This is a genomic window from Paraburkholderia phosphatilytica (assembly GCF_003443895.1).
Lineage (GTDB): Bacteria > Pseudomonadota > Gammaproteobacteria > Burkholderiales > Burkholderiaceae > Paraburkholderia > Paraburkholderia phosphatilytica.
Map to the genome: position 1 here is coordinate 113,309 of NZ_QQOA01000005.1, position 57,671 is coordinate 170,979.

A 57,671-nucleotide genomic window follows, 5' to 3' on the forward strand; every position below is an offset into this window, starting at 1 on the left:
ACGCAGCCGGTGGTGTACGAGTTCCCGCACATTCAGGCGCCCACGCTGCTGCTGATCGGCGACAAGGACACGACCGCGATCGGCAAGGACCTTGTGCCGCCCAACGTGCGCGCGACGCTCGGCCACTATCCGCAACTTGCGAAGGACACGCAGGCGGCGATTCCGCACGCGACGCTGGTCGAGTTCCCGGATGCGGGCCATGCGCCGCAGATGCAGGATCCGCAGGCGTTTCATGCTGCGCTCTTGAAGTGGCTCGCGGCGCAGCCTTGAGCGACCCGGTTTAGCGCGTCATCGCTTCCCGCAGCTGCGCGGCGATCTCGAACGAGCGCAGCCGCGCGCGATGATCGTAGATCTGCGCGGTGAGCATCAGCTCGTCCGCCTGGGTCTGCTCGATCACGGACTCAAGCCCCGCGCGCACGTCGTCCGGCGCGCCGATCACCGTGCACGCGAGCGAATGCGCGACGCCGGCCAGCTCGACCTCGGTGGCCTCCACCTGATCGACCGGCGGCTGCAGCGGCCCCGGCGTGCCGCGCCGCAGATTGATGAACTGCTGCTGCAGCGACGTGAAGAGACGCAGCGCGTCGTGTTCGGTATCGGCGGCGAACAGGTTCACGCCGACCATCGTGTAAGGCTTGTCGAGCACCGCCGACGGCCGGAACTGCGCGCGATAGAGCCGCAGCGCATTCAGCAGATGATCGGGCGCGAAGTGCGACGCGAACGCGAACGGCAGGCCGAGCGCGGCGGCGAGCTGCGCGCTGAAGAGGCTCGAGCCGAGCAGCCAGATCGGCACGTGCAGGCCGGCCCCTGGCACCGCGCGCACGCGCTGGCCCGGCACCGGATCGCCGAAGTAGCGCTGCAGTTCGGCGACGTCGTCCGGAAACGACTCCGCGCTGCCGATCAGGTCGCGGCGCAGCGCGCGCGACGTGGTCTGGTCGGTGCCGGGCGCGCGGCCGAGACCCAGGTCGATGCGGCCGGGAAACAGCGACGCGAGCGTGCCGAACTGTTCGGCGATCACGAGCGGCGCGTGGTTCGGCAGCATCACGCCGCCGGAGCCGACGCGGATCGTCTTCGTGCCGCCGGCCACATGCGCGATCACCACGGAAGTCGCCGCGCTCGCGATGCCGGGCATGTTGTGATGCTCGGCGAGCCAGTAGCGCTGGTAGCCCCAGCGTTCGGCGTGCTGGGCGAGGTCGAGGGTGTTGCGGAATGCGTCGGCCGCGGTGCCGCCGGCGACGATGGGCGAGAGATCGAGTACCGAGAAGGGAATCATGTGGATGCGGCGCCACGCTCGAAGCGCGGCGCAGATGGTCTGCGGGATTGCTGCCGGCGATTGTGCCGCAGCGCTCCCGATCGCGCTGACGGCGCCGCGATGACCCTATGCGCGGCAGGGGCGGCTCGTCTCGCGTTGCGTCGTGTGGCTCATTCGGCCTCACACCTGACCCCGTGCGTGGCCGTCCGCACGGAGCGTGGACGCACGGCGCGCTAGCGTGATTGCAGCCGCCGCGCGTCAGGCGTCGACGGCGTTCCACCTGACGCCGGTCGGCCCGGAATCGTCACGCGTAGGTCGGCTACGCAGAACATCCCCGGGCGATCCTCGCCGATCGGGTCAACTCCTGGCCAGCGGTTGCCATGCCGCGGTCGTGCGGCGCGATCGCTCCCGTCGACCGTTATTCGTTGCAATTCCCGCCAGGGGTTCGGACTGCGCGTCGCCGTAACAGCGACGCTTCGCGTTCATTGCCCCGACACGTGCCCGTCTTTAAGTGGTAAGTTTGGCGGCGATATTAGCGGGCAATTTGTTGAGCATGATTCCTGTTTTCAGGCTTCCGGCAGGGCTTTAAATGCAGGCTTCGTATTGCGCTGCTACAATGCCGCGGCCGCGTTGAATCGCGGCTTTCGGTTACCGGAAAGCACGCCGCATCGCCAGCCATTTGCGATTCCGCTGTGGAGCCCACCGGAGTGACGTGCAGGGCTCGCCGCACGAGCGCATTCATTACGAATGACTTTCCGGCTGGTTTTGCCGGGCTTTCAGTACGGCATTACCTTCATATTAAATCGGTCTATCGATTCTCTTTCATTTGCTCTGTCGTGGTGACCCGCGTATTACCGCCGGTTACAGATTAATTAAGGATGCATCAGACCCCAGCCGTTCGCGAGGAACGGATGGTGCGGTCTGGTCAGCGAAAGGAGCCGGTTCCCGTGCAGTTCGATGTTCCGTTTTCGATTCCGCCGGGCGCCCTCGCGGCGCCGGGCTTCTGGCAATGGCTGCTGATCGCGCTGTGCTGTGTCGCGAGCCTCTATGCGGTGGTCGCGGCGGCGGCGATGGGCGCGTCGGTGTGGCGCCGCGCGGCCGGCCGGCGCACGGCGGCAGTGAAGGGCCGCGCCGCGCGCCACGCGCACGACGGCATCAGCGTGCTGAAACCGCTGTGCGGCGACGAGCCGCGTCTCTATGAGAACCTCGCTACCTTTTGCGAGCAGCAGCATGCGCGCTATCAACTGCTGTTCGGCGTGTCGTCGCCCGCCGATCCGGCCATCGCCGTCGTGCGGCGTCTGCAGGCCGCCTATCCGGCGCTCGACATCGAGGTCGTTGTCGACAGCCGCGTGTATGGCAGCAACCTGAAGGTCAGCAACCTGATCAACCTCGCGCAGCGTGCGCGTCACGATCTGATCGTGCTCGCCGACAGCGATATCGCGGTGACGCCGGACTATCTCGATCACGTGACGGCGCCGCTTGCCGATGCGCATGTCGGCGTCGTCACCTGCCTGTACCGCGCGCGGCCGCTCGGCAGCGGCTGGCGGCTGTGGCCGCGACTCGGCGCGATGTTCATCGACAGCTGGTTCGCGCCGTCCGTGCGGATCGCGCATGCGTTCGGTTCGCGCGAATTCGGTTTCGGCGCGACGCTCGCGCTGCGCCGTACGACGCTCGACCGGATCGGCGGCTTCATGGCGCTGAAGGACTGCCTCGCCGACGACTTCTGCCTCGCCGAATTCGCGCGCGACATCGGCCTCGCGACGGTGCTTGTGCCGCTGATGGTCAAGACCGACGTGGTGGAAGCGAGCGCGACGTCGCTGTGGCTGCGCGAAACCCGCTGGCTACGCACGATCCGCTCGGTGAATCCGGCCGGCTTCGCGGGCCTGTTCATCACCTTCACGTCGCCGTGGCTCGCGGTGGCCGCGCTTGCGTGCGCCAAGCTCGCAGCCTCCGGCATGCCGCCGCCTGGCAGCGCGCGCGGCATCGCGTTCGCGACGCTCGCGGCGAGCACGCTCGCAGGGATCGTCGCGCGCATCGTTGTGCATGCAGCCAGCGTGACGGACGCGCGCACATTCTGGCGCGATCTGCTGCTCGTGCCGGTGCGCGATGTGCTGCTCGCGCTCGAGTGGCTCGGCGCGGCGTTCGGCTCGACTGTCGTGTGGCGGGGCGCGCGGATGGCCGTCGCTAACCCGGGGGCAGCGGCAGCAGGCGCGGCGGCGGTTGGCGCGGGTGTGGGAGCTTCGCTCACTGCGCCGGTGCGCGCGGCGGCCGTGGGAAGTGCCGGCGGCCCGGGCGGCGCGGCGGCAGGTAAAATGCCACGCAGATCCGGCGCGGCGACCTCGGGCGCATCGGCGGGGGCGCGTGCCGCCGGCGGCACGGGGCCGGCAAGAATGGCAGAATCCGACAGAATGCGGGCCTCCGGGCTGGAAGTGTCCGACGGACGCTGAGCGCGATGCTACGCCCTCGTCCCGGCCGCATCGATCAACAAGACTTACACTGCACAGACAAAAGATTTCCGGAGCATCCATGAAAACGCTGTTTCTTCAGGCCCCGTCGTACGACGGTTTCGACGGCGGCGCGGGTTCGCGCTATCAGGCCAAGCGTGAAATCCGCTCGTTCTGGTATCCGACGTGGCTCGCGCAGCCGGCCGCGCTCGTGCCGGACAGCCGCGTGCTCGATGCGCCCGCCGACGGTCTCTCCGTCCAGGCGACGCTGAAGATCGCGGAAGCCTACGACCTCGTGATCATCCACACGAGCACGCCGTCGTTCCCGACCGATGCGCTGTTCGCCGAAGACCTCAAGAAGCACAAGCCGTCGATCATCGTCGGCATGGTGGGCGCGAAGGTGATGGTCGATCCGCACAACTCGCTCACGGCGACCGAAGCGATCGATTTCGTCTGCCGCGAGGAGTTCGACTTCACCTGCAAGGAACTCGCCGAAGGCAAGCCGTTCCCGGAAATCCTGGGCTTGAGCTGGCGCGCGAAGGACGGCTCGATCGAGCACAATCCGGCGCGCCCGATCCTCGAAGACATGGACGCGCTGCCGTTCGTCGCGCCCGTCTACAAGCGCGACCTGAAGATCGACAACTACTTCATCGGCTATCTGAACTACCCGTACGTGTCGATCTATACGGGCCGCGGCTGCAAGTCGCGCTGCACGTTCTGCCTGTGGCCGCAGACGGTCAGCGGCCACCGCTACCGCACGCGCTCGGTCGAGAACGTGCTCGAGGAAGCGAAGTGGATCCGCGACAACATGCCGGAGGTGAAGGAACTGATGTTCGACGATGACACCTTCACCGACGACCTGCCGCGCGCCGAAGCGATCGCGATCGGCCTGGGCAAGCTCGGCATGACGTGGTCGTGCAACGCGAAGGCGAACGTGCCGTACAAGACGCTCAAGGTCATGAAGGAAAACGGCCTGCGCCTGCTGCTGGTCGGCTTCGAGTCTGGCGATGACCAGATCCTCGTGAACATCAAGAAGGGCGTGCGCACGGATTTCGCGCGCCGCTTCAGCTCGGACTGCAAGCAGCTCGGCATCAAGATCCACGGCACCTTCATCCTTGGCCTGCCGGGCGAGACGAAGGAGACGATCGCAAAGACCATCGAGTACGCGAAGGAAATCAATCCGCACACCATCCAGGTGTCGCTGGCGGCGCCGTATCCGGGCACGACGCTCTACAACCAGGCCGTCGAGAATGGCTGGATGGAAGAGAACAAGACCATCAACCTCGTTAGCAAGGAAGGCGTGCAGCTTGCCGCGATCGGCTATCCGCACCTGTCGCGCGATGAGATTTATCATGATCTCGAACGCTTCTATCGCGAGTTCTATTTCCGTCCGTCGAAGATCTGGGAAATCGTGCGCGAGATGCTGATGAGCTGGGAAATGATGAAGCGGCGCCTGCGCGAAGGTGTCGAGTTCTTCCGCTTCCTGCGCGCTCACGAGGCGTGATGTCCGAGGTTGCCGAGGGGCACGGGCGGCAACGGCGCGCGCTGATCGTCACCGCCGACGACTTTGGCCTGCATCAACGGGTGAACGAAGCCGTCGAGCGCGCGCACCGGCATGGCGTGCTGACCGCGGCGAGCCTGATGGTCGGCGCACCGGCCGCGGCCGATGCGGTCGAACGTGCCCGCGCGCTGCCGAAACTGCGCGTCGGCCTGCATCTCGTGCTGGCGGACGGCGAAGCGCTGCTGCCGCGCCACGAGATTCCCGCGCTCGTCGATGGGGGCGGCCGCTTCGGCGACAACATGGTTGCCGACGGTTTCCGCTTCTTCTTCCTGCCCCACGTGCGGCGGCAGCTCGCGCGCGAAATCCGCGCGCAGTTCGATGCCTTCGCGCGCACGGGCCTTGAGCTCGATCACGTCAATACGCACAAGCATTTCCATCTGCATCCCACGGTGCTGTCGATGGTCATCGACATCGGCCGCGACTACGGCATGCGCGCGATGCGTCTGCCGAGCGAGCCGCGCGGGTCGGTGTGGCTGCAACCGTGGGTCGACCAGGTGCGCGCGCGGCTCGATCGCGCCGGCATCGCGCATAACGACTACGTGGTTGGCATTGCCGATACCGGCCACATGAACGAAGCCGCATGGCTCGCGGCGCTGCAGGCGCTACCGCCGGGCGTCGGCGAGATCTACTGCCACCCGGCCACCGGAGCCGAGCCGCTGACGCCGGCGATGCGAACCTATCGTCACGACGAAGAGCTCGCAGCGCTGCTGTCGCCGCGCGTGGCCGCGGCAGTCTCGGCCGTGGCCGCGACTTGTGGCGGATTCGCCGACGTGTGCCACCACGGGGCACTCGCGGCATGATCGGCAAGTGGCTCCGCTGGGCTGGTCTGCCGGTTGGCATCGGGATCCTGATCGTGCTGCTGCTGCGCGACGGGGTGTCCGACGTCGCCTCCGTGATCGGTCAGGCGGGCTTCGCGCTGCTGTGGCTGGTGCCGTTCCACGCGCTGCCGCTGCTGCTCGATGCGCGCGCGTGGCAACTGCTGCTCGACGAGCGCGCGCCGCTGCCGTTCCTGTGGTGGATCGCCACCGTGCGCGAAGCGGTGAGCCGGCTCCTGCCGAGCGTCGGCGTGGGCGGGGAGCTGGTCGGCATCCGGCTCGCGCGCTGGCGTGTGCACGACGCGAGCGGCGTCAGCGCATCAGTGATCGTCGAGGTGCTCGTGACGATCGCAGTGCAGTATGCGTTCTCTGCGCTCGGCCTCGTGCTGATCGTCGCGGCTACCGCGCAGACCGGCGTGCTGAAGACGGTCGGGCTCGCGCTGTTGCTGTCGTTGCCGTTCCCGCTCATTGCATTCGCGCTGATCCGCCGCGGCGGCATCTTCCACGCGATCGAACGCTGGGCCGCGCATCTGCTCGGCGATACGCATCCGCTCCTTCAGGGCATCGACGGTAGGCGGCTCGATGCAGATATCGATGCGCTGATGCGACGCACCGGCCTCGTGTTTCGCGCGTTTCTTTGGCAACTGTCGGGCTATGTGATCGGCGCGGCGGAAACGTACTGGGCGCTCGAACTGCTCGGGCATCCAGTGTCGGTTGCCGGGGCGCTCGCGATCGAGGCGCTGACGCAGGCCGTGCGTCATGCCGCGTTCATCGTGCCCGCGGGTCTCGGTGTGCAGGAGGCGGCGGTGGTGCTGCTCGCGCAGCTGTTCGGCGTGGATCGCGAGGTCGCGCTGTCGCTCGCGCTCGTGAAGCGGATGCGCGAGGTGCTGTTCGGCGCGCTCGCGCTGGCGTCTTGGCAGGGCGCGGAGATGCTGCGCACGCGCTCGCTGGTGCGGCGCGGGGCCACCCATGTGCCGGCATCCGCGGTTCCGGTTTCAGCATTGCCGCAAACGCAGTCGCATACCCACGCGCACACGCATGCGCGACGCGACGAAGCGGCCGTCGCGGATCGCGAGTCTCGCTGAGCGCAAAGCGCTGCCTTAGCCCGCAATTCTCCCTCTCGTTTGTCAAAACTTGTCTGAACGATGCGTGCTGCATAGTTCGGAAACCTATTTAATACCGCTCCGATATTTCACGGTTCGACGTCGCCCGAGCATCACGAGGACAGGACAAAGCTCGTGCCGTCACCGGCAATTTCCCCGGGTCGGCGCTTCTTTTTTCTTTGACTTCGTGGAGGTATGGCAACGGTGGCGATCTACTACACGATCGTCGACGGCGATCCGATTTCGAGCGGCGGAATACGTCCAAGAGCATGACGATCTGATCGAAGACGCGGACGGCCAGATGTGTGCGATGGCCTGTCTGGGAGACAAGGCATTTTGTGAGGCCTGCCAGTCTTGGGGAGAAATCATCGGTAAGTCCGGTATGCCCGACTACCTGCGGATGGGGGCGATCTGAGAGGCGGGCGGCTGCAGGCGGTCAGCGGCGACGGCGTGCTCTGCAAATACAGGCCGACGCCCGTGCTGATTCCGCAGTACGCGGTACACGATCAGCTTGAAGATACCGAGGAAGAGGGGGTGAAAGCGTGCTGTCTGTCCATTGCGACCAACGCTTTCGTTAAAAGTAGTCAACGAACATAGGGCGCAGTTGACGCCGAAATCCGATGCGACGACCGTCACGGTGCATGTCGACGACGCGGCGCGTTTGCGGGAGATTCGGCAACTGGTGCGCGCGAACAATCGGTCGACTCTGGACGAGAACTTCGTGATTTGCCAGATCTATATGGAATCGCAATTCGACGTGAACGCGAAGGCGGCCCGTAGTTCGGCCAAGGGATGCCTACCCCCCCGGCGCCACCAGCACCGCCCTCAAAACCGTATCCTTGATCACCTCGCGCCAGTGCGCGAGGGCCGCCTTGTCCATCAGCGATTCGCCGAGAAACGCGCCCAGCGTGTACTGGTTCGCGTTATAGAAGTACCCGAGCGACGCGATCATGATGTACACGTCGCGTGGGTCCGCCTCCGCGCGGAAAATGCCTTGCGCCTTGCCTGCATCGAGTACGCGCTGCACCACCGAAATCGCGTACCCGGAAATCTCCTTCAGCTTCGACGACTTCTTCGAGTGCTTGCCCTGATGCAGGTTTTCGCTGGAGAGCAGCGTGACGAATTCCGGATGGTCGAGGTAATACGTCCAGACGAATTCGACCATCTGCGCGAGGCCGCGCGCCGGGTCGTCGAGGTCGAGATCGAGGCGGCTTTCAGCCTCGTTGAACTGCGTGTAAATCGTCTCCAGCACTTCGATGAAGAGCTGTTCCTTGCTGCCGAAGTAGTAGTAGATCATCCGGTCGTGCGATCGCGCGGCCTTCGAGATGCTCTCGATCCGGCCGCTCGCATAGCCCTGTTTCGCGAACACCTTGATGGCAGCCTTCAGGAGCTTGGCGCGCGTGTCCTGCGCCTGCTTCGCGCGAATGCCGAGCGCACCGGGTTTGCGGGCGGCAGGGGTACTCATGATCGGCCTCTGTTCTTCGGTAGGGTGGTGAAGCGTGCTGTCCGGTGTGCATTGAAGCAGACTGCGATGCGCGCCACGCAAACCACATGCGGCGCGCCGCCATCATAGCGTTTCCGGCGTGCTACCCGTCACGCGTCAATCAAACACTGGCGTCTCGACGTCCAGCACCTTGTGCAGCTTCGTGCTCGTCGTCGTGTACTGCATGTGGATCTTGCGGTCCGGGAAGATGTAGGGCGCCGCGCCGAACGCCGCGAGCGCCGCTTCGTGAAAGCCCGACAGAATCAGCTTCTTCTTGCCCGGATACGTATTGATGTCGCCCACCGCGAAAATGCCCGGCACGTTGGTCTCGAACTTCCCGGTGTCCACGCCGATCTGGCGGCGCTCGATCTCGAGCCCCCAGCTTGCGATCGGCCCCAGCTGCGGAGACAGCCCGAAAAACACCAGCAGATGATCGAGTTCGAGCGTGCGCGTGACGCCATCGCCGCCCGTCACCTTGATGCGATGCAGTGCGTCGCCGCGATCCTCGAAGCCGTTCACCTGGCCCGTCATGAATTGCATCCGCATCCCGTCGCACAGCGCGCGCATCTTTGCGACCGACGCCGGTGCCGCGCGGAATTCGTCGCGCCGATGCACCAGCACGACACTTTGCGCGACGTCGACGAGATTTAACGCCCAGTCGAGCGCGGAGTCGCCGCCGCCGCAGATCACGATGTCCTTGTCGCGAAAGAGTTCCGGGTCGCGCACCCGGTAGAACAGCTGCCGCCCGTGATGTTTATCGATGCCGCTCACCTTCAGCGTGCGGGGCTGGAACGAGCCCACGCCTGCCGCGATGAAGATCGTCTTCGTGAGGAACTCGGTGCCTTTGCTGGTGCGCACGAAGAAGCGTCCGTCGTCGAGCCGCTCGACGATCTGCACTTCCTGGCCCAGGTGGAACGTTGCGCCGAATGGCTCGATCTGCTGCATCAGGTTGTCGGCGAGCTGCTGGCCGGTGCACATCGGCACCGCGGGAATGTCGTAGATCGGTTTGTCCGGATACAGCTCGACGCACTGGCCGCCAACCGCCGGCAGCGAATCGATCACATGCGCGTGAATTTCAAGCAGGCCCAGTTCGAACACCTGGAACAGGCCGACCGGCCCTGCACCGACGATCAATGCGTCGGTCTCGATGGGCGTTGGCGGTTCGGCATGCGTGGCGTGCTGGACGGGATGGTCGACGACCTCGTTCATCTGTTGACTCCTCAAGTGGGTAGACCGAACGGTGGACTGCAAAACCTCACGACGTGCTGCAAACTCATGGCATGGACTCCAGTGGCCCTGTGGTCCCTCAACCCGCGCTGCGCGCGAGCATCGCGAGCTTGCCGGATTCATTTTTCCATTCGTCGGCGTCGGGCAGCGGATTCTCCCGCCGCGTGAGCACCGGAAATACGGTTGCGAGCTCGGCATTGAGCGCGACGAATTCGCGCTGTGCGTCAGGGACGTCGTCTTCGGCACAGATTGCGTTGACGGGGCACTCGGGAATACAGACGGCGCAGTCGATGCACTCGTCCGGGTCGATCACCAGCATGTTCGGACCTGCATGGAAGCAGTCGACAGGGCAGACCTCGACGCAGTCGGTATAGCGGCAGCGGATGCAGGCTTGGGTTACGACGTGAGTCACGGCGACACTCCTTTCACAGGGCATCGCGGCGCGCGATCAGAACGCGGAAATGGCGCGCCGCAACATGACGGTCTACACGCGCATCGCACCGCATGGCGCCTGCAGCCGCGATAAAAACGACTGGACAAAGCAGGGTGTGGGCGTTGCGCAGTCTATTTTGATCGAGTATGGTTCACTCATGTTTGGTGTAGCAGATACTACACGAACGGTAAGTGACCGCAACATTTTCAAAATTGAAAACCGGCGGGTTGTCGAGAAAGTACCTTCAAAAATGGGCTTTCCCGCGAGCCGGAGCAAGACCGGAAGCGATGTCGTTGTCAGGAACCCCACCATGACGGAACATACGAAGGTCGATTTTGGTGCAGACGGCGTTGATGGCGAAACGGCCTCGACGCCGGGCCCGACCGTGCTCGAAAAGTCGGCGCCGCGCAGCGACCGGATGGCCGCGAACAAGATCGAGTGCAATGCGTGTCCAGTGCTGTGCCAGATCTCCGCGGGCCGCACCGGCGCGTGCGACCGCTACGCGAATGCGGATGGCCGGCTGATCCGCGTGGATCCGGTGCTGTTCATTTCGCGCGAGCGGCTGGAGAGCGGTTCCGCGACCGCGGCGATCGCGGCGCCGGCAGCGTTGATGGACGCGAACGAACCGTTCGATACGTCGCGGCTGCCAACGTCCAGCGGCGCGAACGCAAACGACATCGCGGATCGACGCACGGACGACGCACTCTTCGTCACCGGCGTCGGCGCATCGTCCACCTATCCCGACTACAAGCCCGCGCCGTTCATCGTGTCGTCGAAGCAGAACGGCGTCGACATGGTGACGGTCGTAACCGAAGGCATCTTCAGCTACTGCAGCTTCAAGGTGAAGATCGACACCGACCGCTTTCTCGGGCCGGAGCAGGCGAACGTGCGCTGCAAGGGCGAGATCGTCGGGCACGTGACCACCGCCGAATACGGCTCGCAGATGCTGAGCCTCGGCGGCGTGCATCATCTGACGGGCGGCAGCAAGAAAGAAGGGCGCGTGACCTGCGACATGATGCAGGCGCTCGGCAACAAGGACGCGGTGGAATTCACGATCGACGGCGGCGCGAATCTCGTGATCCGCGCGGGCGCGGCGCCGATTGTCGATGGCGTCGAAGAGCAGCGCATGCGCGTCGGCTGCGGCTCCGCGACGATCGGCATCTTCGCGAAGCAGTGGTTCGGCCACGTGGACGAAGTGGTCGTCGTCGACGATCACATCACCGGCGTGCTGACCGAACACCAGGCCGGCCGCTGTCTCGGCATGCTGGATTCGGGCCTGAAGATTCGCGGCCGCAAGTCCACGCCGGGCCGCTATTTTCAGGTGGCGAATCCAGGCACCGGCTGGGGCGGCACCGACATTCAGGACCCGCTCGCGATCGTCGAAGGCTTCGATGCCAGCAAGGCGCGGCCGGGCATGCGCATCCTGATGGTGTCGACGACGGGCGAGCACGCGCAATGGTACGAGCTCGATCGCGATCTCGTGCCGCGGGTGGCCGACATGCCCGATGCGGTACGTCGCACGGTCGAGCGGATCGGCGAGAACTGCGAGCCGTCGCTGGCTACGGTGCTGTTTATCGGCGGCGCGGGCGGCAGCCTGCGCGCGGGCGCTACCGAAAACCCGGTGCTGCTCACCCGCGCGATCAAGCAGCAGCTCGTCAATGTGACCTGCGGCGGCGCGCCGGCCTACGTGTGGCCAGGCGGCGGCATCACGATCATGGTGGATGTCGCGCGGATGCCCGACGGCTCGTTCGGCACGGTGCCGACGCCCGCGATCGTCGCGCCGATCGAATTCACGATGCGTTACGACGCGTACCGCGATCTCGGCGGCCATCTCGACGCGGTGCGTCCGCTTGCTGAGGTGCTCGCGCATGGTCCAACGCATACCGAGGGCGCGCCGCTCGAACGCCGCACGGTAGCACGTCATCCCGACAACCCGTGGCCGCCCGCCGTGCCGCCGATGCTCGGATGATCGCGATGAGCGCGCAACGTCTTCGCTACGACGATGGCCGCTGGCATCTGCAGCACGGTCCGATCGATCTGATCATCGGCGCCGATGGCACTGCTGCGGCCGTGCAGGCCGCGCATGAAGCGTGCTGGGCGCGCTTCGCCGGCGTGCTCGACGAACTGGTGCGCGAACTCGCGCTGCTGCGCGAGCCGGTGCCGCACGACGCGCAACGCAGCGACTGTCCATGCAAAGGCCCGATCGCGCGCCGGATGTGGCTGGCGTGTCACGCGCATCGCGAGCGTTTCATCACGCCGATGGCCGCGGTCGCAGGCAGCGTCGCGGACGAACTGATCGGCGCGTACGCGCGCGAAGGCATCGCGCGCGCGTACATCAACAATGGCGGCGACATCGCGTTTCATCTAAGTACGGGACGTGATGCTCGACGTGACGGGCAGGGTGCGTTGCCGCGCTATACGATCGGGGTATTCGCCGATCTCGCGCGCTTCGATCCCGTGCATTCACTTTCGCAAGACCACGATCACGCGCAGCCGCTTGACGCCCAACTCACGCTCGACGCGCACCAGCGGGTGCGCGGCATCGCGACGAGCGGCTGGCGCGGCCGCAGCTTCAGCCTCGGCATCGCGGACAGCGTGACGATCCTCGCGCGCGATGCCGCCACGGCCGATGCCGCCGCGACGGCCGTCGCGAACGCGATCGACCTCGATCATCCGGGCATCGTCCGGCGCCCGGCGTCGTCGTTGAAGGACAATAGCGATCTGGGCGATCGCCTCGTGACCGTCGACGTACCCGCGCTGCCGTTGCCGCTCGTCGACTTCGCGCTGGAACGCGGCGCGGCGAAAGCGCGACAGTTGCGCGACGCTGGCATCATCGAAGGCGCGGCGCTGTTTCTGCAACGCCGCGTGCGCGTGGTCGGCGTCGATACCGCAGTTGACACAGACGCCGACGCAGACAGGCCGAGCCACACCCATCACCGATTGAACGCAGCAGTGTTCTACCAGACGGAGGCCCCGTGTTCGAAATCCGCCGCGTGCTGACGCACGTCGAAGACATCTTCCATGAGTTCGGCCCGGCGCCGGCACAGCCGCTGCGGCGCGGCGCCATTGCCGCGGTGCTGAACAACCCGTTCGCGGGCCGTTACGAGCCCGAGATCCAGCACGCAATGGACGCATTGAAGCCGATCGGCCTCGACATGGCCGAACGTCTGCTCGGCGCGATGGGCTTGCCGCACAGCGCGATCGAAGCCTACGGCAAGGGCGCGATCGTCGGCTCGGCTGGCGAACTCGAACACGGCGCACTGTGGCACGTGCCTGGCGGCTATGCGATGCGCGAGCTGCTGGAAAATCACGGCGTGCCGACGAAGGCGATCGTGCCGTCCACGAAGAAAGTCGGCGCGCCGTCCACCGCGCTCGACGTGCCCCTCACGCACGTCAACGCGAGCTACGTGCGTAGCCACTTCGACGCGCTCGAAGTGCGGGTGCCGGGCGCGCCCGCCGCGGACGAAGTCGTGTATATCCTCGTGATGAGCACCGGGCAGCGCGTGCATGCGCGCGTCGGCGGCCTTGCGAAGGACGCGATCGCGGGCAAGGACGGATTGCGTTGAATCGATTCGACGCCACTTGACGAAACCGACAGAGCGGCAGAAACGGAACCTACGGATACACGGAGAGCGAGATGGCAATCAAGCTTCGCAAGCTGCTGGTGCAGGTCGACGAAACACGCATCGAGATGGGGCAGACGATCGATCCGCCGGTGCGCCGCGCGGTCGCGATCGCGGTGATCGACAATCCGTACGCGGGCCGCTACGAAGCGAAGCTCGACGCGCTGATCGAAGCCGGCGAAGAGCTCGGCGGGCTGCTCGGCAAGAAGTGTGTCGAAGCGCTCGGCATCGAGCCCGGTGCCGCGCAAAGCTATGGCAAGGCGGCGATCGTCGGCGAAGCGGGCGAGCTCGAGCACGCGGCCGCGATCCTGCATCCGAAGCTCGGCGCACCGCTGCGCGCCGCGGTGGAGAAGGGCGCGGCGCTCGTGCCGTCGGCAAAGAAGATGGGCACGCTCGGCACCGCGATCGACGTGCCGCTCGGCCATAAGGATGCCGCGTTCGTGCGCAGTCACTTCGATGCGATCGAAGCGCGTGTCGCGGACGCGCCGCGCGCGAGCGAGATCGTCGTCGCGGTCGCGGTGACGGCGGGCGGGCGGCCGCTGCCACGCATCGGCGGCCTGCAGGTCAGCGAGATCAAGGGCGAAGATGGTCTGCGCTGAGCGACGCCTTCACTGCTGTGCACGGAAGATGCGCGCGAGGCATGGAACGGGTCCATGCACGCGCGCCACGGTAAGCCGCTGAGGGCGACATGCTTTCGAATCTGCTGGTACAACTCGTGAACGGTCTTGCCGATGCGTCGTCGCTGTTTCTGGTGGCGGCGGGGCTGTCGCTGATCTTCGGCGTCACGCGCATCGTCAACTTCGCGCACGGCTCGTTCTACATGCTCGGCATCTACGTCGCGTACAGCATCGCGAGCCGCTTTGGCGCGACGACGGGCGGCTTCTGGCTGTCGGTGCTGGCGGCGGCGCTGGTGGTTGCGGTGCTCGGTGCGCTCGTCGAGATCGTGGTGCTGAGGCGGATCTATCAGGCTCCCGAGCTGTTCCATCTGCTTGCCACCTTCGCGCTGGTGCTGATTTTCCGCGACGCGGCGCTATGGCTGTGGGGCCCGGACGATCTGTTCGGCCCGCGCGCGCCTCACCTCGCGGGCTCCGTGCAACTGCTCGGCCATCCGCTGCCCACCTACGACATCGCGCTGATCGTGATCGGCCCGCTCGTGCTCGTCGCGCTCTGGTATGCGTTGACGCGCACGCGCTGGGGCACGCTCGTGCGCGCGGCGACGCAGGACCGCGAGATGCTTGGCGCGCTCGGCATCAACGAAGCGTGGCTCTTTACCGGCGTGTTCTTCGTCGGCGCGTTTCTCGCAGGTCTCGGCGGCGCGCTGCAGGGGCCGCGCATGTCCGCGAACCTGTCGCTCGATCTCGAGACCATCGGCAATGCGTTCGTGGTGGTCGTGGTCGGTGGGATGGGTTCGATTCCGGGCGCGTTCGCAGCCGCGCTGCTGATCGCGGAGATCAAGGCGCTGTGCATCGGCATCGGTCACGTCACGATACTCGGCATCGATTTTTCGCTGTCGCGCTTCACGCTCGTCGCGGAGTTCGTGGTGATGGCGGTGGTGCTGGTGGTGCGGCCGTGGGGCCTGTTCGGCCGCGCGAGCGCCGCGGTGCGCGGGATGGGCGCGCCGGAAGCGCCGCTGCGCCCCGCGGGCAAGCGGCTGAAGACGCTCGCGCTCGCGGTGCTGATCGTACTGCTCATCGCGCCCGTGGCCGCGAGCCGCTTTCCGTACATGCCGGTGCTGCTGGTCGAAATCCTGATCGCGGTGCTGTTCGCCGCGAGCCTGCACTTCATCATGGGCCCCGGCGGCATGCATTCGTTTGGTCACGCCGCGTACTTCGGGCTCGGCGCGTATGGCGCGGCGCTGTTCCTGAAGGTGCTGTCGCTGCCGATGGAAGCGGCGCTGCTGCTGGGGCCGTTGCTCGCGTTGGGCGGCGCGCTCGTGTTCGGCTGGTTCTGCGTGCGGCTCTCAGGCGTCTATCTCGCGATGCTGACGCTCGCGTTCGCGCAGATCGTCTGGTCGGTCGTGTTTCAGTGGGACGACGTGACGGGCGGCAGCAACGGCATTCTCGGCTTGTGGCCGTCGAACTGGCTGTCGTCGCCGGTCGCGTATTACTACGCGGCGCTCGTGCTGTGCGCGCTCGGCGTGTGGCTACTGCGGCGCATGCTGTTCTCGCCGCTCGGCTATGCGATGCGCGCGGGCCGCGATTCGACGCTGCGCGCGGAGGCGATCGGCATCGACGTGAAGCGCGTGCAGTGGGCCGCGTTCGTCGTCGCGTCGCTTTTCTGCGGGCTCGCGGGTTCGCTGTACGCGTTCTCGAAAGGCACGATCTCGCCGGAAGTGATCAGCGTGAGCCGCTCGGTCGACGGTCTCGTAATGGTGCTGCTGGGCGGCCTGCAGACGCTCGCTGGACCGGTCGTCGGCGCGGCGGTGTTCACGTGGCTGCAGGACACGGTCGCGCGGCAGACCGACTACTGGCAGGCGCTGCTCGGCGTCGCGATCCTGCTGCTCGTGATCGCGTTTCCGCAGGGCATCGCGGGCTTCATCCGCGATCGCTTCGGCGATCGCTTCGACGAGAACGGCGACGCGGATACTGCACTACCCGCAGGTACTGCCGCAGGCGGCGCGGCAGTGAAGGAGGGCCTATGAACCTCCTTTCGGTCAGCGGTCTGTCGAAAAGCTTCGGTGGCCTGAAGGCTGTCGACGACGTCTCCTTCGATCTCGCCGCGGGCGAACTGCTCGCGCTGCTCGGGCCGAACGGCGCGGGCAAGTCCACCTGTTTCAACATGGTCAACGGCCAGTTGCAGCCGTCGGCGGGCTCGATCCGTCTGGATGGCGAAGAGCTCGTCGGCAGACGGCCGCGCGACATCTGGCGCATGGGCGTGGGGCGCACGTTCCAGATCGCCGCGACCTTCAACTCGATGACGGTGCTGGAAAACGTGCAGATGGCGCTGATTTCGCGCGACCGCAAGCTGTTTGGCCCCTGGACGCCGGCCGCATCGCGTTACGTCGACGAAGCGATGGACCTGCTCGAACAGGTCGGCATGGGCGCGGACGCGCAGCGCGCATGCGGCGTGCTCGCGTACGGCGACGTGAAGCGCGTCGAACTCGCGATCGCCCTCGCGAACCAGCCGAAGCTGCTGCTGATGGACGAACCGACCGCTGGCATGGCGCCGAAGGAGCGCAACGAACTGATGGCCCTCACGAAACGCCTCGTCACCGAGCGCAACATCGGTGTGCTGTTTACCGAGCACAGCATGGACGTGGTGTTCGCGTACGCGGACCGGATGATCGTGCTCGCGCGCGGCAAACTGATTGCGGCAGGCAGCGGCGACGCGATCCGCAACGACGCGCGCGTCCAGGAGGTGTATTTCGGCACCGGCAAGACCTTTCGCGCGCATGCGGTGCTGGATGGTGCGAGCGACGCAAGCGGCGCGCAAGGAGCGTTGCAATGAGCGCGCTGCCTTCCACGATGGAAACGAACACATCGAAAACGAATGCAACCGGCGAACCCGTGCTGAAAGTCACCGGCCTCAACGCGTTCTACGGACGCGCGCACATCCTGTTCGACGTCGGCTTCGAAGTCGGTCGCGGCGAGGTGGTCGCGCTGATGGGCCGCAATGGCGCCGGCAAGTCGACCACGATGAAGGCGGTGATGGGTCTGCTGCCGCGCCGCGAGGGCCGCGTGCAGTTTCGCGGCGAGGACATCAGCCGCCACGCGCCGTACCGGATCGCGCGGATGGGCATGGGTTTCGTGCCGGAGGACCGCCGCGTGTTCGCGGATCTCACCGTGATGGAGAACCTCGACGCCGGCCGTCAGCCGCCGCGCGACGGCGCGCCTGAGTGGACGCCCGGGAAGCTGTTCCGGTTGTTCCCGAATCTCGGCGAAATGCCGAAGCGCCCGGGCGGCCAGATGAGCGGCGGCGAGCAGCAGATGCTCACCGTGTCACGCACGCTGATGGGCAATCCGTATCTGGTGCTGCTCGACGAGCCTTCGGAAGGCGTCGCGCCGGTGATCGTCGAGCAGATGGCGAACATGATTCTCGAGCTCAAGCGAGAGGGTCTGTCGATCCTGCTGTCCGAGCAGAACCTGCACTTCGCGGAACTCGTAAGCGACCGCGCGTACGTGCTGGAAAAAGGGCAGATCCGCTTCAGCGGCACGATCGGCGAACTCGCGCGGAACGAGACGGTGCGGCGAGCGTACCTGAGCGTATAGCGTGAGTGTGACCCGCGCGAGCGGCACGAGCGCCGCACGCGGTGAAAACACAGTCGTTGCGAAAGGAGATCAGGCATGGCAGCAGAGACGTTGACAGGCACGTCGGGCAAGGTGGTCGTGAAGAACATCGGATTGCTGTTGTCGGGCGACATCGACCATCCGATCCTCGATGCGGACACGATCGTGATCGACGACGGCGTGATCACCGCGGTGGGCCGCGAGAAGGATTGCGATCTCGAGCATGCGCGCACTACGATCGACTGCAAAGTCACGGCGGTGGCGCCCGGCCTGATCGATTCGCACGTGCACCCGGTGTTCGGCGACTGGACGCCGCGCCAGAATCAGATGGGCTGGATCGAATCGAACCTGAACGGCGGCGTGACGACGATGATCTCCGCGGGCGAGGTGCATCTGCCTGGTCGTCCGAAGGACGTGATTGGCGTGAAGGCGCTCGCGATCACCGCGCAGCGCTCGTTCGATGCGATGCGCACGGGGAACGTCGGCGGCGGCGTGAAGGTGCTGGCGGGCGCGCCGGTGATCGAGAAGGGCATGGTGGAGAGCGACTTCAAGGAACTCGCGGATGCCGGTGTGAAACTGCTCGGCGAAGTGGGCCTGGGCAGCGTGAAGGCCGGCGATGAAGCGGCACAGATGGTCGCGTGGGCGCGCAAGTACGGCATCCAGAGCACGATCCACACAGGCGGTCCGTCGATTCCGGGTTCGGGGCTAATCGGCAAGGACGTCGTGCTCGAAGCCGACGCCGACGTGATCGGCCACATCAACGGCGGCCATACGTCGCTGCCGTACCGGCACGTGTGCGACCTGTGCGAGCAGTCGAGCCGCGCGCTCGAAATCGTCCACAACGGCAACGAGAAAATCGCGTTACTCACGGCGCGCCACGCGATCGAACTGAAGTGCCCGCACCGCATCATTCTTGGCACCGACAGCCCGGCGGGCTCCGGCGTGCAGCCGCTTGGCATCCTGCGGATGATCGCGCTGATTTCGAGCCTTGCCGACATTCCCGCCGAAATCGCGTTCTGCTTCGCGACAGGCAATACCGCGCGTCAGCGCAACCTGCGCCAGGGGCTGATTGAGGTCGGTCGTCCCGCGGATCTCGTATTCATGGACCGCGCGCAGCACACGGCAGCGGACAACCTGCTGGAGAGCGTGCAGCTCGGCGATATTCCGGGCGTTGGCATGGTGATGATCGACGGCCTGATCAAGTGCCGCCGCAGCCGCAACACGCCGCCCGCGACCGAAGTGCCGGTCGTCGTCTGACGCGGGTATGAAGCCCCCGGCGCTCCTGACGCTCGATGTGAACGGCGCGCGGCACACCGTTGCCGCGGATGCCGACACGCCGCTGCTCTATCTGCTGCGCAACGACCTCGCGCTGAACGGCCCGAAGTTCGGCTGCGGCCTGGGCGAATGCGGCGCCTGCACGGTGCTGCTCGATGGCGTGCCGACGCGTTCGTGCGTGACCTCGGCGCGCGTCGCCGAGAGACATGCGATCACGACGCTCGAAGGGCTCGGTACTCGCGAATGTCCGCATCCGGTACAGCAGGCGTTCATCGACGAACAGGCCGCGCAGTGCGGCTACTGCCTGAACGGCATGATCATGACCGCGAAGGCGCTGATCGACCGCTGTCCCGATCCGACGCTCGACGAGATTCGTCGCGAGCTGTCGCGCAACCTGTGCCGTTGCGGCACGCACATCGAAATCATGCGGGCCGTGCAGCGCGCGGCCGTGCTGATGCGCGAGGCCAAGATGCGTGCATTGCCCGATGCGACTCGCGAAGCCGAAGTGGCGCGTCTGCCGGTCGATCTATCCGTCGTGGTGGAAACGTCGCCTTCGGGAGCGCGCCGATGATGAGCCCGGATTCTGGCGTCGAGCGCCGTCGCCCGTCGGACGTGACGGCGCGCGGGATGACGCGCGAACAGCTGGCCACCGCGAGCGGCGTGCTGATCGTCAGCCGTCCGCCGCCGCCGCTCGCGAAGCCCGCAATCGGCCAGCCTGGCTCGCGCTCCACGTGGACGCCGAGTGCTGCGGAACCGTTCGTCGCCGTGCACGACGACGGCGGCGTGAGCGCGTACAACGGCCACGTGGATCTCGGCACCGGCATCCAGACCTCGCTCGCGCAGATCGTCGCGGAAGAACTCGACGTGCCGTTCGAGCGTGTCGCGATGGTGCTCGGCCATACGCGCGACGCGCCGAACCAGGGGCCGACGATCGCGAGCGCGACGATCCAGATCTCCGCAGTGCCGCTGCATCACGCGGCGGCGCAGGCCCGGCAGCATCTGATCGCCGAAGCGGCCACGCGCCTCGGCGTGGAAGCGTCGACGCTGACCGTGCGCGACGGCATCGTCCATCCGCGCGACGGCGATATCACGCAGGGACTCGCGTATCGCGAACTTGTCGCGGGCCGGCGCATCGAACTCACCTTGCGCACCGATGCGCCACTGAAGTCGCCGCACGAGTATCGGATCGTTGGCAAGGGCGCGCCGCGCGTCGACATTCCGGCGAAGGCGACGGCCGGCCTGTCCTTCGTGCACGACGTGCGCGTGACGGGCATGGTGCACGGCCGCGTGGTGCGACCGCCGTATGCGGGTGTCGCGCAGGGCGCGTTCGTCGGCAACAGTCTGATCGACGTCGATGAGCAATCTGTCGGGGATCTGCCGGGCATCGTGAAGGTGGTTGTGATTCGCGATTTCGTCGGCGTGGTCGCGGAGCGCGAGGAGATCGCGCAGCAGGCGGCGAAGCGTTTGAAAGTGCGCTGGAAGCTGGTCGATGCGCTGCCCGACCTCAGCGACACGCATGCGCTCGAAGCCGCGTTGCGCGCGAACCCGGCCTCTCGCCGCGATCTCGTCACGCGTGGCGACGTCGACGCGGCGATCGATCAGGCATCCGAATCGAATGGAAAAACCTTCGAGCGCACCTACATGTGGCCGTATCAGCTGCATGCGTCGATCGGACCTTCATGCGCGGTCGCGCAGTTCGACGACGACGGGCTGAAGGTGTGGTCGGGTTCGCAGAATCCGCACTCGCTGCGCGCGGACCTTGCGCTGCTGATGGGGCTCGACGAAGCGAAGATCGACGTCGTGCGGATGGAAGCGGCCGGCTGCTACGGCCGCAATTGCGCGGACGATGTCGCGGCGGATGCCGCGTTGCTGTCGCGCGCGACCGGCTTGCCAGTGCGCGTGCAACTGTCGCGCGAAGACGAGCACGCGTGGGAACCGAAGGGCGCCGCGCAGCTGATGGACGTGCGCGGTGCGCTGGCGGCCGACGGCACGCTCGCCGCATACGATTTCGCGACGCGCTACCCGTCGAACGATGCGCCGACGCTCGCGTTGCTGCTCACCGGCGCGATCGATCCGCAGCCGCAGGTGTTCGAGATGGGCGACCGCACGGCGGTGCCGCCGTACGACTACGAAGCAATGCGGATCGTCTGCGACGACACGCCGCCGATCGTGCGTGCGTCGTGGCTGCGCGGTGTGTCGGCGCTGCCGAACACGTTCGCGCACGAATCGTTCATCGACGAACTCGCGGCGGAGGCAGGCGAAGATCCGGTCGCGTTTCGTCTGCGCCATCTGACCGATCCGCGCGCGATCGATCTCGTGAAAGCGACGGCCGAACGCGCGGGCTGGACGCCGCGTCCGTACCATTTCACGCGCGCGCCGCAGGAAGGCGACGATCCCGACATCGCGCGCGGCCGCGGCGTGGCCTACGCGCGTTACGTGCACAGCCGTTTTCCGGGCTTCGGCGCAGCATGGGCGACGTGGGTCGCGGACATCGAGGTGAACCGCAAGAGCGGCGAGCTTGCGGTCACGCGCGTGGTGGTCGGGCAGGACACGGGCACGATGGTGAATCCGGACGGCGTGCGCCACCAGATTCACGGCAACGTGATCCAGGCGACGAGCCGCGCGCTGAAAGAGCAGGTGTCGTTCGGCGAGCACGCGGTGACGAGCCAGGAGTGGGGCGCGTATCCGATCCTGACGTTCCGCGAAGTGCCGGTGATCGAGGTGGTGATGATGCCGCGTCACGGCGAGCCGCCGATGGGCACCGGCGAATCGGCGTCGCTGCCGGGCGCGGCGGCCATTGCGAACGCGCTGTACGACGCAACCGGCGTGCGCTTCCGTCGTCCGCCGTTTACGCCGGAGACGATCCGCGCCGCGCTCGACGACGACGATGCGAAAGCCGCGAAGACTGCGCGCGCCGCGCAGGATGCGATCGATGCCGCGCGCCAGGGCGTTCGCAGCCGCTGGAAGAAGCGGCTGTCGTTCGGCCTGTTCAGTGCGCTCGCGGCGGGCGCTGCGGGCTGGCTCGGCGCGCTCGCGTTCGCGCCGCAACCGGTCGCACCGATCGCACCGCCGCTCGCGAGTTCGTTCGCGCCGGAGCTGTTGGCGCGCGGCAAGCTGCTCGCGTCGCTCGGCGATTGCGCGGTGTGTCATACCGCGCGCAACGGCGTGCTGAACGCGGGCGGGCGGCCGCTCGATACGCCGTTCGGCACCGTCTACAGCACCAACATCACGCCGGATGAAACCACCGGCATCGGCAACTGGTCGTTCGACGCATTCGCGCGCGCGATGAAGAAAGGCATTCATCGCGACGGGCGGCATCTGTATCCGGCGTTTCCGTACACGTCGTTCCAGAACGTCTCCGATAGCGACCTGCGCGCGCTCTACGCGTATCTGATGTCGCAGACGCCGGTGCGGACGCACAACGCCGAAACGAAGCTCGCGTTCCCGTTCAGCGTGCGCTCGCTGATGGCGGGCTGGAACGGGATGTTCCTGCAGCGCACCGCGTTCGCCGAGGACACGAAGCAAAGCGCGCAATGGAATCGCGGTGCGTATCTGGTGAACGGGCTCGGCCATTGCAGCGCGTGCCACTCGCCGCGCAATGCGTTCGGCGCGGAAGAGACGGGCGCGGATTTTCTGGGTGGCGGCACGGCGGACGGATGGCGCGCGCCCGCGTTGACGACGCTCTCCAGCGCGCCCGTACCGTGGACCGAGGACGAACTTTTCAGCTATCTGCGCTACGGCCACGCGCCGCTGCATGGCGTCGCCGCCGGGCCGATGGCGCCGGTGGTGAGCGAACTCGCCGCGTTGCCCGACAGCGACGTCCGCGCGATGGCGCATTACCTGGCCTCGTTCAATCCGCTGCCCGCGAATGCGCAATCGCCGAACTACGCGCACGATCTCGCGCGCGAATATGAAACCGCGAGCGAAGGGCAGATCGCACTGGATAGCGCGGGCGCGCGGCTCTTCGATGGCGCATGCGCGGCCTGCCATCACACCGGCGACGGGCCGCAGCTGTTCGGCGCGCATCCGTCGCTCGCTCTGAACACGAACGTCCATTCGGACGCGCCGGACAACCTGATCCGCGTGATCCTCGATGGCATTCCCGTGCCGGCGCGTCCCGAGCTTGGTACGATGCCCGCTTGGCGCGACAGTCTGAACGACCGGCAGGTCGCCGACCTCGTGAACTTCATGCGGCAGCGCTATGCGGGTGGCGAGCCGGCGTGGCAGAACGTCGAGGTGACCGTCGCGCGGGTTCGCGCGGCAGGTCCGCCGGAGTGATGCTGCAAACAGCAGCGCTAAAGAACACGCAAAAGAAACCGCAGTCACCGTTCGAGCCGGCTTCGCCTGGCACCACTTCCAGCAGTTCACCGACAAGGAGAAACACATGACCACGCGCGCAGGATGGAAGTCACGTCTCACTCAACTCGGGGTCGCGCTGACGCTGTCCGTCGCGATGGCCGGTGCATTCGCGCAGCAGACCATCAAGATCGGCGAGATCAACAGCTACAAGGCGCAGCCTGCATTCCTCGGCCCGTACAAGAACGGCTGGAACCTCGCGCTCGAACAGGTGAACGCGTCGGGCGGCGTGCTGGGCAAGCAGCTCGAGGTCGTTTCGCGCGACGACAACGCGAACCCTGGCGACGCGGTGCGCGCCGCGCAGGAGCTGGTGTCGGGCGAACAGGTGCAGCTGCTGTTCGGCGGCTTCCTGTCGAACACGGGTCTCGCCGTCACCGACTTCGCGAAGCAGAAGCATGTGTTCTATCTCGCCGCGGAGCCGCTCACCGACAAGATCGTCTGGCAGGACGGCAACAAGTACACGTACCGTCTGCGTCCGTCGACCTACATGCAGGTCGCGATGCTGGTGCCCGAGGCGGTGAAGCTGCACAGGAAGCGTTGGGCGCTCGTCTATCCGAACTACGAGTACGGTCAGTCGGCAGTGGCGACCTTCAAGAAGCTGATGAAGGCCGCGCAGCCTGACGTCGAATTCGTCACCGAGCAGGCGACGCCGCTCGGCAACCTCGATGCGGGCGCGGTCACCCAGGCGATCGCGGACGCGAAGCCCGATGCGATCTTCAACGTGCTGTTCGGCGCGGACCTCGGCAAGTTCGTTCGCGAAGGCAATACGCGCGGTCTGTTCAAGAACCTGTCGGTGGTGTCGCTGCTGACGGGCGAGCCGGACTATCTCGATCCGCTCGGCGCGGAAGCCCCGACCGGCTGGATCGTGACCGGCTACCCGTGGTATTCGATCGATACCGACGCGAACCGGAAGTTCGTCGCGGCGTACGAGGCGAAGTACCACGACTATCCGCGTCTCGGTTCCGTAGTCGGCTACTCGGCGATGATGTCGCTGGCCGCAGGCATCAAGAAGGCCGGTTCGACCGATCCGGACAAACTCGCGGCCGCGTTCAAGGGCTTGAAGGTGGACACGCCGTTCGGGCCGATCATGTACCGCGCGCAGGACAACCAGTCGACGATGGGCGCGTACGTCGGCGTGACCGGGCTGAAGGACGGCAAGGGCGTGATGACGTCGTTCCGCTATATCGATGGCGCGAGCGTGCAGCCGTCGGACGCGGAGGTGGCGAAGATGCGGCCAGCGGATTGAGCGTTGCGTGGCTATGCCGTGAGCGCACGATAGTCGCTGGAGTTGATGAACCGTTCGACTTCGGCGACGGGCCTGCTGATCAGATCGGCGGGCAGGTCCGGAGAGAACCACCAGTTCGCGTTGATATACGCCCTGTTGGTGTCGCTCAATCCTGACGCTGGCGCGCCCGGCGTTTCCGTACCGGTGGCGCTGGAGGAGGGGCAGACGCGCCTGCCGCGGACGAACCGGCTGCTCCGAAGGTACTGGACCCAGCGGCCGCACTGGCCGGACGCGTTGCCGCGGCACGCCGGTTGGCACTGTACGATGACTCGTCCGCATCCGTCGAATACGTGGGCATGACAGCGTCGATGGAGTTCACGGCAGTGAACATCGAATGACCTCCCGCAAAGGGACCACAGTGTGTCGAACGACGCACACGAGTTCATCGAATCCTGTCTGCGAGGTGAAGAGGTGGTAAGGGGTTGTAGCGGCGTTGCTAGCGGGCGCTATTCCGTCAGTGCTTTCTGTTCCGCTGCGTCCGCCCGGTGGTCCCGGTAGTTCATCACACCGCCGTGTGCCGCATTGGTCAGCGTCACGTAGAGATCCTTCACGAGCGCGCGCCGGCCGAGCCCGCCTTGCACGACCGGGCGGTACGATGCGCGCGCCACGAGACGCAGCAGCGTGCGCGAACGCTCGCCGCGCGACAACGCCGGGTCGTATAGCATGGCGCGCAGCTCGTACGCGCGTTGCAGCTTTTCGTAGTATTCCTGAGCACGTCGCGCGGCTTCGGTGTAACGCGCGTCGGTGACCTGCTCCAGCACCTTCGCTCGGTCGCGCGCCATTGCGGCCATGTTCGCGTAGACCACGCGGCCCGCGCGCAGCGCCCAGCGCAGCTTGTCGCCGATGCTCAGCGTGGGCGGCGCGCCGGCCGTGTTCGCATCGTGCTGGCGATACAGCACGAGCCTGTCGGGCAGGGCGACTATCGTGCCGAGCGACGTCGCCATGAACCACGCGAACAGGTCGTGCGACAGCAGGATGTCGTTGCGGGTGTGATCGGCAGGCCGGAACGCGAGGCTGGTCATCCGAAAGAGATCGGCGCGCACCATCGCGCTCATGCCGAACAGGATGTACCACGGGTCCGTCGTGAGCGGCGCGTAGGTGCCGCGCAGGCTCCAGTGTCGATCGTCGCGATCGGGTTTGGGGTTAAGCGTCGTATCGACCACCGCGACCGTATGCGTGACGAGCGTGACGCTGGGGTCGTCGAACGCCGCGCGCATGCGTTCGAGCTTTTCGGGCAACCACACGTCGTCCTGATCGGCGAACGCGATCAGCTCGCCCTCGCACAGCGAGATCGCGCGAAAGAAGTTCTCTGGATGACCCGCGCGCTCCGCGTTGCGATAGAGGCGCACGGGAAACGGCGCGCTCGCGGCGAACTCGCGCACGACGCGTGCGGTGCGATTGTCGGGACTGTCGTCGGTGATCACGAGCTCGTCGGGCAAAAGCGTCTGCTTCGCGATGCTGTCGAGCTGGTCGCGAATGAACGCTTCGCCGCGGTAGGTCGCCATGGCGATCGATATTCTCATCGTCGTATCGTGTTGGGTCCCGTGCGCATGCTGGTGCACTCGACCGGGTGGGGCGCGGACGTGTGACCGTCGGACGGTCGGCGCCCAAATTAATGCACTGCGGCAACGCACGTCCGTTCGCTGGCGAACGTGCGCGAGAGTGGAAGAGAGGTGAGGTAAGGGCGTCCTACGGACGGTTTACAGCGCAACGTTTGCGGCTGTGCAGCAGGTATTGAGATGAAAGCTGGACGTCGGGTCGGTGTTGGATTGGTGTTGGCCGTCGTCCTGCTCGAGAGGTTCAACCGCCAGCCGAAAATACCGGCTCCAGTGCCTTGTAAAGCTCCTTGAAAACGGGCCGGCGCGTATCGCGATACCACGCGTGACGCGCGGCATCCGGCTCGCGTACCGCCACCATGGCGGGTACGGGACAGATCGCGTCGAGCGACGCCGTAGGTTCGACCGCGAGATGCGCGAGCCGCGCGGCGCCGAGCGCCGGACCGACTTCGCCGCCCGCGCGCAGCGTCAGCGGCTGGCCCGCGATGTCGGCGAGCATCTGCGTCCAGTACGCGCTGCGCGAGCCGCCGCCGATCACCGCGATCTCGTCGGGCACGAGTCCCGCCGCATGCAGCGCGTCCATGCCGTCGAGCAGCGCGAAGCCGACGCCTTCGAGCGTCGCGTTCGCGAGGTCAGCGCGCTTCGTCTCATTGGTCAGGCCGTGAAACACGCCTTTCGCGTTGACATTGTTGTGCGGCGTGCGCTCGCCCGACAGATACGGCAGGAACCACGGCCGCCGCTCGGATGCATGCTGTTCGGCGTCGGCGAGCAGCGCCGAGACATCGGGATAGTTCGTGAGCTGCGCGGTGAAATCGAGGCAGCCCGCGGCGTTCAGCATCACGGACATCAGATGCCATGTGCGCGGCAGCGCGTGACAGAAGCTGTGCACGGCCGACTGTGGATTCGCGAGAAAGCCGTCCGACACCGCGAAATAGACGCCCGACGTGCCGAGCGACAGCATTGCCTGCTTCGGCTTCACGATGCCGACGCCGATCGCGCCCGCCGCGTTGTCGCCGCCACCCGCAACAACCGGTATCTCGCGCAGGCCCCATTGCTTCGCGAGCTCGGGCGCGAGCGTGCCGGTGATCTCGTTGCCTTCGTACACCTCCGGCATCTGCGCGCGGTCGAGTCCGCACGCGGCGAGCAGACCGTCGTCGTAGTCGCGCTTTGCGACGTCGAGCCACAGAGTGCCCGCCGCATCGGATGGATCGGTCGCGAAGCCGCCGGTCAGGCGATAGCGCAGATAATCCTTCGGCAGCAGCACCGTCGCGATCTTCGCGAACACGTCGGGCTCGTGCTTGCGCAGCCACACGAGCTTCGGCGCGGTGAAGCCGGGCATCGCGAGATTGCCAGCGATGGCGCGCAGCTGCGGTGCTGCCGCCTCGAGCTCGATGCATTCGACGTCGCTACGGCCGTCGTTCCACAGGATCGCGGGACGCAGCACCTGGCCGCGCGCATCGAGCAGCGTCGCGCCGTGCATCTGGCCGGTCAGGCCGATCGCTTCGATCTGCGCCGGCGTGATGCCGTCTTCGTGCGCGGCGCCAAGCAGCTCGCCGAGCGCGCGCGTGGTGGCCCGCCACCAGTCTTCCGGCGCCTGCTCGGACCAGCGCGGCTGTGGGCGGCTCACGGTCAAAGTTTGCGACGCGGTGCGCCGCACGCGGCCGTCGCGGTCGAGCAGCACGGCCTTCACGCCGGACGTGCCGAGGTCAATACCGATGAACATGGTCAACGTGCTCCGTAGATCGCGCGCGTCACGACGTTTTCGAGCCGTTCCTGCTGGCCGCTCGCATGATGCGGATCCAGCTTGCGCGCAAGCGCGTCGTCGGATAGCGATTCGAGCGTGTAGCCGCCCGACAGGATCTTGCGGCCGAACTCGGTGTCCCACCCTGCGTAGCGATGCTGGCGGAACGCTTCGAGCTCGTCGTGTTCGACGAGGCGCGCGGCGCGTTCCAGCGCGAGCGCGAGCACGTCGATCGCGCCGACGTGGCCGTGCAGCAGATCCTCGGCGTCGATGCTCTGGCGCCGCACCTTCGCATCGAAGTTCATGCCGCCCGTCGAGAAGCCGCCATGCCGCACGATCTCGTACAGCGCGAGCGTCATCTCCTCGACGCTGTTCGGGAACTGGTCGGTGTCCCAGCCGTTCTGTGCGTCGCCGCGGTTCGCGTCGACGCTGCCGAAGATGCCGAGCGCGAACGCGTTCGCCACTTCATGATGGAACGAGTGGCCCGCGAGCGTCGCATGATTCGCCTCGATGTTCACGCGAATCTCATGCTGCAGGCCGTATTGCGTAAGAAAGCCGTGCACCGTCGCGACGTCGTAGTCGTACTGGTGCTTGGTCGGCTCCTGCGGCTTCGGTTCGATCAGCAGCGTGCCCGTGAAGCCGATCTTGTGCTTGTACTCGACGACCATGTTGAGGAAACGCGCGAACTGTTCGCGTTCGCGCGCGAGGTCGGTGTTGAGCAGCGTGTCGTAACCTTCGCGGCCGCCCCACAGTACGTAGTTCGCGCCGCCCAGCTGATGGGTCGCGTCGAGCGCACGGCGCACCTGGTTCGCGGCCATCGCGAACACCTCGGGGTCGGGGCTCGTCGCGGCGCCCGCCGCATAGCGCGGATTCGAGAACAGGTTCGCGGTGCCCCACAGCAGCTTCACGCCGCTGTCCTGCTGCTTCCTCGCGAGATACTCGGTAAGCCGCGCGACGTTGTCGACGTACTGACGGATGTCCTTGCCTTCGGGCGCGACGTCGGTGTCGTGGAACGTGTAGTAGGGGGTGCCCAGACGCGTGAACAGCTCGAACGCGGCGTCGGCCTTCTGCTGCGCGCGCTCCATCGCGTCGCCGGGCTGCTGCCACGGACGGTGGAACGTGCCATGGCCGAACATGTCGACACCGGGCCACACGAACGAATGCCAGTAGCAGACGGCGATGCGCAGATGCTCTTCCATCGTCTTGCCGAGCACTTCCTTCTCGCGGTCGTAGTAGCGGTACGCAAGCGGATTGTCGGACTGCGGTCCTTCGTAGCGAACGGGCGGGATGTGCTCGAACATCGACATGGCGTGTCTCCGGATCATTGGTATCGGCGGGTGGATCGGGCATCGGGTGCGGCGCTTCGGGCCACGCGCCACGCGTCCATCATGCACCGGCCGGCACGCGCGTGCAGCAGCGCGTGCCGGGGCGTGGCTGCGCCCGCGGCGTGCCGTCATGCTGCCAGCGTTCGCGTCGACGCGGCAATTGTGAAATCTACCAGCCGGCGTGACGTTTATCGCCGGTTCGCGCGGCGCGCGTCGCGACGAGGCTGCGCGCGGCCTACAATGGTCGGCTGTTGGCGCCCGTGACATGACACATGACACACCGATCGCGATGACCCGACCCAATCCATCCCGGCCTCAGTCCGCACCTTTCGTGCAACCTGCGCAGCACGCAGCGCATCCGACCCATCGGATCGCGCTGCTGTTCAACGCGAACAAGGTGTACGACCGCGAGATCATCGCGGGCATCGGCGGTTATCTGCAGTCTACCCGCGTGGCATGGGACCTGTTTCTCGAGGAAGACTTCCGCTGCCGGCTCGACGGCATCGAGCATTTCGACGGCGACGGCATCATCGCCGACTTCGACGACCCCGCGGTCTGCGACGCGCTGCGCGATTTCCGGCTGCCGGTCGTCGCGGTCGGCTCGTCGTACGAGGACGATGCGGGCTATCCTGAAGGCGTGCCGTACATCGCGACGGACAACGCGAAGCTCGTCTCGCTCGCGTACACGCATCTGCTCGGCGCAGGGCTGCCGAACGTCGCGCTGTACAGCCTGCCCGAAGCCGCGGAGAACCGCTGGGCGCAAGAGCGCGAACTCGCGTTCGCAAAACTGTGGCGCGCGGAGCACGAGGACCGGCCAGCTGAGATCTTTCGCGGGCTGCCCACCAGCGCGCCGGTGTGGAACCGCGCGCTCGAAGCGCTGACCGCCTGGCTCGCGGCGTTGCCCAAACCTGTGGGCATCATCGCGGTGACGGATGCGCGGGCGCGGCATCTGCTTCAGGCGTGCGTGCTCGCCGGCATTCCCGTGCCCGAGCAGGTCGCGATCATCGGCATCGACAACGATCCGCTGACGCGCACGCTCGCGCGCATTCCGCTGTCGTCCGTGATCCAGGGCACCGAAGAGATGGGCCGCACGGCGGCGCATCTGCTGCACCGCATGCTGCTCGGCGCGCGTTTTCCGGGGCGGCGCATCCTGGTGCCGCCCGTTGGCATCAACGTGCTCGAATCGACGCGCCACGAGCCGCTGTCAAGCCCACATGTCATGCGCGCGCGGCACTTCATTCGCCAGTACGCGTGCCAGGGTATTCGCACCGAGCAGGTGGCGGATTACGTGGGCGTGTCGCGCTCGTCGCTTGAAGAGTATTTCCGCCGCGAACTGCACTGCACCGTGCATCAGGAGATCCTGCGCCACAAGCTCGATGCGGCGAAGGCGCTGCTCGCGCAGGGCGGCGTGTCGGGCGCGGAGGTCGCGATCCGTTGCGGCTTCACGTCGCTGCAGTACATGTACGCGGTGTTTCGCCGCGAACTGAACTGCACGCCGCGCGAATACCAGGCACAGGCGGAGGCGCAGGCGGTGGCTTCATCCGCGGTGTCCGGGTCTTCCGGTCGTGACGTCGGCGCACGCTAGTTTTTCAATCCGCGTTTTCCATCATCAACACGAGACCCGAGACCACATGATCAGTCCTGCTCACCTGTCTTCCGAACCGTGGGGCACGCTGCCCGGCGGCGAGCCCGTGCGCCTTTACACGCTGCGCAACGCGCACGGCATGAAGGTGACGGTCAGCGATCTGGGCGCGACGCTTGTGTCGTGGCATGCGCCCGATCGCAGCGGACGGGTTGCCGACATCCTGCTCGGTCACGACACGCCGCAAGGCTATCTCGACGCGACCACCTACATGGGCGGGTTGATCGGCCGCTGGGCGAACCGCATCGGCAATGCGCGCTTCACGCTGGATGGCGTCGACTATCCGGTGGACCGCAATGAGGGGCCCAATCTGCTGCATGGCGGCAACGCGGGTTTTCATCGCGCGCTGTGGCAGGTGCACGTTGCTGGCGACGAAGGCGGCGCGCTCGTGCTGCGTCATGAATCGCCTGAAGGCGAAGCGGGCTTTCCGGGCAACCTGACGGTGCAGGTCACCTACACGCTTGCCGACGACGGCACACTCGCGATCGTCTACGACGCGTTGACCGACGCGCCGACGCCGCTGAACCTGACGAGCCACGGCTACTTCAATCTGACGGGCGACCCGGCGCACGACATTCGCGGCCATGTCGCAACGATCGATGCCGACGCATTTCTCGAAGTGAACGAAGGGCTGATTCCGTGCGGTCGCGCGGACGTGACCGGCAGCGCGTTCGATTTTCGCGCGAGCGCGCCGATCGGCGCGCGGCTCGACTGGCCGCATGCACAGCTGACGCTCGCGGCGGGGTTCGATCACTGTTACGTGCTGCGTGACAACGAGGCAGGCAATAGCGCAGTTGTTCGCGAAGTCGCGAGCATGTACGACCCGGCAAGCGGCCGCGAACTGACGGTGTTCACCGACCAGCGCGGCCTGCAGTTCTACACCGGCAATCATCTGGGCGGCACGCCGATGCGCGGCGGTCCGGGGCGCCAGTACGCGGGCCTCTGTCTCGAAGCGGGCGGCTTTCCGAACCAGATCAATTTCGACGCTGCCGCCGAGCGCGAAGCCTGCGTGCTGCGGTCGGGTCAGCGCTATCGTCAGGAGACGCGCTACCGCGTCGGCGTGCGTGACTGAAGCGACTGAACTGTCGCGACAATCGCCATAACCGCGCCAGGGACATCGTCCGGCATCGCACACTCGCGCGTTCGGTTGTCGTAGCCTTTGCAGTGCGGCGTGACGAATTTGCAAAGCACGATAAATCGCTTCAGTCCCGAGCGGGTGCTCGCTAGCATGATGGCAGCACCTGTCGTGAGGCGTTTCGAACGCTCGCGTATCCGGCGTTCGCATGCCGACGGTTCGCGTCCTACGCAATTGCGTCGCACGGACTCCACACACAGGCTCGCCAAAGCGCGAGAATAGCAACATGCGTCGCGGCATCCTCGATGTTCGAGGAGCGTTGCGCGGTTTGGTCGATGGGCGTCGCGCGCCGTTCGGGCATGCACGGCGCGCATGCACCATCGCGAGGCCAGCGCCTGCCGCACGCTGCACCAGCAAACGACACGCGGTTCGCCGTGAACCGCCGGACAAGGCCCGGCGGGATACCCGAAGTCGGGCTCAAGTGGGCACGGGGCTTGCTCCGCTCGACGGTGGACACGCGCTATCGAAGGAGATCGTCGCCTCATGACCGAAGTCAGCCGACGCACGCCTCGCGATGTGCAGCGCGCGCTGTTCCAGCGCCGCGAAATCGCACTGATCGACGTACGCGAAGAAGATCCGCACGCACACAGTCACCCGCTTTTCGCTGCCAACCTGCCGCTGTCGAAGCTCGAACTCGAAGCCCCCATACGGTTGCCGCGCCTCACGGTCCCGATCGTCGTATTCGACGGCGGCGAAGGGCTCGCGAAGCGCGCGCTCACGAAGCTCACCGAACTCGGCTACACCGACGTCGCGCTGCTCGATGGCGGTCTGCGCGGCTGGGCTGCGGGCGGCGGCGAACTGTTCCAGGACGTCAATGTGCCGAGCAAGGCGTTCGGCGAGTTCGTCGAGGCGCGGTGTCATACGCCGTCGCTCGACCCGAAGCAACTGCGCGCGTTCTTCGACAGCGACGCAACGGTCGTCGTGCTCGACGCGCGACGCTTCGACGAATACCAGACCATGAGCGTGCCCGGCAGCATCAGCGTGCCGGGCGGCGAACTTGTGATGCGGGCGCGCCAGCTCGTGCCCGATCCCGACACACAGATCGTGATCAGCAGTGGCGCGCGCACCCGCGCGATCATCGGCGCGCAGTCGCTGATCAACGCGGGCGTGCCGAATCCGGTTGCGGCGCTGCGCAACGGTACGATGGGCTGGCTCCTTGCAGGCGAGACGCTCGCGCACGGTGAGGCTCGCAGCTTCGAGCCGAAGTTCGACGACAAGGTGCGTGTCGAAGCCGCCGCGCAGTCGCGCGAGGTGGCGGAACGCGCGCGCGTGGGGCGCACGACGCGCGACGAAGCGCGCCGCTGGGCCGACGAGGCGACCCGCACGGTCTACCGCTTCGACGTGCGCACGCCGGAGGAATATGCGGCGGGGCACATCCCCGGGTTTCGCAACGCGCCGGGCGGTCAACTCGTGCAGGAGACCGATGCGTTCGCGCCGGTGCGCGGCGCGCGCGTGATTCTCGCGGACCACGACGGCGTGCGCGCGAACATGACCGCGTCGTGGCTCGCGCAGATGAACATCGACGTGTATGTGGTGGAAGGCGTGACGCTCGCGGATCTGGTCGAGACCACGATGCCGCCGGTGCGCAACGCGATCGCGCCGCCGGCCGCCGACGAGATCGATCCCGCCGAACTGCAGGCGCGGCTGAAAGAGCCGGGCACGGTGCTGCTCGATTTCACGTCGAGCGTAAACTATGCGAAGCGTCACATCCCGGGCGCGTGGTTCGCGTTGCGCTCGCAGCTTGCGGACGCGGTGCGCGCGTTTCCCGATGCCGAGCGCTACGTCGCGACGTGCGGCAGCAGTGCGCTCGCGCGCTTCGCGGCGCCGGAGATCGCGGCGCTGACCGGCAAGCCTGTGCAGGTGCTCGCGGGCGGTACGCAGGCATGGATCGATGCGGGGCTGCCGCTCGAACATGGCGAGACGCGGCTCGCGTCGCCGACCATCGACCGCTACCGGCGGCCGTATGAAGGCACGTGCAGCTCGCGGGAAACGATGAGCGCGTATCTCGAGTGGGAAGCGGCGCTCGTCGCGCAGCTCGAGCGCGACGGCACGCATGGGTTCTATGTGATCTGAGTGCGTGACGCCGTGTCGGATAGCTGGAGGCTAGATGGCGGAAAGCAGTTTCTTCGGGCTGCTTCCGATTGCTGCTGCTTGATGGCTCTGTACGGGTGAGATAGTTGTCCAGCAATCGCGCCTGAGCGCGCTGCAGTGGCTTGTTGACCGTGACCCATGACTTGCCCAAAGCCTCGGCCGTGGTCTGTTGATCAAGGCTGTCGACCAGGTGCACGTAAAACGTCTGCGCCTCGATGGTCGTCCACCTGTCGATGATCGCGGCGACAAAATCCGTTGTCAGTTCGAGACGTTCCTGCAATTGGGGGACGTGAGTGAATACCGCGAGAGTCGATCGCTTCATGCCTTTGTCCTGTCCAGTCCTTGACCGGACAGGACAAAGGCTTCGCCATAACTTTGCTTCGCTTCTGCCGGCCCGATGCCGACGGCTACCCGGGCGTCCTAACGCTCTCCCTGCGGGCTGGACGCAATGAGATCAACACGGAGCGCGACCGCGCATCGAAGCCCCTGGCTCGCTCGCTTCGGGACGATCTGAAAGCCGTCTCCACGGAACGTCTCAGCTTTGACCTTGTATGGCTTTTCGAGTTGGCGAAGCACCGCCTTCATCGCGTCGATGAAGGCAACCGGATTGTCAGTCTTGCGCGACTGGATCAGGTCGCCAGTCAATACCGCTTTGATCACCATGGGAACCGCAAGCGCGCCATGAACAGGCGGCCATAGTAGCTTCTAGAGGCTACTATGGCCGCAGGTGCAGAGGGTGCTCCATTGCTCTCGTCCGACACGCTCACTGCATCCCCGCCGGCAGCTGGTCCACCGGCGGCCGCGATTGCGGCACGTCGCCCGGCAGTTCCGTGGGCGGCAGATAGCGCGGACCCGTCACGATCCTGTAGCGCGGCAGCGCGTGCCCGCAACGGCCGAGGTCCGTCTTCGGCACGAACACGTCGTGGATCTCGGTGGCGTTGCCCATCGAGTTCTGGCCGAAGTAGAAGTCGATGCCATTCGGCAGCACCAGGTAGTTGCTGCCGAGCACGCGGTTGTGGTTGTTCGTCGACAGCGCGCCCGCTTCCGGCATCGACGCATGATCTGCGACGAGCGCGGCCACCACCTTGTCCGACACGAGCTGCACACAATCCGCCGACGGCAGGAAATCGTTCAGCGTCAGTTCCTTCGCGCGATCGTTGCGCACGTCGTAGAGTGCGAACGTCACGCTGCCGTTCCCGTGCTGCGCGCCGAATCCGTACTGATAGTCTTCCCGCGCGAGAAAGAGCATGCGCGGCGACGCCCAGGCCACCGTCACGATGGACTGCGTGTCCGTGTCGTCGCCGCCCATCGGAGGCGTCGAAGCCGCGCTGTTCACGATGGACGGCATCGTGTCGTCGATCGCCGCGATCCCGGTCTCCGGGTGCACCGCGACCGTTTCCGTCGGCCGGCTGCCAAATGCCGCGACCGCATCGAGCGTGACGTAGCGGTGATATTCGGTCACGTAGGAAAAGCGCCGCTTCATCGAGAAGCTGCGCTGTTCGCCGGTGCTGCGGTTCCAGACGCCGGTGAACGTTTCGCCGTCGTCCGTCGTCTGGCCGACGAACGTCTCGTTGACTGCCTGGGCCTTGCTGCCCTTCGCTGCGGGCGGCACCTGCGCGACGATCTCGTCGCCCTGTTGCGACGCCTCCATCCAGACGGTCGTCTCGCGCGGGCGCTCCGTCTCCCAGTACGCGCTGCGCAGCGTCGCGCTCTTCGGCGGCGGTGACGCGCCATGCGGCAGCTGCGGCGCGACCATCAGGTTCATCTGGAACGTGGTGCCGTCGCTGAACGTGCCTTCGTAGAAGCCGCCCGATACATAGGCGCCGCTCTTCTCGTCCATTCTGGCGGCAGGGGCGGCATGCGCGCTGTGCGCGCCGAGCGCGCAGCAGAATATGGATGCCACGAACAGCAGGCAACGGAAGCGTTGAAATGGTGAGCGCCGCATCGCGCAAGGTCCCCGTGAGATGTCGAATGAATGTGTGCCGCGCGCGGGTTCCTGCCAGCCGGCGTCGCGGATACCGGAACATCGCATGTCGGGGCGGCGCTGTACGATGGGCGACACCACATAGCAACGCAGGAATCGCGTAATGTGATCGCGTGTGTGCGCTGGCGCACGCTGCGAGTTCATCCGGCGCGAACATTCAACCGCGAACAACCCCGAACCCTGTCACGAGCGATGATCCAAACCTGTCCTCTACGCCTGTCTCCCGGCGACGATCTGCGCACTGCGATCGAAGACGCGCTGCGGGAGCACGAAACCGGGCACGCAAGTGAGCACAAAATGCATGCCGCGTTCGTGCTGCAAGGCATCGGCAGCCTTAGCGTCGCCCAGCTGCGGTTCGCGGGCGCCGATGCACCAACCGAACTGCGCGGCGACCTCGAAATCCTGACGCTCGCCGGCTCCGTGTCGCCCGATGGTGCGCATCTGCACATGTCGGTGGCCGACGCGCGCGGCCAGGTATCTGGCGGGCATGTGGCGCGCGGCTGCACGGTCCGCACCACGGCCGAACTGCTGCTCGCGCTGCTGCCGGAACATCGCTTTTCGCGCGAGCTCGATCCGGCCACGGGCTTCCTGGAGCTCAGGGTCCAGTCGCTGGGTCAATAGCCGGCGCTCACGCCGAAATCCACGCCGAGCAACGCACCCGTGATCGGCGCCGCGGCTTTCGTCAGCAGGAACGTGATGAAGCACGCCACTTCGTCGGGCTCGATGAAACGGGCGCTGCCGCGCTGCGGATAGTGCCGCAGCAGGCCGTTGAGGTAACCGTCCGGATCGCCCGAGTCGTATTGCACGGCGTGGCGACGCAGCATCGGGCTGTCGATCTCCGACGGGCAGAGCGTGTTGACCCGCACACCGTGCGGCGCGAGTTCGAGCGCGAGCGCCTTGCTCATCAGCGTGACGCCGCCTTTGCTCGCGCAGTAGATCGCGCAGCCCGCGTTGCCAGCGGTGCCGATCGCGCCAGCGTCCAGGCCGACGTTGACGATCGACCCGCGGCTCGCCTTCAACGCGGGAATAGCCGCCGCGCACAGAAAGAACGTGCCCTTGAGGTTGAGGTCGATGCAGCGGTCCCAGTCGGCTTCGGTCGCGTCTTCGCTGTCGCCCTGGACCCACACGCCCGCGCAGTTGACGAGCGCATCGATGCGCCCGTAGCGCTCCAGCGTTGCGTCGATCACGCGGCGGCATTCGCGCACGCGGGACAGATCCGCGGCAAGCGGCAACGCGTCGAGCTTCTCCGCGATGCCCGTGAGGCGCTCGGCATGCTGCGACGTGAGGCTCAGCATCGCGCCGCAGCGTCGCAGCCGTTGCGCGGTCGCCTGACCGATACCGCCCGCCGCGCCGCTGATCACGATCACCTGACCTTCGAACAAGTCCGTATCGAACATGCGATGCTCCTTTGCGTTGGCGCGAGCGAGTCCCATTATGGGTTTTCACGGACATGGCGCCATGGAGCCTGGCTTAAGAAATCCTGAAGCGAAATCCTGAAGCGGCGCATCTCGGGCCATTGCGAAACGGCGCCGGCGAAGCGGCTGCGGGCCTGCGTTATCGTCATCGCCGGGCCGAACGCGTTATGCTGTAAGTCATTAACGTCACAGCGTTGCGCATTCATTCGATCGATGTCTTTCCGTATTCCACTGCCGGGCTGCGCCGTCGCCGTGCTGGCCGCGACGCTCGCGCTCACGGGTTGCGATGACCAGGAGGCCGGCCAGGCCGTGCAAAAACTCAAGTCGTTCTTCAACGCGATCAAGCCCGACGTGCTGCTGCTGAAGGGCCTCACGCCGGGCGTCACCACTGAAGCGCAGGTGCGCGACCAGATGGGCGAGCCCGAAACGGTGCGCGGCTTCAACGACGGCTCGAAGCGCCTCGAATATCCGCGCGGCCCGCAAGGCCTCACCACGTACTTCGTCGACATCGCCGCCGACGGCACGCTTGCCGGCATCACCCAGGTACTGACCGCGGCGAACTTCGCGAAGGTCCACATCGGTATGAGCGAAGGCGAAGTCCGGCAGCTGCTTGGCAAGCCCGGCCAGATTGCGGTCTTTCCGCTTAAGCCGGAAACGGTGTGGAGCTGGAAGTGGCTGGAGGGCGGCGTCACGCCCGAGGCGTTTTTCAACGTGCATTTCGACCGCGACGGCCGCGTCTACACGACGTCGCGCTCGGATATCCTGCGCGGTCGCTAGGAGGCGGGCAGATGGTCACACGCCGGCGTCCTCCCCGAATCGGCCTCGTGCTCGGCGGTGGCGCTGCGCGCGGCTGGGCGCATATTGGCGCGATCCGCGCGCTGCACGAAGCGGGTATCCAGCCCGACGTGGTCTGCGGCACGTCGATCGGCGCGCTGGTCGGCGCCGTGTATGCGAACGGCGACCTCGACTGGCTCGAAGACTGGGTCTCGCGCCTCACGTGGCAGACTGTGGTGCGTCTGCTCGATCTGCGCCTGTCCGGCGGACTGCTCGGAGGCAAGAAGGTGATCCAGGTGTTCGCGGACCGCTTCAACGGCTGCGACATCGCGCATCTGAAGATGCCGTTCGCGGCGGTCGCCACCGAGCTCGACTCGGGCCGCGAGCTGTGGCTGCAGGACGGCAGCGTCGTCAACGCGGTGCGCGCGTCGATCGCGATTCCTGGCATCTTCACGCCGGTCTGGCATGACGGCGTGTGGCTCGTCGACGGCGGGCTGTCCAATCCGGTGCCGGTGTCGGTCGCGCGGGGGATGCGTGCCGACTACGTGATCGCGGTGGACCTGAACAACGACATCCTCAGCGGCCGCGACTTCGGCGCGCTGCCGTCCGATTCCGTGCCGGTGCCGCAGGCGTCGCCGCTCTCCGCGCCGTCGCTCGACGCGGCGCTCGAAGGCGCGCAGCTCGACGAGGTTGCGCGCGCCGCCCCGCATGTGGCCGCCGAACTCGATCCCGCCGCTGCCACCGGCGAGGAACCGGATGGGTCCGATGAACTGGAAGGCGAGGGCGAGCCGACCTTGCTGCTACGCCGCAACGGCAAGCCGTATCCGCGCTGGCTGCAGCCGGCGCCAGGCTACGAGGAGCGTGACATCAAGACGCCGCCGGAGCCGTCCGCGCGCGTGCCGTCGCTGTTGAGTTCGATCGCGCAAAGCATCGACATCATGCAGGTGCGCCTGACGCGCAGTCGCCTCGCCGGCGAACCCGCCGACATCCTGATCCAGCCGCGCCTGGGCGGCATGGGCATCTTCGACTTCCACCGTGCGGCGCCCGCGATCGCCGAGGGCCGCGCGGCCGTCCAGATGATGCTGCCGGCCATCAAGGCGCGACTCGGTATCAAGTAACGGCGACTTAAAGACGGCCTGACGCTGGCGTGAAGCCAACAGGCCGCGTATCTATCGAAAAAGCGACCGGAAACTTGCCAAATCCCGGTGGCCGCACCACCCGTTCATTCGGCTTTCAACCGCGGCAAGCCCTGTCCCGCAGGGCGACGAACCGCCTGCGCCCGGCCGCCTGAGGCCGTTTTTGCGCTGCAGCAAGATCGCCCCCGGCGGTTTGAGCAAATCTTTTTCGCCTGCGAGACTCCGCGCCAATCCCTCATCCACCGGCCTCATCGGTCCCACGGATCGCACTACAAGGAGACGCGCGCGATGCTCTACGGCTTTGGCCCCATCCTGCTGGCGGGAACGCTCGAAACCATCAAGCTGTCGGTGCTGTCGCTCGCGGTGGCGGTGGCGCTCGGACTGATCGGCGCCGCGGCGAAGCTGTCGCGCCACCGGCCGCTGCGTTCGGTCGCGACCGCGTATACGACGCTGATCCGCTCGGTGCCCGACCTCGTGCTGATGCTGCTGCTGTTCTACAGCATCCAGATCTGGCTCAACGACTTCACCGACCTGCTGGGATGGGATCAGATCGACATCGACCCGTTTCTCGCCGGCGTGCTGACGCTCGGCTTCATCTACGGCGCGTACTTCACCGAGACCTTTCGCGGTGCGTTTCTCTCGGTGCCGCGCGGCCAGCTCGAAGCGGGCAGCGCGTACGGTATGAGCAGCGCGCGGGTGTTCGCGCGGATCATGTTCCCGCAGATGATGCGCTTCGCGCTGCCGGGCATCGGCAACAACTGGCAGGTGCTCGTGAAGGCGACGGCGCTGGTGTCGATCATCGGCCTCGCCGACGTCGTGAAGGCCGCGCAGGACGCGGGCAAGAGCACCTTCAACATGTTCTTCTTCATCCTGGTGGCCGCGGGGATCTATCTCGCGATCACCACCGTATCGAACGGTGTGCTGATCTGGCTGGAGCGCCGCTATTCGATCGGCGTGCGGCACGCGGAGCTTTGACCATGAACGAGATCATCACGCAATACTGGCGCGCGTTCCTGTTCTGGGATGGACAGGGGCTATCGGGTCTCGCGGTCACGCTGTGGCTGCTCGTCGCATCGGTTGGCATCGGCTTTTGCGTATCGATTCCGCTCGCAGTCGCGCGCGTGTCGAAAAAGCGCTGGCTGTCCACGCCTGTCCGCGTCTACACCTACGTGTTTCGCGGCACGCCGCTCTACGTGCAGCTGCTCTTGATCTACACGGGCCTCTACAGCCTCGACTTCGTGCGCTCGCATTCGCTGCTGGACGCGTTCTTTCGCAGCGGCTTTCATTGCGCGGTGCTGTCGTTCGCGCTGAACACCTGCGCGTACACGACGGAGATTTTCGCGGGCGCGATCCGCGCGACGACGCACGGCGAAGTGGAAGCGGCGCGCGCATACGGGATGAGCACGTTCACGATGTACCGCCGCATTGTGATACCGTCCGCGCTGCGACGCGCGCTGCCGTTGTACAGTAACGAGGTGATCCTGATGCTGCATGCGACCACGGTCGCGTTCACGGCGACGGTGCCCGACATCCTGAAGGTGGCCCGCGACGTGAATTCGGCCACCTACGCGTCGTTCGAATCGTTCGGGCTCGCGGCGCTGATCTACTGCGCGGTGTCGTTCGCGCTCGTCGCCGGGTTCCGCCGCGCGGAGCGCCGCTGGCTCGCGTATCTCGCGGTCCGCACGCATTGACGCGTGCTTTGCCCGCCGTATCGTTCGCATTGTCGTATTTCGCCTGCCGTCATCCGGCCAGTTTCACCGAAGAGGAGAGCGCCTTGCTCCACACCACGCAAACCGAAGCCTGCAAGCTCGTCGCCCAGGACATCCACAAACGCTTCGGCGACAACGAAGTGCTGAAGGGTGTGTCGCTGAACGCGAACAAGGGCGACGTGATCAGCATCATCGGCGCGAGTGGCTCGGGCAAGAGCACATTCCTGCGCTGCATCAACTTCCTCGAGCGGCCGAACGCGGGGCAGATCGTCGTCGATGGCGAAGCCGTGCGCACGAAGCAGGACAAGAGCGGCAACCTTGAAGTGGCGGACCATAAGCAGTTGCAGCGCATCCGCACGAAGCTCGCGATGGTGTTCCAGCACTTCAACCTGTGGGCGCACATGAACGTGCTCGAGAACGTGATGGAAGCGCCGCTGCATGTGCTCGGCGTGCCGCGCAAGGAAGCGGAGGACCGCGCGCGCGAATACCTGGAGAAAGTGGGCCTCGCGCCGCGCGTCGAGAAGCAGTATCCGGCGCATCTGTCGGGCGGGCAGCAGCAGCGCGTGGCGATTGCCCGCGCGCTCGCGATGCATCCCGACGTGATGCTGTTCGACGAGCCGACCTCGGCGCTCGACCCGGAACTCGTCGGCGAAGTGCTGAAGGTGATGCAGAAGCTCGCAGAAGAAGGCCGCACGATGATCGTCGTCACGCATGAAATGGGTTTCGCGCGCAACGTGTCGAACCACGTGATGTTCCTGCACCAGGGCCGCACCGAAGAAGAAGGCGCGCCCGCGGAGGTGCTCGGCGCGCCGAAGAGCGAGCGCCTGAAGCAGTTTCTGTCGGGCAGTCTCAAGTAGGCCGGCAAACCCGCACTCAGTAACCAGCCCCGAACCGATGGCGCGCGCGACCGGCTCCCCCCGCACTACCCAGGTGGCGATCGTCGCGTTGCCGCCGGTGTCGATGTCGGGCGTCGGGCCGATCGTCGATGCGCTCAATCTTGCCAACGAGATCGACGCTCGCCTCCTGTACCGCTGGCAGGTGTGCTCATGGGACGGCCGCCCGGTGCCGCTCGCGGGCGGCGCGCATTGGCCCGCCGATGCCGCGTTCGGCGACGTGATCGCGTGCGACTGGCTGATCGTCGTCAGCGAACGGTTCCAGCAGTTCGCCGACTATCGCCTGTTTCTCGCGAGCCTCGCCCGCGTCGGGCAGCGCACGCCGCTCGTCACAGGCATTCATCACGGCGTGTGGTGGCTCGCGATGGCGGGGCAACTGTCCGGCTATCGCGTGAGCGTGAACTGGGAAACCTATCAGCAGTTCGCCGAGCAGTTTGAACGCTCGATCGTCACGCAGCAGATCTTCGAGATCGACCGCGATCGCGCGACCTGCGCGGGCGGGCAGGCCACGGTCGATTTCATGCTCGCGATGATCGCGCGCGAACACGGCCAGGAACTCGCGGAGCGGATCGCCGATGCGCTCGGCACCGGCACGCTGCGCGCGGGCGAGGAGCGCCAGCGCATTCCGTTCGTCACTGCGCCCGGCGAGCGGCATCCGCGCCTGAACGACGCGCTGTTGCTGATGGAAGCGAACATCGAGGATCCGCTCACTACCGACGAGATCGCGAACCTGATCGGCATGTCGCGCCGGCAGCTCGAGCGGCTGTTTCGCCAGTACCTGGGCGCGATGCCGTCGAAGTACTACCTGGGGCTGCGGCTTCTGAAAGCGCGCACGCAGTTGCAGCGCACGAGCAAGTCGGTGGTGCAGATCAGCCTCGCGTGCGGATTTTCTTCGGCGGCGCATTTTTCGAACGCGTATCGTGAGCGTTTTGGCGTGACGCCGCGCGAGGATCGCCGCAACTGGATCGAAAAGCAGCACGGCGGCCCGGCGGACGGCCGCGCGAGCCCGGCTGAACCGCGCCCGGCCGCGCTGATCGAGCGGCCCGACGACATGGAACGCTGAGTGCGCGGCCAAGCCCGATAGAACGCGTCGCGTATGCGCAAGACGATTCGCCGGACGTTTCCTACACTAGTGGCATTACCGCAACGAGGACTGGCCATGACCAACGACCTGACAGTGACGCGCAAGACCTTCGACGACGTGATGGTGCCGGTGTTCGCCCCCGCGGGCTTCGTGCCGGATCGAGGCGAGGGTTCTCGCGTATGGGACACGGAAGGCCGCGACTACATTGACTTCGCGGGCGGCATCGCGGTGACGGCGCTCGGCCATGCGCATCCGGAACTGCTGAAGGTGCTGCACGAGCAGGGCAGCAAGCTCTGGCACATCGGTAACGGCTACACGAACGAGCCGGTGCTGCGCCTCGCGAAGCGGCTCGAAGCGCTGACCTTCGCCGACCGCGCGTTCTTCGCGAACTCGGGCGCGGAAGCGAACGAGGCCGCGCTGAAGCTCGCGCGCCGCGTCGCGTTCGACCGTCATGGCGCGCAGAAGGACCAGATCGTGTCTTTCACGCAGTCGTTCCATGGCCGCACGTTCTTCACGGTCAGCGTCGGCGGGCAGCCGAAGTATTCGGAAGGCTTCGGCCCGGTGCCGGCCGGCATCGTTCATCTGCCGTACAACGATCTCGCCGCGGCGAAAGCGACCATTGGCGCGCAGACCTGCGCGGTGATTGTCGAGCCGATTCAGGGCGAGGGCGGCGTAATTCCGGCGGAGCCGGCGTTCCTCGCCGGCTTGCGCGCGCTGTGCGACCAGCATGGCGCACTGCTGATCTTCGACGAAGTGCAGACGGGCGTCGGCCGCACGGGGCACTTCTACGCGTACCAGGACACGGGCGTGACGCCCGACATCCTCACCACCGCGAAGGCGCTCGGCAACGGTTTCCCGATCGGCGCGATGCTGACCAGGAACGAACTGGCCGCGCATTTCAAGGTCGGCGTGCACGGCACCACGTATGGCGGTAATCCGCTCGCGGCGGCGATTGCTGACAAGGTGGTTGAACTGATCAGTGATCCGCAACTGCTCGTCGGCGTGCGCGAACGCAGCGAACTCCTGAAGGCGAAGCTTGCTGGATTGAACGAGCGCTTCGGCCTGTTCAGCGACATTCGCGGCAAGGGTCTGCTGATCGGCGCTGAACTGAATGAAGCGTGGAAAGGCCGCGCGAAAGACTTCCTGACGGCCGCGGCGAATCACGGCGCGATGATGCTGATCGCGGGGCCGGACGTGCTGCGTTTTGCGCCTTCGCTGGTGATGCCGGTCGAAGACCTGAACGAAGGTTTCCGGCGCATCGGCGAGGCCATTGCGGAAGTGGTCGGCGCAACGGCCGATGCGCGCTGACGGCATCCAGGTACAGGCAGCGGAGTTCGTCATGCTACCGGTGCCGCTTGCAGGCCGCTGTGGTGCGAGTCGCTGCGCGGGCCACATTTTCACTCAGGAGCCCTGATGCTCTTCGTTCGTCCCAGCCGTCTCGCCGATCTCGACGCGCTCGCGCAGATGGCGCGCACCGCGCAACCGGTACTGCATTCGCTGCCGCACGACCGGAGCGCGCTCGAGGCGCGCATCGCGCTGTCGGAAGACTCGTTTCGCGCGGAAGTCGAATTTCCGGGCGAGGAGTTCTACCTGTTCGTGCTCGAAGACTCGGCGAGCGGCAAGCTGCTCGGCACGGCGAGCATCGTCGCGGCGGCTGGCTACGCGGAGCCGTTCTACGCGTTTCGCAACGACGCGCTGATTCACGCATCGCGCGAGCTGCACGTGAACCGCAAGATCCACGCGCTGACGATGTCGCACGAGCTCACCGGCAAGAGCCGGCTCGCGGGCTTCTATATCGACCCGTCGCTGCGCGGCGATGTGGCCGCGCATCTGATCTCGCGCGCGCGGATGATGTACATCGCCGCGAACCGGCGGCGCTTCACGCAGGAAGTGTTTTCGCTGCTGCTCGGCGTGACCGACGACGCGGGCGTGTCACCGTTCTGGGAAGCGGTGGGCCGCAAGTTCTTCAATCGCGATTTCGCCGATATCGAGGTGAAATCGGGCGGGCGCAGCAACACCTTCATCGCGGAAGTGATGCCGAGCTATCCGATCTACGTGCCGCTGTTGCCGGAGTCCGCGCAGCGCGTGCTGGGCGAGCCGAATCCGCGCACGCTGCTCGCGTACGAGATTCATCTGGAAGAGGGCTTCGAGACCGATCGCTACGTCGATATCTTCGATGCGGGTCCGGTGCTGACCGCGCAGGTCGATCGCAGCGCGAGCGTGCACTACAACGAGAACCGCAGGGTGCGCGAGTCGGCGGGCGCGCGGGGCGAGCCGCATCTGATTGCGAGCGGCGGCGGCAATGACGGATTTCGCTGCGTGATCGCATCGCTGCCCGCGCGCGGCGAAGGTGAGCCGGACGCGCCGCTGCCGCGCGACGTGCGCGCGGCGCTCGGTGTCGTCGATGGCGAGAGCGTACGGTGCGTGCCGCTGCATCGGCATGGCGACGAGATGTCGGGAGAACGGGAATGAACCACGCGCACGCCAGGCAAGGAAAAACATCATGATCGTCGTACGCGTAGTGGAAACCGGCGATCTGGACGCGCTCGTCGCGCTCGCTGGGGAAACCGGCCCGGGCCTCACCACCTTCAAGCCGGACCGCGATGCGCTCGCCGCGCGTGTCGCACGCGCGCGGCGCACGATGGCGGGCGATGCCGCGCCGCGCGAGGCCGGTTACTTCTTCGTGATGGAAGACACCGCCACGGGCGATGTGGCCGGCGTCTGCGGCATCGAAACCGAAGTGGGCCTCGAGCAGCCGTTCTACAACTATCGCGTGTCGACGGTCGTGCACGCGAGCCAGGACCTCGGTATCTGGACGCGGATGCGGGCGCTCAACATCTCGCACGACCTGACCGGTTACGCGGAGGTGTGCTCGCTGTTCCTGAGTCCGCGCTATCGCACGGCGGGCGTCGGCAGTCTGCTGTCGCGCTCGCGCTTCATGTTCATCGCGCAGTTCCGCGAGCGGTTTCCGCAGCGTATCTGCGCGGAACTGCGCGGCCATTTCGATGCGGACGGCACGTCGCCGTTCTGGCGCGCGGTCGGTTCGCACTTCTACCAGATCGACTTCAACGTGGCGGACTATCTGAGCTCGCACGGCCGCAAGTCGTTCCTCGCGGAGCTGATGCCGCGTTTTCCGGTGTACGTCGAGCTGCTGCCGGACGACGCGCAGCGGGCGGTCGGCCTCACGCACAGCGATACCTTGCCCGCGCGCAAGATGCTCGAAACGGAGGGCCTGCGCTACGAGAACCACGTCGACATTTTCGACGCGGGACCGGTGCTCGAATGTCACGTCGCCGATCTGCGCACGGTGCGCGAGAGCGTCGTCGTGCCGGTCGGGATCGTTGCGGATGCCCAGCGGCAGGCGGTGGACGGCGAACGCTCGCTGGTGTCGAACACATCGCTCGACGATTTTCGCGTGGGCTTCGCGGCAGGCGCGCCGCACGCCGGCGTGTTTTGTCTCTCCGCGAGCGAAGCGGCGGCGCTGCGCGTGAAGGCGGGCGACCCCGTGCGCGTGCTGCCGCAGAAGGCGCCTAAACAGAAACAGGGATCAACATGAGCGAACTTTTCGTCGATGGCGCATGGGTGGCCGGCACAGGCCCCGCATTCGCGTCGCGCAATCCGGGCACCGGTACGGTGGTGTGGGAAGGCAACAGCGCATCGGCTGACGATGTCGATCGCGCGGTGCGCAGCGCACGGCGCGCATTCGGCGCGTGGTCCGCGCTGACACCCGACGAGCGCGCGGCGATCGTGCGGCGCTTCGCGGCGCTCGTCAACGAACGCAAGGAGGCGCTCGCGGATGCGATCGGCCGAGAGACTGGCAAGCCGCTGTGGGAGGCGCGCACCGAGGTCGCGTCGATGGCGGCAAAGGTCGAGATCTCGATCAAGGCCTACGACGAGCGCACCGGCGAGCGGCGCACGCCGATGGCGGACGGCGTCGCGGTATTGCGCCACCGGCCGCATGGCGTGGTCGCGGTGTTCGGCCCGTACAACTTCCCGGGGCATCTGCCGAATGGTCATATCGTGCCGGCGCTGATCGCGGGCAATACGGTCGTGTTCAAGCCGTCGGAACTGGCGCCGGGCGTCGCACGCGCGACCGTCGAGGTATGGCGCGACGCGGGGCTGCCCGCGGGTGTGATGAATCTCGTGCAGGGCGAGAAAGACACCGGCGTCGCGCTCGCGAACCATCGGCAGATCGATGGGCTCTTCTTCACCGGCAGCTCGGATACCGGCACGCTGCTGCACCGGCAGTTCGGTGGCCGGCCGGAGATCGTGCTCGCGCTGGAGATGGGCGGCAACAATCCGCTCGTCGTCGCGGACGTCGCGGATCTCGATGCAGCCGTGCATCACACGATCCAGTCCGCGTATCTGTCGGCGGGGCAGCGCTGCACCTGCGCGCGCCGCATCTTCGTGCCGAACGATGCGTTCGGCGCGCGCTTCGTCGAACGGCTTGTCGACGTCACGTCGCGCATCGCGTTCGGCGTGTACAACGACGATCCGCAGCCGTTCATGGGCGCGGTGATCTCGGCGCGCGCGGCGACGCGTCTGGTCGCGGCGCAAGCGGAACTGATCGCGCTTGGCGCGAAGCCGCTTCTCGCGATGGAGCAGCGCGACCCGCGGCTCGGTTTCGTGAGCCCCGCGATCCTGGACGTGACGGGCGTCACGGGTATTGCGGACGAAGAGCACTTCGGGCCGCTCGCGCAGATCGTCCGCTACGACACGTTCGACGCCGCGCTCGCCGGCGCGAACGATACCGCGTACGGCCTCTCGGCGGGGCTGCTCGCCGACGACGAAGCGCTGTGGTCGCGCTTCAATCGCACGATCCGCGCGGGCATCGTCAACTGGAACCGGCCGACCAACGGTGCGTCGTCGGGTGCGCCGTTCGGCGGCCCGGGCCGCTCGGGCAACGGCCGGCCGAGCGCGTACTACGCGGCCGACTACTGCGCGTATCCGATGGCGTCGGTGGAAAGCGTGCAGTTGCAGATGCCCGGCAGCGTGTCGCCGGGACTTCACTTCTAGAGCCAGGTTTTGCAGGGATGAGCGCGATGCAAGCGTCTGAAGCCAATTTCGACGGACTCGTCGGTCCGACCCATAACTACGCGGGCCTGTCGTTCGGCAACGTCGCGTCGCAGAACAACGAGAAGTCGGTCGCGAATCCGCGCGCGGCGGCGAAGCAGGGGCTGCGCAAGATGAAGCAGCTCGCCGACCTCGGCTTCCATCAGGGCGTGTTGCCGCCGCAGGAGCGGCCGTCGATGCGCCTGTTGCGGGAGCTCGGTTTTTCCGGCGACGAAGCGACGGTGATCGCGAAGGTGGCGCGCGATGCGCCCGAGCTGCTCGCTGCCGCGAGTTCGGCATCGGCGATGTGGACCGCGAACGCGGCGACGGTGAGCCCGTCGGCGGATACGCACGACGGCCGCGTGCACTTCACGCCCGCGAACCTGACGAGCAAGCTGCATCGCGCGATCGAACACGAGGCGACGCGCCGCACGCTGCGCACGATCTTCGCGGACCCGGCTCGCTTCGAGGTGCACGAAGCGCTGCCCGGCACGCCCGCGCTCGGCGACGAGGGCGCGGCGAACCATACGCGTTTCTGCGCCGAATATGGCGCGCGCGGCGTGGAGTTCTTCGTGTACGGCAAGAGCGAGTATCGCCGCGGTCCGGAACCGAAGCGCTACCCGGCGCGGCAGACGTTCGAGGCGAGCCGCGCGGTCGCGCAGCGTCATGGGCTCGCAGAAGACGCAACGGTTTACGCGCAGCAGACGCCCGACGTGATCGATGCCGGCGTGTTCCACAACGACGTGATCGCGGTCGGCAACCGGCAGACGCTGTTCTGTCACGAGCTTGCGTTCGTTGGCCGCACCAGCGTGTACGACGAGTTGCGCGGTAAGCTCGCGAAGCTCAACGCGCAGTTCGACGTGATCGAGGTGCGCGACGCAGAGGTGAGCGTGGCCGATGCCGTGTCGTCGTATCTGTTCAACAGCCAGCTGCTGACGCGCCCGGATGGCCGCCAGGTGCTGGTGGTGCCGCAGGAGTGCCGCGAGAACCCGCGCGTCGCGATGTATCTGGAAGACGTGAAGTCGGGGAGTGGTCCGATCGACGACGTGCTGGTGTTCGACCTGCGCGAGAGCATGAAGAACGGTGGCGGCCCCGCGTGCCTGCGGCTGCGCGTCGTGCTGAATGAAACGGAGCGCGCGGCCGTCGCGCCTGGTGTGTGGATCGACGATGCGCTCTTTGGCAAGCTCGACGCGTGGATCGAAAAGCACTACCGCGACCGTCTCGCACCGGGCGATCTGACCGATCCGAAACTGCTCGAAGAATCGCGCACCGCGCTCGACGAGCTCACGCAGATCCTGCGTCTCGGGTCCCTGTACGACTTCCAGCGCTGATCGAACGATGACGATGCCCGCGATGCTCGATGATTTTCTGGCCTTTTCGCTCGCGGGTTCACGCCCGTCCGCCGATGCCGCGTCAGGTCTGTGCGCGAACGGCGCGGTGCGCTGGCAATGGCTCGATCACGGCGTGATGCAGTTCGAACCGTGTGCTTCTCACGATGGCGTGGACCGGCAAAGCAGCGTGCTCGCATCGGCGGGTATTCACGGCGACGAGACCGCGCCGATCGAGCTGCTGTCGTTCGTCGCGCGCGACATCGCGAACAGCACGCTGCCGCTTGCGTGCAGGCTCTTCGTGGTGCTCGGCAATCTCGATGCGATGCGCGCGGGCAGGCGCTATCTCGACGATGATCTGAACCGGCTCTTCAGCGGCCGGCATCTCCAGTTGCCGCAGAGTCACGAAGCGCCCCGTGCGGCGACGCTCGAACGGCTCGCCGGGCAGTTCTTCGCCGCGGCGCCCGCTGGCGGCGCGCGCTGGCACATCGACATGCACACGGCGATCCGTGCGTCCATGTTCGAGCAGTTCGCGTTGCTGCCGCACACCGGCGCGCCGTTGTCGCGGGAGATGTTCGAGTGGCTGCGCGATGCGCGCATTGCCGCGGTGCTGCTGCATACGACGAAGGCCAGCACGTTCTCGCATTACTCCGCGGAAACCTGCGGTGCGCTTGCCTGCACGCTCGAACTTGGAAAGGTGCGGCCGTTCGGCAAGAACGATCTCGCGCGCTTCGCCGGTGCGGACGAAGCGCTGCGGGCGTTGATCGGTCGCAGACCTGAACATGGGGCGACGCGCGGCGGCGAGCTGCCGCGTGTGTTCACCGTAATCGACCAGATCACGAAGCAGAGCGACGCGTTCGAACTGCTGCTTGCCGCCGACGTCGCGAACTTCACGCCGTTCCCGAAAGACACGCTGCTTGCGCGCGATGGCGACTATCGCTACACGGTGCGCCACGATGAAGAGCGCATCGTGTTTCCGAATCCGACTGTGAAGCCGGGGCTGCGCGCGGGGCTACTGGTGGTGGAGACGACCGGGGAGACGCACGCGGCGCTTTCGTGAGATGGCGCCGCGCGCACCTTCATGCAACGGGACCGTTGTGGGCGCTTCTAGCGAAAGCCCGGTTACTTCAATTACCTCAGGGCCTCGAGACGGATCACCGCGCGGCTTCCCGTCGCCTCGGCATAGCGCGACAAGGTGCGGATGGACGGCAGCGTACGGCCGCTCTCCATCCGCGCGATGGTGGATTGCGCGGTATTCATCCGCTCGGCCACCTGCTCCTGTGTCAAACCGGCTCGCACCCGCGCGGCGATGAGTTCGCGCGCAAGCGCGAATTCCGGCGTTTGCGCTGCGTACTCGGCCCGGGTCTCGGGGTCGGCCAGCAGGCGTTTTTTCAGCGTTGCCAGACTGGTCATTTCAGTCCTCCTTGATTCGGGTGCAGGCCGTTTCGATCGCTCGAAGCGGTGTCTTCTGCGTTTTCTTCACGAATACGTGCAGCACGACGAGGCGCTGCACGGTCCGCGTCATGTAGATGCCTCGCGCGATGCCGTCGCGGCCGGTCATGCGAATTTCCCAAAGCTTACCCTGCAGCGGGCGTACATGAGGCATCCCGACTTGCTGCGGACCAAAGTCCGCCGGCATCTCCGCGATATGGACGAACCGGGCACGCAAGTCGGCTGGCAGCGCGAGCAGCTCGCTTCAGCCTCAGGCAGCAGTTCGACCACCCACTTCTGGCAATTTATCTCTTTTTTGGTATATTTCCTGGTCAATTTTCGATCCTCCCGCAGTCCTCGTCGGGACTGCCGTTACGTACTTGAATGTGTTTCGAAGCGGAGAAAGCCGCGAAGAAAGCCGCGAAGAAAGCCGTGAAGAAGGCCGTGAAGCGGCCCGGTGCCGCGGCATCGATTCGGGCTGGTGCGAAGGCGTGTGGAAGAGACCGCCGTGGTCACGGCGGCCGGTCAGGCAGGTTGAAACTCAGCGCAGGTTCCGCTTCTCCAGATAGTCGAACGCGACTTCGCCGAGGCCGAGCGTCAGGTCCGCCATCAGGTGCCGCGCCTCGACGATCTCGAGCACCGGCAGTTCCGCGACCGGCGCGAGCGCGTGCGGTGCGAGTTCCAGCGAAGCGGGCCCGGTCCACGCGCCCTTCATCGTGATGTCCTTCAGGTGGTAGCGCACCAGTTCGCAGATGCGCGGCGTGCCGTCCACGTGCGGGATCACCTTCAGCAGGAAGTTCGGCGCTTCGAGACGCTGCTTTTGCACGGCGAGGTCGAGCTCCCGGTGCTTGTAGCCCATCGTGCCGGTCGCGACGCGCACCGGACCGAAGTCGAGCGTGCCGATGATCGTGTCGGTGTGCGTCTCGAGCACCGGCTTCGCGAGTTTCTTCGGGAAGCCCCACAGTTCGCGGCCGCCCGCGATCGGCGGATGGTCGTCGAGGTACATCGCGAGCGTGTAGCCGCCTGCCACGCCTTCGTACGTGACCGGGATCACCTGGCCGCTCTCGGTGTAGTCGCCGAAACCGGTGGAGTCCGGCATCCGGATGAATTCGTAGTGAACGAGCGGATCGCCGATCTGCAGCGGCTCCGGCACGACCGCGCGCAGCTTCACGGGATCGGTGCGGTACGTGATGATCAGGAACTCGCGATTGATGAAACGGTACGGGCCCATCGGGAACGCGGGCGCCGTGATCGGCATCGCAAACGCGGTGGACAGAACGGTATCGATATCCATGAGTTTTCCTTCGAGAGAGCAGACGGGAAGGGCAGCAAACAGGCTGGGGATCCGCGGGCCCCGGTGCAGGTTGTGACCGGGGCTTTGGAGCGGGCTGTGAACCGGCCGTGAACCGCATGCACGGGACCGGTGCCTGGGCACGGTCTGCGGGCGGCAGCGCGGAGCGAGCCCATTGTAGTCACGAGTTGGCGACAGACCGGAGTCAAACCGTCGCCAGGACATCCGATGCCGATTCGTTGGGCAGAATTTCGACAATTTGCCAAGAAAAGACGGTCATGCCCCTGCCTGCCCACATCGCGCTGCGCTAAAATCCACGCGCACCGGACGCCGCTATGCGATGCGCATGGAACGAAGCGTCAGGGAAAAATCGAGGTTACGGGTCAGGCCAGAACGAGACGTCACGAGCGTCTCGCGGGGAGCAACATGTCAACGATTGTGGTGGGGACGCCCCCCTCGTCAGGCGACGTGCCGGTCGCGACGGGGGAGAGCGTTCTGGACGCCGCGCGCGTCTATGTCGCGCGTCAGCCGGTGCTCGACCGGGACGCGATGCTGTGCGGTTTCGAACTCGCGGTGTCGCCGGTCATGCTGCCTGCCACGGCACCCGATGCCGCGTCACCCTCGACCGCGAGTGCGGCGAAAACGGAGTTCGCGCCACGGCCACTGCCGCCGCTCGTGCGCGGGCTCCGCGATGCAAGTCTCCATGACGCGCTGATCGGCCATCCGGCCTCAGTCGACGTCACGCGCGAGTTCGTATGCAGCGGCGCGATCGAGATGATCCCGCCGCAGCGTTTCGTCTTCGAACTGCCGCCGGATATCGCGGTGGACCAGGATCTGATCGCGCGTCTCGTCAGCCTGCATGGCCGCCGCTATCGCTTCGCGCTCGATCACGTGACGCAGGCCGACGACACCTTCGGCCGCCTGCTGCCGTATTGCCAGACCGTGAAGATCGACGTGCCGCGCGCGAAGCCGGGGCTTCTGCCGAAGCTCGTGTTCGCGCTGCGCCCGGCTGGCAAGCAACTTGTCGCGATCGGGCTTGACCGTCAGCAGGACTTCGACGCGGCGCTCGCGATGAGCTTCGAGCGTTACCAGGGGTACTTCTTCGCGACGGCCACGGCGTCGTCGAAACGCCGCTCGAGCGCGCCGCGCCAGGCGCTGCTGCGGCTCCTGAAGCTGCTCGCGTCGGAGCCGACCGTGAGCCAGCTCGAAGACGAGCTGAAGCAGAATCCGCTGCTCGTCATGCATCTGATGAAACTCGCGGCGACCAGCGGTCTCGAGACGGGGCGGAGCATCACGACGCTGCGCGAGGCGATCAACGCGACGGGCACCAACCGCATCGCGCGCTGGACCCAACTGCTGCTCTACGCGGACGGCCGCAAGGTCGCGATCGAAGCGGATCCCCTGCTGCAGCTAGCTGCAACCCGCGCGCGCTTCATCGAGCTCGCGGCGGCCCGGCTGCCGCACGCCGGCCACGACGATCGCGACGGCGCGTTCCTGACGGGCGTGTTCTCGTTCGTCGACGCGGTGTTCGGCGGCGGCCTCGAATCGACGCTCGACGTGCTGACGCTCGCGAAGCCGATCCGCGCGGCGATTGTGCGCCGCGAAGGCGTGCTCGGCCGCCTGCTGTCGGCAATCGAGGCGCTCGAGCGCGGCGAGTGGGCGACGGTGGACGCGCTGGCTTCGCAGCTCGCGCCGCTCACGTCGCCGGAGCTGGCGTCGCTTGCGCTGTCCGCGGCGGCGTGGGCGGGCGTCGCCGACCGTCACGCGGAAGCGGACGGTCTCGAGCGCATCGAAGATTGAGCGGCGCGGACGCTGCGCGACCGAAGCGGCGAACACTGCGGCGCGCGACGAGACAACCCGGCGCGATCGCGTTCGACGCGGCGACGATTCGGTGTGAAGAAAGACTGGGTAAGGATTTTGGCGGGGCCGCGGGGCGGCAGGGGAATGGCGCAGCGGCGGGGAAGGGCGGCGAGCGCGACGGCGAAGGTATCGGTACGCCGGTTCAGCCGGTGACGCGGAACGCTCCGCGTGACGTGCGGCGGCGGATCACAGCGTTTCGAGGGCTCCCGACGGCGCGTGCATGAAGAAGCGGCCCAGTTCGCGAGCGAGCTCGTTGAGGGCGGCCATCTCCGGTTGCGTGATCTTGCGCGGCTCCACGTTCGACCAGTCGCCGTACAGCAGCGCGACCGTCGAATGATCTTCCAGCGTGACGGGCAACAGCACGAACGAGCGCGCGTCGCCGAACGCGTGGCGGAACCATAGCGGCAGGCGCGAGCGCATCTTCGGGTCGTGCGCGTTCTCGATGAAGATGCCGACCGAGTTCGCGATCGCGAGATGGAACACGTCCGGCTCGAACGCGGCATTGAAGCTGAGGGTGGGCAGCGCGCTCTCGACGCCCGGACCGAAGCCGAGTTTTGCCTTGAACTTGCCGCTCGGATGCTTGACGAGCACAACCGTGCGCGTGAAGCCGAGGCTGCCGAGCACCGTTTCCGACGCCATCGACAGCGCCGGCGCGAGCGCGCTGTCGGGCGGCAGCGCGCGCAGATCGGCAACCCCCGCGCGAATCTGTGCCTCGGGGCTGCGTGCGACGCGCGCCATCGCGTCGGCGTCCGCTCGCAGTTCGGTGATCTCGCGCATCACGCCGTTGTCGGCTTCCTCGCGGGCAATCGCGAGGCTCATGTTGACGAGCTGTTCGGGGTCGGCGTTGAGCGCGAGGCTGTAGTGGTCGGCGAGCTTCGCGATGGCGGCTTCGCGTTCCTCGTCGGTGCCTTTTTCCATCAGCGCGTTGGCGACTTCGGTGGAGTAGCTCGTGATCGCACGCAGCCACTGCACTTCGCGCGGCTGGTCGCCGAGCGGATCGTATTGGCCCATGCCGGCCTTGATCGCGTCGGGCAGGCGCCAGCGGTTCGCGGCCTCGTTGCCGATTTCCTCGAAGGTGACGCCGAGTACCGTGACGCACGCATCGTTTTCGATCATGCCGGTTTCGGCGAGACGCCGGATCTGATCCCACTCGGCGTCCAGATAGAACACGACGAGCAGCTTGCCCACCTGGCGCATCAGCGTGCACACCACGGCTTCCTCGCCGGCGCGGCGATCGGCCTGCTGGGTCAGCTTGCGCGCGACGGCGCCGGACAGGATCGTGCGGTTCAGTTCGAGCTTCGCGTCGATGCGGCGCGGCGCGCTCTGATGGAAGTAGTCGACGATCTTCAGGCCGACGACGAGATGGCCGACCGCGTCCATACCGAGCACCATCAGCGCCCGCGACACGGTCGTGATGTTGCCGCCGAACGCCATGTACATCGCCGAGTTCGCGAGACGCAGCACCTTCTGGGTCAGCGCGAAGTCGGAGAGCACGATCTGCACGAGCCCGCTGAAGTCGAGCTCGTCGTTGTTCATGGCCGTGACCGTAGAGCGCAGCGACTGCGCCAGCATGGGGAAGTCGCCTCGCTCGCTCATTCTCGTCCAGAGCGTATCGAGCAGCGCAGCCTTTACCATCTCATTCCCGAGAAATACATACCTGTTCCATTGAACTGCATGCCGGTACATCGCCGGCGGGCCGAACCTGTTACGGGCGAGCCCCCCGTCACGGCTCGACGTGCAACAGCAGCGAGCGCGACGCGAACCTGCGCGCGAGCTCGTCGGACGGCAGCGCCTTGCAGACGAGCCAGCCCTGGATATGATCGCAACCCATTTGCGTCAGCATCGTCCGTTGCTCTTCTGTTTCCACACCTTCCGCAACGAGACTGAGGTCGAGTGTCTGCGCGAGACCCACAACAGCCGTGACGATGGCCTGATCGTTCCGGGAGGTTAGCAGATTCTCGACGAAACTCCGGTCAATCTTCAGTTTCGCGAGCGGAAAACGTTGCAGATAAGCGAGACTCGAATAGCCGGTGCCAAAATCGTCCACCGCGAAGCGGATGCCGAGCGCCGTCAGTTCCTCGAGCAGCGCCTTCGCGTGCGCCGGGTCGTGCATCAGCAGACTCTCGGTGATCTCGAACACGAGCCGGCGCGGATCGACGCCCGTCAGCGTGATCGCATCGCGCACGTTGTCCTTGAAACGCGGGTCGCGGAACTGCTGCGGCGACACGTTGACCGCCATATAGCGCAGGCTGATGCCCTGCGCGTCCCACTGCATCAGCTGCATGCACGCGGCCTTCAGCACCCAGTTGCCCAGGTAGTTGATGAGGCCGACGGATTCGGCGAGCGGAATGAAGGTCGACGGCGGCACGAGCCCGTGCGCCGGATGGTGCCAGCGGATCAGCGCCTCGACGCCCACCACGCCGTGCGACGTGCTGTGCGTGATCGGCTGGAAGTGCAGCGAGAATTCGCCGTTGCGCACGCCGTCGTACAGGTCCGCCTCGAGCTTCAGGCGTTCGGCGTCGGCGGGGTCGTCGTCGGGCTGGTGGAACGCGTAGGTGTTGCCGCCGCTTGCCTTGGCCTGCAGGACCGCGTGGTCGGCCCAGCGCAGCAGGTGGCTGTCCTCGCTCGGCGCGCCGGGTTCGCGCGCATCCGGATAGAGCGCGATGCCGATGCTCGCGGACAGGTGGATCTGCTGGCCCTTGTAGGTGTACGGCTGCTGGATCGAGGTCAGCAGGCGCCGCGCCAGCGCTTCGGCGTTCGCGGCCGCGTCGGTGCGGCTCGCGGACGCCGGCACGAGGATCGCGAACTCGTCGCTCGCCGTACGGGCGATCGTCTCGCCCTGGGTCGCCATCGTCTTCAGGCGCTTCGCGGTTTCGCGCAGCATCTCGTCGCCGGCGTCGTAGCCGAGCGCGCGGTTGATGCGCTGGTAGTCGTCGAGGTCGATCAGCAGCAGCGCGGCGGGCGAGCCGATGCCGTCGGCCACCTGCTGGGCGTCGAGCAGCGCGTCGACGAGCGACGCCTGGTTCGTGAGGCCGGTCAGCGGGTCATGGTGCAGCGCGTGCGTGAGGCGCGCCTCGTTCGCGCGCCAGGTCGACACGTCGAAGCCGGCGATCGCGAAGCCGTCGATGCCGTCGTGGGTGTTGC

General features: G+C 66.4%; 48 protein-coding genes and 1 pseudogene (2 of these 49 running past the window's edge). 33 read left to right on the plus strand and 16 right to left on the minus strand.

What is annotated here, in order from left to right:
• Positions 1-270, plus strand: the 3' end of a protein-coding gene (locus tag DVS29_RS07440) for an alpha/beta fold hydrolase (RefSeq protein WP_118179910.1). The gene continues 759 nt to the left of window position 1, outside the view; only the last 270 of its 1,029 coding nucleotides appear in the window; its start codon lies beyond the left edge, outside the window; the stop codon is at positions 268-270.
• 10 nt (positions 271-280) lie between these two features.
• Here DVS29_RS07440 and DVS29_RS07445 read toward each other — a convergent pair whose 3' ends face one another.
• Positions 281-1,270: an LLM class flavin-dependent oxidoreductase gene (locus tag DVS29_RS07445; RefSeq protein WP_118179799.1), complete on the minus strand. Its 990-nt coding sequence runs from the start codon at positions 1,268-1,270 to the stop codon at positions 281-283.
• A 950-nt stretch (positions 1,271-2,220) separates the two neighbouring features.
• On the opposite strand from DVS29_RS07445, the pseudogene hpnI reads away from it, so the two are divergent.
• The 4 genes and pseudogenes from hpnI to DVS29_RS07465 all read left to right on the plus strand — a co-directional run.
• Positions 2,221-3,480, plus strand: a pseudogene (gene hpnI, locus DVS29_RS07450) (bacteriohopanetetrol glucosamine biosynthesis glycosyltransferase HpnI); the annotation flags it as partial.
• Positions 3,481-3,775: 295 nt separating this feature from the next.
• Positions 3,776-5,197 carry a hopanoid biosynthesis associated radical SAM protein HpnJ gene (gene hpnJ, locus DVS29_RS07455; RefSeq protein WP_118179801.1) on the plus strand — a complete coding sequence of 474 codons (1,422 nt, stop codon included), beginning with the start codon at positions 3,776-3,778 and terminating at the stop codon, positions 5,195-5,197.
• Positions 5,197-6,054: a hopanoid biosynthesis-associated protein HpnK gene (gene hpnK / locus DVS29_RS07460; protein ID WP_118179802.1), complete on the plus strand. Its 858-nt coding sequence runs from the start codon at positions 5,197-5,199 to the stop codon at positions 6,052-6,054. Before hpnJ ends, hpnK begins: the two co-directional genes overlap by 1 nt.
• Positions 6,051-7,154 (plus strand): lysylphosphatidylglycerol synthase domain-containing protein, encoded by a 1,104-nt coding sequence (locus DVS29_RS07465; protein ID WP_420816076.1) that lies wholly within the window; start codon positions 6,051-6,053, stop codon positions 7,152-7,154. The genes hpnK and DVS29_RS07465 overlap by 4 nt, the downstream gene beginning before the upstream one ends.
• Before the next feature lie 814 nt (positions 7,155-7,968).
• On the opposite strand, the gene DVS29_RS07475 is transcribed toward DVS29_RS07465, so the two are convergent.
• From DVS29_RS07475 to fdxA, 3 genes are all read right to left on the minus strand, one after another.
• Positions 7,969-8,637: a TetR/AcrR family transcriptional regulator gene (locus DVS29_RS07475; protein WP_118179803.1), complete on the minus strand. Its 669-nt coding sequence runs from the start codon at positions 8,635-8,637 to the stop codon at positions 7,969-7,971.
• Positions 8,638-8,772: 135 nt separating this feature from the next.
• A complete protein-coding gene (locus DVS29_RS07480) occupies positions 8,773-9,864 on the minus strand; it encodes an NAD(P)/FAD-dependent oxidoreductase (RefSeq protein ID WP_118179804.1) in 1,092 nt (363 codons plus the stop codon).
• Between the two features lie 97 nt (positions 9,865-9,961).
• Positions 9,962-10,294, minus strand: coding sequence for a ferredoxin FdxA (gene fdxA, locus DVS29_RS07485; RefSeq protein ID WP_118179805.1), 333 nt, complete (start codon positions 10,292-10,294; stop codon positions 9,962-9,964).
• Between the two features lie 331 nt (positions 10,295-10,625).
• Between fdxA and DVS29_RS07490 the strand changes: the two genes are divergently transcribed.
• The 11 genes from DVS29_RS07490 (at position 10,626) to DVS29_RS07540 (ending at position 25,041) form a co-directional block, all read left to right on the plus strand.
• Entirely contained in the window at positions 10,626-12,284 is a 1,659-nt protein-coding gene (locus DVS29_RS07490) for a 6-hydroxynicotinate reductase (RefSeq protein ID WP_118179806.1), read from the plus strand.
• Between the two features lie 5 nt (positions 12,285-12,289).
• Entirely contained in the window at positions 12,290-13,315 is a 1,026-nt protein-coding gene (locus tag DVS29_RS07495) for a UPF0280 family protein (RefSeq protein WP_118179912.1), read from the plus strand.
• On the plus strand, positions 13,291-13,881 hold the full coding sequence (locus DVS29_RS07500) for an amino acid synthesis family protein (RefSeq protein WP_118179807.1): 591 nt from the start codon (positions 13,291-13,293) through the stop codon (positions 13,879-13,881). Before DVS29_RS07495 ends, DVS29_RS07500 begins: the two co-directional genes overlap by 25 nt.
• A gap of 71 nt (positions 13,882-13,952) precedes the next feature.
• Positions 13,953-14,537 carry an amino acid synthesis family protein gene (locus tag DVS29_RS07505; protein ID WP_118179808.1) on the plus strand — a complete coding sequence of 195 codons (585 nt, stop codon included), beginning with the start codon at positions 13,953-13,955 and terminating at the stop codon, positions 14,535-14,537.
• Positions 14,538-14,626: 89 nt separating this feature from the next.
• The gene (locus tag DVS29_RS07510; RefSeq protein WP_240655502.1) at positions 14,627-16,579 is read left to right on the plus strand and encodes an ABC transporter permease; all 1,953 of its coding nucleotides are present in this window, start codon (positions 14,627-14,629) and stop codon (positions 16,577-16,579) included.
• Positions 16,576-17,385, plus strand: coding sequence for an ABC transporter ATP-binding protein (locus DVS29_RS07515; protein WP_118179809.1), 810 nt, complete (start codon positions 16,576-16,578; stop codon positions 17,383-17,385). Before DVS29_RS07510 ends, DVS29_RS07515 begins: the two co-directional genes overlap by 4 nt.
• A 17-nt stretch (positions 17,386-17,402) precedes the next feature.
• Positions 17,403-18,146 (plus strand): ABC transporter ATP-binding protein, encoded by a 744-nt coding sequence (locus DVS29_RS07520; RefSeq protein ID WP_118179913.1) that lies wholly within the window; start codon positions 17,403-17,405, stop codon positions 18,144-18,146.
• A gap of 75 nt (positions 18,147-18,221) precedes the next feature.
• On the plus strand, positions 18,222-19,421 hold the full coding sequence (locus tag DVS29_RS07525) for an amidohydrolase family protein (RefSeq protein WP_118179810.1): 1,200 nt from the start codon (positions 18,222-18,224) through the stop codon (positions 19,419-19,421).
• A 7-nt stretch (positions 19,422-19,428) separates the two neighbouring features.
• Positions 19,429-20,010: a (2Fe-2S)-binding protein gene (locus DVS29_RS07530; protein WP_118179811.1), complete on the plus strand. Its 582-nt coding sequence runs from the start codon at positions 19,429-19,431 to the stop codon at positions 20,008-20,010.
• Complete coding sequence (locus tag DVS29_RS07535; protein ID WP_118179812.1) at positions 20,007-23,717, plus strand: molybdopterin cofactor-binding domain-containing protein; 3,711 nt, start codon at positions 20,007-20,009, stop codon at positions 23,715-23,717. Before DVS29_RS07530 ends, DVS29_RS07535 begins: the two co-directional genes overlap by 4 nt.
• A gap of 106 nt (positions 23,718-23,823) precedes the next feature.
• Entirely contained in the window at positions 23,824-25,041 is a 1,218-nt protein-coding gene (locus tag DVS29_RS07540) for an ABC transporter substrate-binding protein (protein ID WP_118179813.1), read from the plus strand.
• A gap of 11 nt (positions 25,042-25,052) precedes the next feature.
• Here the strand turns inward: DVS29_RS07540 and DVS29_RS37245 are convergent, their stop codons facing one another.
• From DVS29_RS37245 to xylA, 4 genes are all read right to left on the minus strand, one after another.
• Positions 25,053-25,190: a hypothetical protein gene (locus DVS29_RS37245; protein ID WP_164707860.1), complete on the minus strand. Its 138-nt coding sequence runs from the start codon at positions 25,188-25,190 to the stop codon at positions 25,053-25,055.
• Positions 25,191-25,526: 336 nt separating this feature from the next.
• On the minus strand, positions 25,527-26,603 hold the full coding sequence (locus DVS29_RS07545) for a glycosyltransferase (protein WP_118179814.1): 1,077 nt from the start codon (positions 26,601-26,603) through the stop codon (positions 25,527-25,529).
• Positions 26,604-26,880: 277 nt separating this feature from the next.
• Positions 26,881-28,359: a xylulokinase gene (gene xylB, locus DVS29_RS07550; RefSeq protein WP_118179815.1), complete on the minus strand. Its 1,479-nt coding sequence runs from the start codon at positions 28,357-28,359 to the stop codon at positions 26,881-26,883.
• Between the two features lie 2 nt (positions 28,360-28,361).
• Entirely contained in the window at positions 28,362-29,684 is a 1,323-nt protein-coding gene (gene xylA / locus DVS29_RS07555) for a xylose isomerase (protein WP_118179816.1), read from the minus strand.
• Positions 29,685-30,033: 349 nt separating this feature from the next.
• Between xylA and DVS29_RS07560 the strand changes: the two genes are divergently transcribed.
• From DVS29_RS07560 to DVS29_RS07570, 3 genes are all read left to right on the plus strand, one after another.
• On the plus strand, positions 30,034-31,287 hold the full coding sequence (locus DVS29_RS07560; protein WP_420816077.1) for a XylR family transcriptional regulator: 1,254 nt from the start codon (positions 30,034-30,036) through the stop codon (positions 31,285-31,287).
• Between the two features lie 46 nt (positions 31,288-31,333).
• Positions 31,334-32,416 carry an aldose epimerase family protein gene (locus DVS29_RS07565; protein WP_118179818.1) on the plus strand — a complete coding sequence of 361 codons (1,083 nt, stop codon included), beginning with the start codon at positions 31,334-31,336 and terminating at the stop codon, positions 32,414-32,416.
• Positions 32,417-32,962: 546 nt separating this feature from the next.
• Positions 32,963-34,552, plus strand: coding sequence for a rhodanese homology domain-containing protein (locus tag DVS29_RS07570; protein WP_118179819.1), 1,590 nt, complete (start codon positions 32,963-32,965; stop codon positions 34,550-34,552).
• Between the two features lie 438 nt (positions 34,553-34,990).
• Here DVS29_RS07570 and DVS29_RS37595 read toward each other — a convergent pair whose 3' ends face one another.
• On the minus strand, positions 34,991-35,233 hold the full coding sequence (locus DVS29_RS37595) for a hypothetical protein (protein ID WP_205962413.1): 243 nt from the start codon (positions 35,231-35,233) through the stop codon (positions 34,991-34,993).
• Positions 35,234-35,333: 100 nt separating this feature from the next.
• Positions 35,334-36,410: a hypothetical protein gene (locus tag DVS29_RS07580; RefSeq protein ID WP_118179820.1), complete on the minus strand. Its 1,077-nt coding sequence runs from the start codon at positions 36,408-36,410 to the stop codon at positions 35,334-35,336.
• 339 nt (positions 36,411-36,749) lie between these two features.
• Between DVS29_RS07580 and DVS29_RS07585 the strand changes: the two genes are divergently transcribed.
• Positions 36,750-37,175 (plus strand): PPC domain-containing DNA-binding protein, encoded by a 426-nt coding sequence (locus DVS29_RS07585; RefSeq protein ID WP_118179914.1) that lies wholly within the window; start codon positions 36,750-36,752, stop codon positions 37,173-37,175.
• Here DVS29_RS07585 and DVS29_RS07590 read toward each other — a convergent pair.
• Positions 37,169-37,951 carry an SDR family NAD(P)-dependent oxidoreductase gene (locus tag DVS29_RS07590; protein ID WP_118179821.1) on the minus strand — a complete coding sequence of 261 codons (783 nt, stop codon included), beginning with the start codon at positions 37,949-37,951 and terminating at the stop codon, positions 37,169-37,171. The two genes, DVS29_RS07585 and DVS29_RS07590, sit on opposite strands and share 7 nt — an antisense overlap.
• Before the next feature lie 231 nt (positions 37,952-38,182).
• On the opposite strand from DVS29_RS07590, the gene DVS29_RS07595 reads away from it, so the two are divergent.
• The 12 genes from DVS29_RS07595 (at position 38,183) to astE (ending at position 51,005) form a co-directional block, all read left to right on the plus strand.
• Positions 38,183-38,746: a hypothetical protein gene (locus tag DVS29_RS07595; RefSeq protein ID WP_118179822.1), complete on the plus strand. Its 564-nt coding sequence runs from the start codon at positions 38,183-38,185 to the stop codon at positions 38,744-38,746.
• A gap of 11 nt (positions 38,747-38,757) precedes the next feature.
• The gene (locus DVS29_RS07600; protein ID WP_118179823.1) at positions 38,758-39,861 is read left to right on the plus strand and encodes a patatin-like phospholipase family protein; all 1,104 of its coding nucleotides are present in this window, start codon (positions 38,758-38,760) and stop codon (positions 39,859-39,861) included.
• Positions 39,862-40,167: 306 nt separating this feature from the next.
• Entirely contained in the window at positions 40,168-40,854 is a 687-nt protein-coding gene (locus tag DVS29_RS07605) for an ABC transporter permease (RefSeq protein ID WP_118179824.1), read from the plus strand.
• A 2-nt stretch (positions 40,855-40,856) separates the two neighbouring features.
• Entirely contained in the window at positions 40,857-41,570 is a 714-nt protein-coding gene (locus DVS29_RS07610) for an ABC transporter permease (protein WP_118179825.1), read from the plus strand.
• A gap of 83 nt (positions 41,571-41,653) precedes the next feature.
• Complete coding sequence (locus DVS29_RS07615; protein ID WP_118179915.1) at positions 41,654-42,445, plus strand: ABC transporter ATP-binding protein; 792 nt, start codon at positions 41,654-41,656, stop codon at positions 42,443-42,445.
• 37 nt (positions 42,446-42,482) lie between these two features.
• Positions 42,483-43,544: a GlxA family transcriptional regulator gene (locus DVS29_RS07620; RefSeq protein WP_118179826.1), complete on the plus strand. Its 1,062-nt coding sequence runs from the start codon at positions 42,483-42,485 to the stop codon at positions 43,542-43,544.
• Positions 43,545-43,640: 96 nt separating this feature from the next.
• Positions 43,641-44,873 (plus strand): aspartate aminotransferase family protein, encoded by a 1,233-nt coding sequence (locus DVS29_RS07625; protein WP_118179827.1) that lies wholly within the window; start codon positions 43,641-43,643, stop codon positions 44,871-44,873.
• A 105-nt stretch (positions 44,874-44,978) separates the two neighbouring features.
• Positions 44,979-46,037, plus strand: coding sequence for an arginine/ornithine succinyltransferase subunit alpha (aruF, locus tag DVS29_RS07630; RefSeq protein WP_118179828.1), 1,059 nt, complete (start codon positions 44,979-44,981; stop codon positions 46,035-46,037).
• A gap of 31 nt (positions 46,038-46,068) precedes the next feature.
• On the plus strand, positions 46,069-47,121 hold the full coding sequence (gene astA, locus DVS29_RS07635; RefSeq protein ID WP_118179829.1) for an arginine N-succinyltransferase: 1,053 nt from the start codon (positions 46,069-46,071) through the stop codon (positions 47,119-47,121).
• Positions 47,118-48,581, plus strand: a complete 1,464-nt coding sequence (gene astD / locus DVS29_RS07640) for a succinylglutamate-semialdehyde dehydrogenase (protein WP_118179830.1) — start codon at positions 47,118-47,120, stop codon at positions 48,579-48,581. The genes astA and astD overlap by 4 nt, the downstream gene beginning before the upstream one ends.
• Positions 48,582-48,607: 26 nt before the next feature.
• On the plus strand, positions 48,608-49,948 hold the full coding sequence (gene astB, locus DVS29_RS07645; protein ID WP_118179916.1) for an N-succinylarginine dihydrolase: 1,341 nt from the start codon (positions 48,608-48,610) through the stop codon (positions 49,946-49,948).
• A 7-nt stretch (positions 49,949-49,955) separates the two neighbouring features.
• Positions 49,956-51,005 carry a succinylglutamate desuccinylase gene (gene astE / locus DVS29_RS07650; protein WP_118179831.1) on the plus strand — a complete coding sequence of 350 codons (1,050 nt, stop codon included), beginning with the start codon at positions 49,956-49,958 and terminating at the stop codon, positions 51,003-51,005.
• Between the two features lie 71 nt (positions 51,006-51,076).
• Here the strand turns inward: astE and DVS29_RS07655 are convergent, their stop codons facing one another.
• From DVS29_RS07655 to DVS29_RS07665, 3 genes are all read right to left on the minus strand, one after another.
• A complete protein-coding gene (locus DVS29_RS07655; RefSeq protein ID WP_118179832.1) occupies positions 51,077-51,358 on the minus strand; it encodes a helix-turn-helix transcriptional regulator in 282 nt (93 codons plus the stop codon).
• Position 51,359: 1 nt separating this feature from the next.
• On the minus strand, positions 51,360-51,584 hold the full coding sequence (locus tag DVS29_RS07660) for a type II toxin-antitoxin system RelE/ParE family toxin (RefSeq protein WP_240655510.1): 225 nt from the start codon (positions 51,582-51,584) through the stop codon (positions 51,360-51,362).
• A 333-nt stretch (positions 51,585-51,917) separates the two neighbouring features.
• Positions 51,918-52,670 (minus strand): acetoacetate decarboxylase, encoded by a 753-nt coding sequence (locus DVS29_RS07665; RefSeq protein WP_118179834.1) that lies wholly within the window; start codon positions 52,668-52,670, stop codon positions 51,918-51,920.
• 423 nt (positions 52,671-53,093) lie between these two features.
• On the opposite strand from DVS29_RS07665, the gene DVS29_RS07670 reads away from it, so the two are divergent.
• Positions 53,094-54,467 carry an EAL and HDOD domain-containing protein gene (locus DVS29_RS07670; protein ID WP_118179835.1) on the plus strand — a complete coding sequence of 458 codons (1,374 nt, stop codon included), beginning with the start codon at positions 53,094-53,096 and terminating at the stop codon, positions 54,465-54,467.
• 246 nt (positions 54,468-54,713) lie between these two features.
• Here DVS29_RS07670 and DVS29_RS07675 read toward each other — a convergent pair whose 3' ends face one another.
• Together DVS29_RS07675 and DVS29_RS07680 are read right to left on the minus strand one after the other, a co-directional pair.
• Positions 54,714-56,162 carry an HDOD domain-containing protein gene (locus DVS29_RS07675; protein WP_118179836.1) on the minus strand — a complete coding sequence of 483 codons (1,449 nt, stop codon included), beginning with the start codon at positions 56,160-56,162 and terminating at the stop codon, positions 54,714-54,716.
• 88 nt (positions 56,163-56,250) lie between these two features.
• Positions 56,251-57,671 carry the 3' portion of a putative bifunctional diguanylate cyclase/phosphodiesterase gene (locus DVS29_RS07680; RefSeq protein WP_118179837.1) on the minus strand. It continues 424 nt past the right edge of the window, so only the last 1,421 of its 1,845 coding nucleotides appear in the window; the start codon falls outside the window, past its right edge; the stop codon is at positions 56,251-56,253.

Coding starts and splice junctions, on each gene's coding strand:
- DVS29_RS07670 (WP_118179835.1), top strand. CDS start 53,094: ATGTCAACGATTGTGGTGGGGACGCCCCCCTCGTCAGGCGACGTGCCG.
- DVS29_RS07525 (WP_118179810.1), top strand. CDS start 18,222: ATGGCAGCAGAGACGTTGACAGGCACGTCGGGCAAGGTGGTCGTGAAG.
- DVS29_RS07620 (WP_118179826.1), top strand. CDS start 42,483: ATGGCGCGCGCGACCGGCTCCCCCCGCACTACCCAGGTGGCGATCGTC.
- DVS29_RS07565 (WP_118179818.1), top strand. CDS start 31,334: ATGATCAGTCCTGCTCACCTGTCTTCCGAACCGTGGGGCACGCTGCCC.
- xylB (WP_118179815.1), bottom strand. CDS start 28,359: ATGTTCATCGGTATTGACCTCGGCACGTCCGGCGTGAAGGCCGTGCTG.
- DVS29_RS07580 (WP_118179820.1), bottom strand. CDS start 36,410: ATGGACGAGAAGAGCGGCGCCTATGTATCGGGCGGCTTCTACGAAGGC.
- aruF (WP_118179828.1), top strand. CDS start 44,979: ATGCTCTTCGTTCGTCCCAGCCGTCTCGCCGATCTCGACGCGCTCGCG.
- DVS29_RS07655 (WP_118179832.1), bottom strand. CDS start 51,358: ATGACCAGTCTGGCAACGCTGAAAAAACGCCTGCTGGCCGACCCCGAG.
- hpnJ (WP_118179801.1), top strand. CDS start 3,776: ATGAAAACGCTGTTTCTTCAGGCCCCGTCGTACGACGGTTTCGACGGC.
- DVS29_RS07600 (WP_118179823.1), top strand. CDS start 38,758: ATGGTCACACGCCGGCGTCCTCCCCGAATCGGCCTCGTGCTCGGCGGT.
- DVS29_RS07515 (WP_118179809.1), top strand. CDS start 16,576: ATGAACCTCCTTTCGGTCAGCGGTCTGTCGAAAAGCTTCGGTGGCCTG.
- DVS29_RS07660 (WP_240655510.1), bottom strand. CDS start 51,584: ATGCCGGCGGACTTTGGTCCGCAGCAAGTCGGGATGCCTCATGTACGC.
- DVS29_RS07535 (WP_118179812.1), top strand. CDS start 20,007: ATGATGAGCCCGGATTCTGGCGTCGAGCGCCGTCGCCCGTCGGACGTG.
- DVS29_RS07510 (WP_240655502.1), top strand. CDS start 14,627: ATGCTTTCGAATCTGCTGGTACAACTCGTGAACGGTCTTGCCGATGCG.
- DVS29_RS07570 (WP_118179819.1), top strand. CDS start 32,963: ATGACCGAAGTCAGCCGACGCACGCCTCGCGATGTGCAGCGCGCGCTG.
- astD (WP_118179830.1), top strand. CDS start 47,118: ATGAGCGAACTTTTCGTCGATGGCGCATGGGTGGCCGGCACAGGCCCC.
- DVS29_RS07465 (WP_420816076.1), top strand. CDS start 6,051: ATGATCGGCAAGTGGCTCCGCTGGGCTGGTCTGCCGGTTGGCATCGGG.
- DVS29_RS07445 (WP_118179799.1), bottom strand. CDS start 1,270: ATGATTCCCTTCTCGGTACTCGATCTCTCGCCCATCGTCGCCGGCGGC.
- DVS29_RS07490 (WP_118179806.1), top strand. CDS start 10,626: ATGACGGAACATACGAAGGTCGATTTTGGTGCAGACGGCGTTGATGGC.
- DVS29_RS07540 (WP_118179813.1), top strand. CDS start 23,824: ATGACCACGCGCGCAGGATGGAAGTCACGTCTCACTCAACTCGGGGTC.
- DVS29_RS07505 (WP_118179808.1), top strand. CDS start 13,953: ATGGCAATCAAGCTTCGCAAGCTGCTGGTGCAGGTCGACGAAACACGC.
- hpnK (WP_118179802.1), top strand. CDS start 5,197: ATGTCCGAGGTTGCCGAGGGGCACGGGCGGCAACGGCGCGCGCTGATC.
- DVS29_RS07610 (WP_118179825.1), top strand. CDS start 40,857: ATGAACGAGATCATCACGCAATACTGGCGCGCGTTCCTGTTCTGGGAT.
- astA (WP_118179829.1), top strand. CDS start 46,069: ATGATCGTCGTACGCGTAGTGGAAACCGGCGATCTGGACGCGCTCGTC.
- DVS29_RS37595 (WP_205962413.1), bottom strand. CDS start 35,233: ATGGTGATCAAAGCGGTATTGACTGGCGACCTGATCCAGTCGCGCAAG.
- xylA (WP_118179816.1), bottom strand. CDS start 29,684: ATGTCGATGTTCGAGCACATCCCGCCCGTTCGCTACGAAGGACCGCAG.
- DVS29_RS07595 (WP_118179822.1), top strand. CDS start 38,183: ATGTCTTTCCGTATTCCACTGCCGGGCTGCGCCGTCGCCGTGCTGGCC.
- DVS29_RS07520 (WP_118179913.1), top strand. CDS start 17,403: ATGGAAACGAACACATCGAAAACGAATGCAACCGGCGAACCCGTGCTG.
- DVS29_RS07590 (WP_118179821.1), bottom strand. CDS start 37,951: ATGTTCGATACGGACTTGTTCGAAGGTCAGGTGATCGTGATCAGCGGC.
- DVS29_RS07675 (WP_118179836.1), bottom strand. CDS start 56,162: ATGGTAAAGGCTGCGCTGCTCGATACGCTCTGGACGAGAATGAGCGAG.
- DVS29_RS07605 (WP_118179824.1), top strand. CDS start 40,168: ATGCTCTACGGCTTTGGCCCCATCCTGCTGGCGGGAACGCTCGAAACC.
- astB (WP_118179916.1), top strand. CDS start 48,608: ATGCAAGCGTCTGAAGCCAATTTCGACGGACTCGTCGGTCCGACCCAT.
- astE (WP_118179831.1), top strand. CDS start 49,956: ATGACGATGCCCGCGATGCTCGATGATTTTCTGGCCTTTTCGCTCGCG.
- DVS29_RS07545 (WP_118179814.1), bottom strand. CDS start 26,603: ATGAGAATATCGATCGCCATGGCGACCTACCGCGGCGAAGCGTTCATT.
- DVS29_RS07665 (WP_118179834.1), bottom strand. CDS start 52,670: ATGGATATCGATACCGTTCTGTCCACCGCGTTTGCGATGCCGATCACG.
- DVS29_RS07625 (WP_118179827.1), top strand. CDS start 43,641: ATGACCAACGACCTGACAGTGACGCGCAAGACCTTCGACGACGTGATG.
- DVS29_RS07530 (WP_118179811.1), top strand. CDS start 19,429: ATGAAGCCCCCGGCGCTCCTGACGCTCGATGTGAACGGCGCGCGGCAC.
- DVS29_RS07495 (WP_118179912.1), top strand. CDS start 12,290: ATGAGCGCGCAACGTCTTCGCTACGACGATGGCCGCTGGCATCTGCAG.
- DVS29_RS07480 (WP_118179804.1), bottom strand. CDS start 9,864: ATGAACGAGGTCGTCGACCATCCCGTCCAGCACGCCACGCATGCCGAA.
- DVS29_RS07475 (WP_118179803.1), bottom strand. CDS start 8,637: ATGAGTACCCCTGCCGCCCGCAAACCCGGTGCGCTCGGCATTCGCGCG.